Origin of the sequence: Paenibacillus sp. FSL R5-0908, assembly GCF_038006245.1 — a bacterium.
Lineage (GTDB): Bacteria > Bacillota > Bacilli > Paenibacillales > Paenibacillaceae > Paenibacillus_AQ > Paenibacillus_AQ odorifer.
Genome location: NZ_JBBOUV010000001.1, coordinates 4,843,220 through 4,900,890, shown reverse-complemented (window position 1 = coordinate 4,900,890; position 57,671 = coordinate 4,843,220). Strand labels below are relative to the sequence as shown.

The following is a 57,671-nucleotide window of genomic DNA, read 5'->3' as shown; positions in this document are numbered from 1 at the left end:
ATGGGAATATTGTAAAGGGGATTCTAGTTGTATCTGATCCGTATTCATTCCTTCCCAGCTCCCCATGTTAATTTCCATTAAAGAAGCTTGCTGTTGAATAGGTAAACTCCGCTTTCCCCGTAAAATCTGCGCAGTATGCAATGCTCTTGGACTAGTACTAGAATAAATCGCGCCTAAGTTTAAGTTTTCTACTTCCAAACGATCTCTTAACCATTCCGCCTGCTGTTCGCCCAAGGCTGTAAGCGCAGAATTTTGATGCCCTTGCATTCGTTTTTGTAAATTCCATTCTGTTTGCCCGTGACGGGTTAAGTATAATACTGTCTTTGTCATTAACGTGACCTCCCTTATGAATAGTTGTAAGTATAAGATAAATAAATATAAATAAACAATATATAATAGTTAACATCCATAATGTATAGTTATAGTGAAATGGCTGAGGATAAGCGGCAAATACAGATATTACTTTATGAAGTGAGGAAGAGATCACGATGAACTATCATGTATTAAAATTGTTTTATTACGTTGCCATCACAGGTAGTGTGACCAAAGCCTCTGAACGTTTGCACATCAGCCAACCCGCTATATCAGCGCAAATCCGTAAGTTTGAACGGGAGAATCATATTTTGTTATTTGAAATTAAAGGAAAGAGGATGGTGCTCACCCCTTTAGGAAAAAGGTTAATCGAACCTCTTGAGAAATTTTTTGCTATGGGTGATCAAGTCCAGCAAATCATTGAAGATTATCACAAATTTCCTGAGGGGAATCTGCGGATTGCAGGTAATTATTTGGCGACAAGTATCCTCATTCCCCGGTGGGCGTCATTATTCAAACAATCTTTTCCGGAAGTTAACATTCAGATCACTACTACTAATTCTCATGATGTCATGGAAAAATTAAATAATTTTGAAGCAGACGTGGCGATATACAGTGATATGGAGTTTCCTACGCATAATACAGGAGTGTTCGAACATCGGAAGTTATATAGGGACGAGTATGTATTCGTGGTCTCTTCCCAGCACCCTTTTGCCAATCAGCAGCTTAGCTTTGAAGAAGTGATGTCTGAAGCATTTATTATGAGGGAAGAGGGCAGTGCAGCTAGAGAGCGGCTTGTCCGGTTGTGTGAAGAAAGAAGTGTACAGCAGCCAACGATTGGGCTTCAATTTAATGGAGTGAATGAAGTTATTCAAGCTGTCATTGCCGGTTATGGAATTAGTTATGTCTCCGCTTTGTTGGCGAAACCTTATCTTGATCAGGGAACATTAGCTAAAGTAGCAGTTGAAAATGTAGTCTCTCAGCATTCGATATGGATGGGCTACAGAAAGAAGGAACTTCAAGAAAGTTATATGCAGTCGTTTATTACGTTCGTTATGAAACAATTAAGTTTAAAATAATATTAGGAAATTAAAGATAATCTTATGGTAAACTATGGATAAAAGTTAGGAGGGTCATAATGGATCAAATTATATTCAAACAAATTAAGTTTGTGCGTAGTGTTACTGTGCGTGCAGTCGAGGGACTATCTGAGGGAACTTTGAATTGCATTCCAGAAGGGTTTAATAACAATATCCGCTGGAACTTGGGACATATTTATTTGGTGCAAGAGAAGTTTGCTTTTCATTCCGCTAGGGAACTTATGCAATTGCCGGCAAGCTTTGAACGCTTATTTGCGAAAGGGACTAAACCAGCCGAGTGGAATGAGGAACCGCCAACGCTTGAAGTTTTACTTGAGATGCTTACGGAGCAACCCAAACGGATCCAGGAAGCTTTTCACAATCGTTTAAGTGAGCAAGTAACTCCTCTTACAACAGGAAGTGGATTAACCTTAAATTCAATCGGTGAATTCATCAATTTCACACTTTACCATGAAGGTATGCACTTCAATACAATAAAATTATTAAATCGCTTTGCAGATAAAAGTCTTTAGAGTTCTCAAGTAGCAAAAAGTTTAAATCCAAGGAGACAGATGATGGAAGACGGAAGAATCTTGGGGATTGCTTACAATATGATTCCAGTTAAAGATTTAGAGAAATCTGCAGCCTGGTTTGTAAAGCATTTTAGTTTTAATATTAGGGACCGAAGAGACGGAAACTTAAGCTTATTCAGAGATAATAGGCCGATATTATGTTTGACTCAGAGTGATGATGATTCGAGGGCTGTGTTTGAGGTCAGAGGTAGGAAAAAATGGGTGATCACTTTTTTTGCAAATGATGTGCTTGCTCTTCACAGTCAATTAAAATCAGCAGATGTAAAAGTCGGAAATGTTAGTGATGAAGGTGAGTATGGGAAGTTTTTTGTATTTGAAGATCTGGATGGGAATCTATTCGATGTATGGGAACACCACGATTGTGAACTGATTTATTAGTTTAAAAAAGTGGTCAGAACTTAAATAAATTCAAATAACAAAAGATATCGATAAATAATTGGTATCTTTTGTTAGCTTTATGATCGAAAAAAAGATTTGTAAATGAAAAGGTTATATGATAATCTAATTTATGTAATACATGTAACCGGTTACACATTGGGGGATGAAGTGAAGAATGATGACAATCAAAGATGTCGCAAAAATAGCTGGAGTTTCGGTAGCAACAGTCTCCCGGGTTATTAATGAATCTGGTTATGTGAATATCGATACCCGCAAAAAGGTTGAGGCAGCGATCAAAGAAATGAATTATACCCCTAATGAGGTTGCAAGATCATTATACAAGCGGAAATCTAAATTAATCGGGCTGCTCTTGCCTGATATTACCAACCCTTTCTTCCCGCAGTTAGCGCGGGGGATAGAGGATCGGATGCAGGAGCAAGGTTATCGGATCATCTTTGGCAATAGTGATGAGAACGAAGATAAGGAGATGGATTATATTCAAACCTTTATCCAAAACAATGTCATTGGCATGATATCGTCAACCAACTTCCCTGAGAGCGACGTTTATTCTAACTTGAAGATTCCGGTCGTATTTCTCGACCGTACTTCTAACGATAGCCCTTCCGTATACGCAGATGGCAAAAAGGGCGGACGTCTTGCAGCACAAGAGATTATCGCACGGGGAAGCAAAAAAATTACAGTGATACAAGGACCGGCGCATATCAAACCTGCACAAGATCGATTTCTTGGGGCGATTGAAGTCCTTAATGAAATGGGAATCAGCTATAATGTGATCGAAACTTCATCCTTCTCCCATACAGTAGCAGAACAATGGGCTGTGGAGTTATTTGATAAATATATAGATACAGACGGCGTAATTGCCAGTAATGATATTGTGGCGACGGCAGTCATTCATGAAGCACATCGTTTAGGTAAAAGAGTGCCGCAGGATCTGCAAATCATCGGATTTGATGATATCCCGCTCAGCAGCTTGTTGTCACCTGCTTTATCCACCATTCGCCAGCCGGCACATGATATGGGTAGAGAAGCAGCGGGTTTACTTATTAAGCTAATTGAGCAAGATAAGGTGGAAGAGAAGATTATTCAATTACCCGTTAGCTTTGTGGAGCGGGAAACTACAAGAAGTAAAGAATAGATGACAACATGAGAAAGGTTGATAAATATGGCTAAGATATGTGTAATTGGCAGCTGTTCAATGGATTTAGTAGTGACTTCGAATAAGCGGCCTCACGCGGGTGAGACTGTGCTTGGAGAACAATTCTCCACCGTTCCGGGCGGTAAGGGTGCGAACCAAGCCGTCGCTGCTGCCCGTCTAGGAGCAGAAGTTACGATGGTTGGTTGTGTAGGTGATGATTTCTATGGTACCGCTATCATGGATAATCTGAAAAAGAATCGCGTTTTTACCGCCAATGTGGAACCGGTTACACATGTCGAAAGTGGAACAGCTCACATCATTTTAGCGGAAGGTGATAACAGCATTATCGTTGTAAAAGGAGCCAATGATTTAGTTACTCCTGCATTGGTTGAACGCGCACTTGAGAATATTAAAGGCTCTGACATGGTATTAATCCAACAAGAAATTCCGGAAGAGACGGTGTCTTATGTAAGTGAGATTTGCTATAAATTCAATGTGCCAATGTTGCTTAACCCAGCACCTGCTCGGCCTATCAGTGAAACGATTATAAACAATGCCACCTATTTAACTCCCAATGAACATGAATGTGCAATATTATTTCCTGAGATGAGTACTGCTGAAGCTTTACGCAAATATCCCAATAAGTTATTTATAACCGAGGGCAGCAATGGTGTACGTTATTACGATGGTAAACAGGAAGTTTTAGTTCCCACCTATAAAGTGAATGCTATAGATACCACTGGAGCAGGAGATACTTTTAATGCGGCATTTGCTGTTGCTCTAGCTGAAGGCAAGTCTATTCGTACTAGTGTAAAGTTTGCCAACCGCGCCGCTTCTTTATCCGTCACAAAATTTGGTGCCCAAGGTGGCATGCCAACAAGAGTAGAGGTGGAGGTGAGTCTTTAATTATGAAAAAACAAGGAATATTAAACAGTCATATTTCCAAAGTGCTTACTGATTTAGGCCACACTGATACGATTGTCATTGCTGATATTGGATTACCCGTTCCACTTGGGGTTCCAAAGATTGATTTAGCGCTTAAATTGGGAGTTCCCAGCTTCGAAGACCTCGTCGAAATCATTTCAGAGGATATGGTCATTGAGAAAGTTATCGTGGCAGAGGAATTAGCTGCAAAAAATAAAGGCACTTCTGAATACTTGAATGACAAATTTAAGGAAATACCTATAGAGGCGATTTCACATGAACAATTTAAATTGTTAACCCGGCATGCGAAGGTCATCATTCGTACGGGGGAAGCTAAGCCGTATGCAAATTGTATTTTACAAGCCGGGGTCTATTTTTGATAAAAAGGGGGTTCAAAGCGTATGCACATTACGATGAAAGATATTTATAAATCTTTTGGGGCTAACCGTGTGTTGACGGGTGTGGATTTTGAGCTGAAGGATGGTGAAGTTCATGCCCTAATGGGAGAGAATGGTGCAGGAAAGTCTACTCTGATGAACATTTTGATTGGACTGCATCAGCGTGATCAAGGAACCATTAGTATAGATGGTCAGGAAACATACTTTAACAATCCCAAAGAGGCTGAACGTTTTGGGATCGCTTTTATCCATCAGGAGTTGAATGTGTGGCCGGATATGACAGTTCTAGATAATCTGTTTATTGGTAAGGAACGAACCTCCAAACTAGGGATCTTAAATATGAAAGAAATGAAAGCGTTAGCAAATGAACAGTTTCGTAAGCTCTCCGTAACGCTTCCCTTAAATCAAGAGGCGGGGGAATGTTCGGTAGGGGAGAAACAGATGATTGAGATTGCAAAAGCGCTTATGACTCATGCAAAAGTTATCGTCATGGACGAACCGACAGCGGCATTAACCGAACGGGAAATCCAGAAATTGTTCGAAGTCATAACTTCCCTTAAAAAGGAAGGCGTCTCCATCGTGTATATTTCGCACCGTATGGAAGAGATTTTCACGATATGTGACCGAATAACGGTCATGCGAGATGGGAAAACAGTAGACACGAAGCCCATTCCAGAGACTAACTTCGATGATGTAGTTCGGAAGATGGTAGGGCGTGAATTAACTGACCGGTTTCCTGAGCGTACCTCCAAACCCGGAGAGGTTGTTCTTGAAGTTAAAAATGCCACGAAAAAAGGGCAATTTAAAGATGTTAATTTCTCCGTTCGTTCTGGTGAGATCTTAGGCTTCTCAGGATTAATGGGATCTGGACGAACAGAAATGATGAGAACCTTATTCGGATTGGAATCGTTAGACCGTGGAGAAATTATGGTGCGGGGAGAAAAGGTCACGATTCGAAATCCCAATGATGCGATGAAGGCGGGGATAGGATTCGTTACGGAGGACCGTAAAGATGAAGGGTTAGTGCTTGATTTCTCTATTCGAGACAATATGGTGCTTACAAATTTATATAGCTTCGCTCCTAAGGGTGTAATCATTGATAAAAAAGAACAAGAATTTGTAGACATACTTATCAAACGGCTACACATCAAGACACAGTCTTCCTCCACTTTAGTCCGAAATTTATCCGGGGGGAATCAACAAAAGGTGGTCATCGCCAAATGGATTGGGATCGGCCTAAGTGTGCTTATCCTCGATGAACCTACCCGTGGAGTTGACGTAGGAGCTAAACGGGAGATCTATCAGCTCATGAATGAATTAACGGAACGTGGAGTCGCCATTATCATGGTATCGTCAGAGCTTCCTGAAGTCTTAGGAATGAGCGACCGGATCGTAGTGGTTCATGAAGGGGAAATTAGTGGAGAGCTATCACAACAAGAAGCTACGCAAGAAAAAATCATGACGTTAGCTACAGGGGGGCAATAGTAATGACAACTATCAAAGGTGAGAGAGAAAATAAAGGTTTTCAAATCGGGCAAATTACACAGAAACTAGGTCCATTACTAGGGCTGATTATTCTAATTATTATCGTTACGGTGTTGAACCCAAGCTTTATGGAGCCCCTTAATATCCTGAACTTGCTTAGACAAGTTGCCATAAATGCGCTTATCGCTTTTGGGATGACCTTTGTTATTCTAACGGGTGGTATCGATTTATCGGTGGGGTCTATTCTAGCCCTATCCAGTGCCTTCACAGCTAACCTGATGTTGTCTGGTTGGGATCCTGTCTTAGCCATTATAGTAGGTTGTTTAGCGGGTGGCGTGATGGGGATGGTCAACGGACTGATGATTACAAAAGGTAAAATGGCACCATTTATCGCTACGTTGGCGACCATGACGATTTTCCGGGGATTAACACTTGTATACACAGACGGTAATCCGATCACAGGTCTCGGAGACAGCATGACCTTCCAATTGTTTGGCCGTGGATATTTACTGGGAATACCTGTACCTGCTATAACAATGATCATCGTCTTCGCAGTCTTATGGGTTGTATTGCACAAAACTCCATTTGGCCGTAAAACCTATGCCATTGGTGGTAATGAAAAAGCATCTATTATTTCAGGGATTAAAGTAGACCGCATTAAAATTATGATCTATTCATTAACCGGTATGTTGTCCGCATTGGCAGGAGCGATCCTGACTTCCAGATTGAACTCAGCGCAACCCACAGCAGGCACATCTTATGAGTTGGATGCTATCGCAGCTGTAGTATTAGGCGGTACAAGCTTAACTGGTGGTCGCGGACGTATCGTGGGCACATTGATTGGTGCACTGATTATCGGGATTTTGAACAATGGATTGAACTTGCTCGGCGTATCCTCTTTTTACCAAATGGTGGTCAAAGGGATCGTTATTGCCATTGCCGTACTCATAGACCGTAAGAAAGCCGTATAAGGGGGATTCCAACATGAAAAAGTTAACTTTAATTCTTACTTCCTTACTATTAATTCTCATGACAGGTTGTTCCTTGGAGCCTCCAGAGTGGGCTAAGCCTAGCAGTGGTGGAAGCATGGAGAACATGAAGATTGGATTATCCATATCTACATTGAATAACCCCTTCTTTGTATCCGTTAAAGATGGTGTTTTGGCCGAGGCTAAGAAGCAAGGCTTGGAAGTCCTTGTCATTGATGCCCAAAATGATTCTGCTAAACAAAGTAATGACGTCGAAGATTTGATGCAAAAAGGTGTGAATGCGTTATTGATCAATCCAGTGGATTCATCAGCGATCTCGACGGTAGTGCAAACAGCTAATAGTTTAAATATTCCCGTCGTTACGTTGGACCGTTCCGCAGATCAAGGGGATATCAAAGCTCTTGTTGCTTCTGACAATATAAAGGGTGGCTCTATGGCGGCACAATATATTGTAGAGCAGCTTGGGAAAGGTGCGAAGGTCATCGAGCTAGAAGGATCCCCAGGAGCTTCAGCGACTCGGGAACGCGGTAAGGGATTCCATGAGATTGCGGACAGCCAACTAGAGGTCATTGCTAAGCAAACAGCTGATTTCGACCGTACGAAAGGCCTGACCGTTATGGAGAACCTTCTACAAGGAAATCCTGGCGTACAAGCAGTTTTCGCTCATAATGATGAAATGGCGCTAGGTGCTATTGAAGCCATTCAAAGTTCAGGCAAGAATATCCCTGTGATTGGTTTTGATGGAAATGAAGATGCACTTAAATCCATCGAAGCTGGTAAATTAACAGGAACTGTTGCGCAGCAGCCTGAATTAATTGGCCAACTAGCCATTCAAGCCGCTAAGGATGTATTAGAAGGCAAAACCGTAGAGAAGCTGATTGCGGCACCGCTTAAACTAGTTGTTAAAGAGTCAAAATAATAACCATTATAGAAAAAGACTGCGCTCACCGATTTGGTGAGCACAGTCTTTTTTGCTGTACATTGCAGCTTATTCTTCAATAACTCTATCCGGTAGCTGTGTAACATAACTGTCTGACAAATGGAGCAGCTGTAAGGCACGCTCGAATTCGTCTTCTGTGGATTGCAGAGGTTGGTTGCCGTTACCAGATAAAGTATAATGCTGGCCATCCTCGAAGCCACTGCCGGATAAGAAGAGCTCTTCGTTATTTACGAAAGATCCTGTAGGCAAGTAATACCGTTGTGGTAGTAAGTTATAAGTTGATTGATTCAAGAGATCTTGTCCGAAATGAATATGATCTGTAAGAGAGACACCCAATAAATTAGATACGGTAGGTAAAATATCCACTTGCCCGCCTAGTTGTTCTTTTACACTAGGAGTTGTAATCCCTGTCGCTGACATGATCAACGGAATATTAATCAATTCACGTTCCGAATATTCATGGCCGAGAATCTCTTCCAGTAGGAGATGATCATTCTCTTTTAGAGAGAAGATAGGCAGTCCACGATGATCCCCGTACAATACGATCAAGCTGTTATCCCATACACCGTTTTGTTTGAGCTCATCGATAAAAAGTCCCAGCGCATAATCAGCATAATTCTGAGCCCGAATATAATCGCCAACAAGCGTTCCTTCGAATCGCTCTGGAAGTGTCATTTTGTATTTATCCTCTGGGATGGAGAACGGATTATGAGATGACATCGAAATTACATGGGAGTAGAAAGGTTGCTCATTCTGATCCATTCTTGCCAGCTCTGCAGCTGTTTTTTCATACAAAACTTCATCAGAAGCGCCATAGAATACTGTGTCATCTTCCCCGAAGTAAGTTTTATCATAATAACGATTGAATCCCAAAGCACTATAAAGCTCCCCACGGTTCCAAAAGTCGACTTCGTTCGTATGGAATGTTGCCGTATCGTAACCTTGTGCTTGCAGCAGCTTGGGTAAGCTTGGAAGCTCTTTAGGAGCGTACATTTGGGTAGCTGGACCATCAGGGGGTACATAAAAAGAAGTGTTCACAATAAACTCTGCGTCTGAAGTGTTGCCTTGTCCAACCTGCTGGTAGAAACGCGGGAAGTAGAAGCTGCTGGCGGCAAGCTTGTTCATATTTGGTGTGATTTCTTGTCCATCAATCTTTAGATTGATTAAGAAGTTCTGGAAAGACTCCATTTGCAGAATGATTAGATTTTTTCCTTTGGCGGCTCCAAATAAAACCGGATTAGAGATAGCTTGAATTCCTTTGGTTTCATCAATAGTGGATTGCGTAATCTCAGAAACGTCAATTTGTTCTTCCTCTTGATCAGCTAGCAGAGAGTAGGCTTCATAATTAAGAATGCCCATTTGTTCCGCTTTAATCGTTTCGTTCATACTGGCACGGTTTGGAAAAATATTCATTGCACAAATGATGATGGAAATACAGAACAGGACTGCCACCGCTTTACGGTTACTTTTGCGCGACATGGCTTTTTTCCAATCCAGCGCTTTCTGTTTTCTAAACATCACCAAGCTGATGACAATGATATCCACAAAGATAAGCATATATTGAGGACGAAGGACCGAAAATATACTTTTCTTTACGGCTCCCACTTGTTTGACCTGATCTAATACTTGCGAAGTAGCAATGATGCCAAAATGATTATGATATACAATTAATGAGAAAAATAGAGTAGTAATCAATACATTGACAAGCATGTAAATTGCAATTTTTCGTTTCGTAGCGAACCATTCAATCAAGCAAAAGACTAGAAGTACAAAAGGGATTTCTTTAAGCCAAGTGGTCCAAGTAGGGCCATCTTCAAATAGAAAATACCAGGCAAAATAGCTTTTTACAAGCATAATGAGAGAGAAGAATAGCAGGGATCTTTTACTAAGTGTACGAGGTTCTTTAAACGGCATTGCTTATGCCCATCCTTTTCTTTTTAGATTAGTTCATTCTATTACATTGAAGCGTTTAAAATCAACTAGATTTGGGTATGTCTGAGTGAAATTTTCCTGAATATTACAGTTTAGGTGGACTAAATAGTTCACGATATATAAAAATTTTTTATGAAGATGAACTTTTTACAGTGCTCCTGACTCATATAGGGGAGAGAGGTGAAGGCATGGATGTTGTTCGATTGGTGAAAAAAGCCAAAAAGGGAAATAAAGAAGTTTTGCTGCAATTAATCATGTATGAAAAAGATGCTTTTTATAGGCTTGCGTACAGCTATATGGGAAATGCGCATGATGCTATGGATGCCATGGAGGAAATGATAGTTACGTTATACGAGAAGATTGATCAACTTAAGAAAGAGGAGTCTTTTTACAGCTGGAGTAAGACGATTTTGGTAAATGGCTGTAAAAGGCAACTTCATAAACGAAGCAAGCTGGTGTTATTAGAGGACTGGAGCATCACTGACGAGAAGGAAAAAGCTGATGTTGCATCAGGCGATCCATATCATAAAAGTGAACAGCAAATGGATATGCAGGCGTTACTGTTACATGTGAACGAGCAGCAAAGAGAAGCAATTCAATTGAAGTATTTTCATGATCTCGATTATCAAACGATAGCTGAGATCACACAGGTCTCGATCGGAACTGTTAAATCAAGGATCTACAATGGATTACAAACACTGAAATATCATTACAGAGGTGATGTTGATGAACAATAACGTTGAAGAACGATTAGTGGATGAGAAGAGGAATTTAGAGTCCATAACTGCACCTGAGGGTTTAGAAATAAGATTAAGAAATGCTTTAGACTCGGCACCCCCAAAAAGAATTAAAAGAAAAAGCTCGCCCCTCTGGAAGATTGCAGCCGTCATTTTATTAGTGATAGTAGTTTCTGGAAACAGCTATAATGCCTTCGCTTATTATGGAAAAAAGTTATTTGGTTTTGATGAGGTGTTAGAGGGAACTCTGCAACAACTCAATGAACAAGGAATGGGACAAAGCATAGACAAAAAGACGACGTTAGCAGATGGCACAGAACTTACGATTAACGGAATTATGGCTGATGCCAATCAATTTATTGTGTATTATACGTTAATCAATCCTAAGGGACTAGAGGAGACGGGAGATCATTTTAGTCCTTCTAAAATAGAAGGGTTTCTCACGAATTCTAACATAAGAAGTGGCGTATCTTTAATCAACGACGAACATACAGAAATAAAAGGCACGATGACATTTGATAGCGTAAGCCCATTTTCGAAAAAACTAACCCTTCATTACTGGGGACCTCTACAGAAAGGGCAGATGAGTGAAGGGAGCATAACGTTTTCTTATAATCCAAATCAAGCGATGGTGACTCAGATCAAGCAATCGATTAATAAAAAGGTCAAAGCCGACAAAGGATCAATTACCTTCAAGTCGATCACGGCCACACCCACCATGACGGTGATTAAAGGGAGTATGAATGTCGAGAATTTCGATCGAATAAGATTAGGGTTAGAAGGCATTCAATTAATTGCCAATGGAAAGCCTGTAGAAATATTAGGCAGTAGCAATAAAACCTCGCTGGGTGGGAGATCATTTGATATTCGTTATGACACCTTGCCAAAAGAACTACATTCATTGCAGCTGGTTGTTAAAGAGTTTGTTGGATATCAGAAGCTGGAAGAGAAGTATCCTCTAAATGCTGATAGTAATGAGCCGATTCTACTGGGGGATAAAGAATTATGGATTAAGGATGTGTCCAAGACCGCTCAAGGGATTGAAGTAACTATTGCTACTGAGGATGATGTAATGTTGGATGGTGTGTCTATTGAAAATGCATACGAAAACACGGCTTTAAAAACAACAATTAATCAAAAAGAGTCAGAACTAACGAACGGTAAACTAATGAAGGAACGCACCTTATTATTTGATACACAAACGAAACCTGAAAGTATTCTGATAGAAGGAATACATTATATGAAGGAATATAACAAGGTGATTGAGATTCCTGTGGATTAAAAAGGAGTGCCATATCCATAATTTATAAAATATAGTAAGCTATAATAGTCTGAGAAAGTGAGGGGGTTATGGAAAATATAGGATCTTTTAAGGTGAGTCGTCCGTCGTTAATGTCGCTTCTGTTTTCTATGATTTTTTCAAGTGGCATACTATTGTTAAATACCAGAAATAATATGGAGTATAAAGGATTACTTTATTTTGGTTATATATGGTCGATCTTCTGTCTGATTGTTGTAATCATATTGCTCTTTAGGATCATTACGATTAGAAAGTTCATTGAGGTTCGGATTCTTCCGGACTCTATAGTAGTAGAAAACAAAGAAGTTCAAGCGAAACAAATTGAGAATATTTATGTAAAGGGTTATTTCATACCCGTAATAGGCATTAAACCTGTAGATCACAAATTTCCTCCCTATAGATTATGTTTTAGTTTTCTTGACGAAGAATACAAGGGAATGAAAGAATTAACCGCATGGGCCGAAAGTAATCAGATTAAACTATCTAAAAAAAGATTTATGAGATGGCTTTAACCGGGCTCTGACCAGTCCACCATACCGCGCTATATGCGTACAGCGGAGAGGATGGGTGTCCCAAAAGCCGAAAATGGCTGCTGGGGCACCTCATTTTTTTGCTCCATCATCGAACCCCCAAACGTCGATCGTTTCCTCCATCTGCGAATCCTGAAACGTCGTTTGCTGCTATCACCGATTTCCCAAACCTCCCTGATCTATTCTCCATCACCGATTTCTCAAAGTTGGCTCACTTCCGCTATCATCACCTTTAAGCCACACTTTCTTGGATCACATTTGCACACCCGGAAGCATCTATCGGACTCAGATGACCCTTAGACGCGTCAAATCCCACTTTTGGAATTCTAACGGACCGCATAGCCGTTATTAGCCTGAAAAACACCCCGAAAGCATCCTTTTCGAGGGAATAACTGCACTGGGGTCCGAAACCTTGCTCCAAAGCCGAAATCTTCGCAAATAACGTCATCTGGGTCCGAAAGTAACCATCTTCCATCATCGAACTCCCAAGCCACACTTTCTTGGATCACATTTGCGCGCCCGGAAGCATCTAACGGACTCAGATGACACTTAAACGCGTCATATTCCACTTTTGGAATCCTAACGGTCCGCATAGTCGCTATTGGCCTGAAAAACACCCCGAAAGCAGCCTTTTCGGGGGAATAACTGCACAGGAGTCCGAAACCTTGCTCCAAAGCCGAAATCTTCGCAAATAACGTCATCTGGGTCCGAAAGTAACCATCTTCCATCATCGAACTCCCAAGCCACACTTTCTTGGATCACATTTGCGCGCCCGGAAGCATCTAACGGACTCAGATGACACTTAAACGCGTCATATTCCACTTTTGGAATCCTAACGGTCCGCATAGTCGCTATTGGCCTGAAAAACACCCCGAAAGCAGCCTTTTCGGGGGAATAACTGCACAGGAGTCCGAAACCTTGCTCCAAAGCCGAAATCTTCGCAAATAACGTCATCTGAGTCCGAAAGTAACCGTCATCCATCATCGAACTCCCAAAACATCGATCGCTTCCACTTTTGGAGTCCTGACTGCCGTATAGCGACTGATTACGCCAATACGCTAATAGGTAGAATGATGGAAAATACTTAGTTTTTTTGTTGCAAATACAACAATTATGGTATACTATTTTCCTGTCACATCTGCATAACACCATATAATTAGAGCTCAAAATAAGAGTTTATTTGTAAATTGATATTTTAAAAGGAGAAAACGATATGGCTATCAATATAAAAAAGTGCACGTTCGAAGATCTGGGTTCACTTCAAGGAATTAGTGTTGAAACATTTAATGAGACATTTAGTAATCAAAATTCACCTGAAAATATGAAAGCCTACCTGGATAGAGCTTTTAACTTAAAGCAATTAGAAAAAGAATTGTCGGATAGCTCATCAGAATTCTATTTTATTTATTTTAATGAAGAAATCGCTGGGTATTTAAAGGTTAACACCGAGGATGCTCAATCTGAAGTAATGGGTAATGATTCACTTGAAATTGAGAGGATTTATATTAGAAAAAAATTTCATAAACAGGGGCTTGGGAAATATCTAATAAATAAAGCTATAGAAATAGCGATACAATGTAATAAAGAGAAGATTTGGTTAGGGGTTTGGGAAAAAAACAAGAACGCTATTAGCTTTTATGAAAAAATGAAGTTTGTTTATACAGGTACTCATTCTTTTTATATGGGTGAAGAAGAACAAATAGATTTTATTATGACCAAACAACTATAACATTTGTCTAAAATGATGTTAACTAAGAGGAGCGATAGGAGGCTTAGAATGAAGCAACTTTATATAAAACAAAAGATATTCAGTCTAAGTGGTAAATTCATGGTAAAGAATCAGCAGGAGCAAGATGTCTATTACGTAGAGGGCAGTTTTATGCAAATTCCCAAGACATTCTCCATTATGAATACAACAAGAGATGAAGTTGCACTTATAACGAAAAAAGTGTTCAGTTTTTTACCAAAGTTTTTTGTAGAAGTAGATGGTCGAGAGGTGTTGACGATTAAGAAGGAGTTTTCTTTCTTTAAAGCACGTTATACGATTGATGCGGCTGACATTGAGGTACATGGTAACTGGTGGGACATGGATTTTCAGGTTTTACAGCGTGGTGTAGTCATCGGTAAAGTGAACAAAGAGTGGTTCACTTGGGGTGATAGCTATAAGGTTCAAATATTGAATGATGAGATGGAAACGCTCATGATTGCGTTTGTTGTCGCTATTGATTGTGTGAAGGCTGACCAGGCATCTACATCACATCAGTGAAGACTGAATATTAAAGTTAAGCTGAGTGTAATTGGTCAGTTTATTTATGATGCGCTGAACGTACCATAAGTAGAGGCAAGTTAGGTTTCTGATAGTGCCTATGTTAGATCTTATTGTTGATTTTCATTTTTTAGAAAAACGCCTATTGCGCCCAAGCGCTCTCTCCGCGAATGCATATGATGATTATGCCTACTCATTGAAAGGAGCGATCACATATGGGATTTTTTCCAACACCGGGAGCTGGCGGGGGATTTCCAGGATTCCCAGGCGGTCCTGGCGGACCTGGCGTGCCGGGAGGACCAGGAGGACCAGGGGGACCAGGGTTTCCGGGTGGAACCCCCGGACAATTTCCGGGGGGTGCACCGGGAGGCGTTCAAGCGCCGACGGCTCCTCCACCGCAATTCGTGCCGCAAATGTCATCCACCACATTTGCCATTGATCCCGGCGGGATCAGACGTTGCCTGTTCCGCAACACATACATTTGGCTGAACAACGGCGAGCAATTCTGGTTCTTTCCGGTATTCGTCGGACGTAATTCTATTGCAGGGTTCAGATGGAACGGTTTTTTCTGGTCGTACTTCGGCATTGATTTGAATCGGATTAGCTCGTTCACGTGCTTCTAAGGCAGACAGCGATAGAGAACAGCCAGCAGGCTGTTCTCTATGTTGTACAAATTATCGTGTCCCGGGAGTTGTGAATTACGCAAAAGATACATAGTAAAGAATCGTTTCCCCTGACGCTAACGTCAATGCTGGATAAAAAAAAGGACTACTCTACGAAGGATAGCCTTAAAGCTTGCTGTTACAGACAGCGCGTTGAGCCATATCATAAATCACGGTAATGCGGAGGGCTGGGCACGTTGGGTGATCCATTGTGTTATGAATTCAATTAGTTTTTTTGCCGCTGGAGAGGCATTTTTAATGGAGGCGGCTGCAATACCAATAGAACGATAATACTCGCCTTCCAATGGGCGATAACATACATTGTCGGGGAGATGTGACAAAATCATTTCGGGGAGAATGCTTAACCCTAAACCATTTTTTACCATGGCGATTATGGCATGATCATCTTCTAATTCCTATTTGATCGTGGGCGTGAGTTTATTTTGCGAGAAAATTCGCTTTACATCGGTGTCACAACCCGCAATGGGCATGATAAAAGGTTCATCAATCAATTGCTCAAGGCGGATGGTTGATTGGCGCTCGAGTGGGTGATTCTGCCACATAATGCAGACCATCCTATCTTTTTGAAGAGGGACCACATGAAAAGCATCTCGAGTAGGCAGATTAACAAATCCCAAGTCAGCAGTTCCATCAGCAATCCATTCTTCTATTTCAGAGTAGTTACCATCAAGTAGTTTTATTTCAATATGTGGAAACTGATTTTGAAATTGTTTAATGATTTGGGGCATCCATTGGATCGATACACTAGAGAAAGTGCCTATTTTCACAGTTCCGATTTCGACACCCTTTAATGCAGCTACTTCTTGATTGAGTTTTTCATTAAGTTGGAGGATTTCTCTGATATGTGGGATTATACGTTCGCCATCGTTGGTTAACCGGATACCCGATCTGTTTCTTATGAGAAGACACAGTCCGAATTCAGCTTCTAAGCTAGAAAGCGCATGACTGATGGCTGATTGTGTTAGATTCAATATCTCTCCTGTTTTGGTAATGCTGCCGATCTCAACTACCTTACTGAAAATCTGATATTTTAAAAGATTCATATATTTCTCTCCTCAATAATGTATGAAAAAAATTCATTAAACTAATAATTAATATTCATTATTTTTATCTTAATTATAATAGTATAATCTGTTTTATATAAAAACATCTACGATTAAAGGGGAGTTTGAGCGGAATGGTTCATGAATCAAACGGATCTTATTATGCAGTCATATTTTCGAGTCAACGTACGGAGGGGGATAACGGATATAACATTATGGCTGAAAAAATGGAGCAGCTTGCGTCCGGGCAACCTGGGTTTTTAGGAGTGGAAAGTGTCAGGGATTCTTCAGGAGCGGGTATTACGATTTCTTATTGGGAGAGCTTGGAGGCGATTAGTAACTGGAAACAACATCAATCTCACAAAGTTGCTCAGGAGAAAGGTAAGAAAGAATGGTACCTAAATTACAAAGTAAAAATTTGTAAAGTTGAAAGAGAGTATTTACCAAATAGATAATAACGAGCCCGCACAACGCTTTTGGAAAAAGGTAATAGAAGAATACACTGGCGGAAATTTCACTGAACGAATTGAAGCAGGGAGAAAGACGCAGGTGTTTGTTAATTGAGTTGAATCAATCTTAAGCCAGGATACAGTAGATCAATAAAAAGCGGCAGTCGTGGACTTTATTTACTAGTCCAGGGCTGCCATTGTTTTTTAGGGTCTACAGAATTGATGTTATAGGTCAGTTACTTGGGTATTTTTGAGTAGTACAAAATCACTTCTAATGTTAAAATTACCCAAAAAGTATTTTAGGAGGCTAAGACGGGAATTATGCTAAATATACAGCAGATTGTAGAACTTATTCCTCATCGGTATCCGTTTATTTTAGTGGACAGAATTATAGAGTTGGAGGAGAACAAAAGAGCAGTAGGTATTAAAAATGTATCCATTAATGAACCGTTTTTAAGCGGCCATTTTCCTGAGCATCCTGTTATGCCGGGTGTTTTAATTGTGGAGGCATTAGCCCAGGTAGGCGGAATCACAATGTGCAAAAACGAGAAGCTGAGGGGCAAGATAGGGTTATTAGTTGGCATTGATAATGCCCGTTTTAAGCGCCAAGTAACACCTGGGGATCAGCTTCTTCTCAAATTCGAAGTCAATCGGATGAAAGGTGAAATTGTAAATGGCAAAGGCACCGCAACAGTAAATAGTGAGCTGGTATGTGAAGCTGAGATTTCTTTTGCATTTGTGCAAAAAGGAGGTTCAAAATGAAAAGGATGCCGTTTGTACGACCAACCGAACATTACGATCTGCAAATTAAGGATATTGACGAGCAAATATGTGCATTGATCAAGCAACGAAAGGAAATCTCGAATAATAATCCAGGATTCCCACCGTTTGAATCTATCTCTAAATGGGCAGAAAATTATGAGCTCTATGAGGATTTTTTGAAAGCGGTATTTGGGACGCTGCTAAGTGAAGAGCATTTTAAGCCGATGGTTGAGCCAATTGATTTTAGAAAACATATTGCAGTTCTTAAATCAATTGAGAAAGATGAGTTTTTTTATACACTGACCTCTATACGCCAATACAGTAATGCTAGTGTGGTCACCCTTAATATAGATTGGGACATGACAACTGAGCTTGCAACAAATTCTCATAACCATAGCTTTTTCGAGCTGTTTATAGGAGAAGAATATGATAGTCGAATGATGAATGGCGGAAGTTCAACCGGACAAGCTTGCTATAATTACGTAATTTCTCCACCGCTTTCTGACGATCCTTCAGGTGTTATATTAGAGTTCAGGGAATATGGTAAACCCTTCAAGAACAATGAGACAGGAAATCGAATTGTTTTTAGGCTGTAGTACTTATTTATTCTCCGGAAAATATTGCTTATAGCTGCCTCCATTGCTATTATCAAAAGTGGAGATCCGAGCGAGGTTAGTTTGGCTCCGCTCCAAATCACAGTTAGCGGATTTTTAGTGAAATAAAAACCGGCCATCCTGAGGGGATGGCTGTTTTCTGTGTAAAACAAATTCAATGATTCATTTCCAGCCATAAAAACTACGAAGGTACAGTTTAAAAAATAGATATTCAGGAATACGAAAATTGATGACCCCAAACAGACTTCAGATGTCTGTATTTTTTTGCTAATTGTGGTTCTATAGTATGATTTTTTGGGATTATTTGAAAAATGGTTGAGAAATACATAGTGTATAGTCAATACTGTGACTTATAATGTTAGCTTAGGTAATGATCTAAAACTCTTAATATAACCTTGAATATATTCATTTACGCAGCAAAAGGCTGAAAGGAAGTCATCTCTTGTTTGAAACCCTACTTTTGAATTTTTTGTTTTTGCTTTTTCCAGTATTAACATTTCTAATATTCTTTGAGAATCGGGCCTATTCCTACAATAGATTGATTCTCGTTTTTATGTCAGCAGTGACCATGAGTCTCTGTATTGCAAAACCTATCAGACTTGAAATTGGCTATATTTTTGATTTAAGGTACATTCCGTTTATAATTGTGGCACTGTTTGGAGGATATAGGAACGTTCTTCCTCTATATATTATTTTGAATGCTTACAGATTCTATGTGGGTGGAGGTGGCGTATTTTATTCGTTTCTATTTGCGACAGCGATTCTGATTTTGGTGCCGTTATATAAAAATAGATTTTTAAAATTACCCTCGAAGGGCCGTGTGATTGCGGCAAGTCTGATTGCTTTGCTAATTATGGGGGTTTATCTGTTAATTTTAGGTTTTGTTCAGGATTCCTTAGACAGGCAATTTTGGATTCTTTCATTAAATGCGTTGACAACTCATGTTGGGGTGATGAGTGTCATTATGATTTTGATTGAGAAAATTATCTCCAATATTAAAAATCGGGAACGGATTGTCCAATCGGAAAGATTAAATGTCGTCAGCGAGCTAGCGGCAAGTGTATCCCATGAAATCAGAAACCCACTTACAGTGACTAGTGGTTTTTTGCAGCTATTAAATAAATCTAAATCGATGACGCCAGAGGAAAAGGGATTTGTAGAGTTATCTCTACAAGAGCTACAGCGAGCAGAAAAAATTGTAAGTGATTATCTCTCCTTTGCCAAGCCACAATCTGAAAACATGGTTTACTCCAATATGAAGGCAGAATCAGAATATACTAAAAATATCATAATGCCTTATGCCACTATGCACAAAGTAGATGTCCAATTTAGTTTTAATAATTCGTTAAATAAAAACTATGACCGGAACCAGATTCAGCAGTGTCTTATTAATTTATATAAAAACGGTATAGAAGCGATGAAGGAAACCGATGGCGGAACGCTATTTATCGATATATTTGAGAAAAAACAGAATATTATGATCAGTATCAAAGATAACGGAGTCGGCATGACTAAAGATGAAATATCGCGACTCGGTAAACCGTATTATTCGACTAAAGCAGAAGGAACGGGGTTGGGTATGCTTATGGTCTATAGTACCGTCGATAAAGTGAAAGGAACTATTGAAGTCGATAGTGAAAAAGGCAAAGGGACAACGTTCCTTATAACTATCCCAACATAACGGCAATTGCAGAGAGTATCTTTTGCTGTTTATACCCCACTAGGAGAGTGTAATACCTTTCATGAATGGATTTCGTGTAAAAAGGGCAACGAGCCTGTGCGAGTCCCATCTGGAGGTGCAGCAATGGAGATATTTGTAACTATAGGCGTCAAATTGGTCATCAGCTTTTTTGGTTTGTGGATCATTACCTTTATTACCGGCCGCAAGACGCTTAGTCAATTGACACCACTCGATTTTCTGTCTTCATTGATTTTAAGTGAAATTGTCGGCAATACGATATATGATGATGAGGTGAAGATCTGGCATCTGCTGTTTGCTCTTTTTGTTTGGACCGCATTATCTTATTTGTTCGAAAAGGTGACCACCCATTTTGTGAAATTCGGGAACATGGCGGAAGGCCGGACAGTGCTGCTAATTGACGATGGCAAAGTGAATCAGGATTTGTTGGAGAAATACGATATTGAGTATACCCAACTATTGTTCATGCTGAGGCAACAAAATATCTTTTCCCTAAGTGAAGTACGGTATGCTCTGCTTGAAACGAACGGCTCTCTATCGGTTATGCGCAAGTCTGAAGCTGAGCAGTCTTCTGCTTTTTCCATAACAGTTATTGATAAAGGCAGGGTACTGGAAGAGTCCATGCGGGGCAGATCGATGAACAAGGAGCAGATTCAGGAACGCGTCAGAGAGCAGGGCTATAATTACATTGAGGATATTGCCTATGCTGAATATAAAGAAGACGGAACGCTCTATATCCTTCCCAAAAACAGACCATAAATCAACAAGATGAGACGCTGGAGCCGGGAGGCTCAAGTGTCTTTTTTCAAATCAGGAGTGCCTAGTGAATAATAAATCTTAATGGAGGTAAGGATGATTAGTTTAGGATTATGGATCTTAACCGCTCTAATTGTGCTAGTTGTTGTAATGTTTCACGCAGGAGCATTATTAGATTTTATCCGGCCTGGTGTCCTACAAACTCAGCTTTTTGGTCTTCACATTACATTGTTTGGAGTAGTTGTGATATTAGCCTATGAGGGTGGTCAGGGGATAGGCGTTTTTATTGGATTAATTGGACTGTTTACGGGGATCTTGGGCTCTTTTAGAGATTCTTCTAAACCGGAGGATAAAAAGAATATCTGACAGCTTATATATTTACTAACTTTCGGAGGGGTATAACTTTATGGAGATTTCTTTATGTAAAGCAGACGCGAGCGACGCAGCGTTTATTCACGAAATGCAAGTTAAAGCCTTTATGCCATTGCTGGAGAAATATAAAGATTATGAAACCAGCCCAGCCAATGAAACTGTGGAACAAATCAGGGATCGAATTAATCAGTCTTTTGCAGATAATTATATGATTAAGTATTTGGATATTGCTGTGGGCGGTGTCCGCATCGTTAAAAAGGATAATAAAACTTATCGGGTCAGCATCATATTTATATTGCCAGAACATCATGGAAAGGGGATTGCCCAGCAGGTTTTCGCAATCATTGAAGAGAGATATAAAGATGCAAAGAAATGGGAGCTGGATAGTATTATACAAGAGCAAAGGAATTGCTATTTATATGAAAAGTTAGGGTATAGAAGCACGGGGGAAACCAAAAAAATAAATGACAACTTAACATTAGTTTTTTATGAAAAACATATGAGTTAAAGCCTTAGGGTTATACTTTAAAAAAAAGACAGCGGGCAGTTCATGCCCACTGTCTTTTTAACATACAAATCAATACACTCGAATACGCTTCACAAATAACGATATAATAAATCCAATACCTGCAATTACTGCGATAAATAAGTAAGCATGTGTAATTCCAGCGGTTAATATTTCAGGCTGTGCAGCGGTTGGATGTGTGTTTGCGAATCGTGTTTGTCCGCTAGACATTAGCGTAACAGCGAACGTTGTACCAAGAGCACCTGCAATTTGCTGAAGTGTACTCATAACAGCAGCCCCATCCGGATAGTATTTCACAGGTAATTGATTTAACCCATTGGTTTGAGCGGGCATAATGACCATTGCTAATCCGATAAACATTGCGCAGTGTATTAATATAAAGGTTAGGCTACTGGTTTCAGTAGAGTTTCTTGTAAATAGAAAACCAGCAATGGTTGCGATAAAAAATCCAAGCGGCAGCAATAATTTCGGACCGTATTTATCGAATACTCTACCCGTAACTGGAGCCATAGCCCCGTTAATAACACTGCCTGGAAGAAGTAGAGTACCAGCCATTGTGGCCGATAACAATAAACCTCCTTTTAAATATAAAGGTAATAAAATTGCAGAAGATAAAATGATCATCATTCCTAAAAAGAGCATTATAAGACCTATCGTAAACATGGGATATTTAAATACCCGTAAATTCAGCATTGGGGTTTCCAATTTAAATTGCCGTAATACAAACAAGATTAAGCTGATGAAACCAACAATAAGAGGCAGCAAAACAATGATTTCACTCAAAGAATGATCAGCAAAGTTACTAAAACCAAAGACGATTCCACCAAATCCAAGAGTAGAAAGCAAGATGGATAAAATATCAATTTTAGGTTTTGTGATGTTGGCTACATTTTTGATGAATGTTAATCCGAAACCTAATGTAAATAACAATAAAGGTAAGCTTATCCAAAAGATATACTCCCAGCCAAAATGATCTACAATTAAACCAGATAGAGTAGGTCCAAGGGCCGGTGCACACATAATAACGAGTCCCATCATTCCCATGACAGTTCCGCGTTTATGTGCAGGGAAAATAATAAGAATAATATTGGTCATTAATGGAAGCAATAAGCCTGTCCCTAAGGCTTGCACTAATCGTGCAATTAATAATGAGCTGAAATTAGGGGAGAGGGCAGCAATTAATGTACCGATAATAGAAAATAGCAAGGAAGCGGTGAATAATTGTCTAGTGGTAAACCATTGCATTAATAGGGCGGATATTGGAACGAGGATACCTAATACAAGTAAATATCCTGTGGTTAGCCACTGAACCGTTGAGGCGTTGATTGAAAATTCATCCATTAAATTTGTAAAAGCCATGTTTAAGGCGGTTTCACTAAATAGCCCGACGAATGCACCTAACATAAGCGAGAAGGCCATGAGGGCTGGACGTTTAACTTGAACAGTTGATGATGATTCCATAATAATGATGAACCTCTTTTCAGAATTTTGATTCGTATTATTTTTGCATGATAGATGATATATCAACTATAAGGGGGAGAGAAATGCTTTAAGCACCTCTTACATTATTCAGCACATGTGTTAGCAAAGTCTTTAACGTTGAGTAATCTGAAGCAGATAATCCTGACTCGATAATTTCGTTTAAATTGACCGTCACCTCATTTATAGTATTCTCTAATTTCCGTCCTTCTTCTGTTACATATACATTTACCGCCCGGCGATCTTGCGCACTTGTTACTTTGCGTATGTAACCTTTGCTCTCTAAGCTGGCGATCATTCTAGCAACACTGGCTTTGTCCTTACCAAGATTAGCAGCAATCTCGTTCTGAGATAGACCTTCTTTCTCAAGCATCAGAGCCATAAGTAGATGCTGTTCAGGTGCAAGTCGAAAAGGAGCAAGTAACTTTGTTAAATAATTTGCTATTTCTAAATGCAAATCTCGAATGACCAAACCTAAAGGTTCTCTTGAATCCATATGATCTCTCCTAATTGAAGAATAGATGATATATCAACGTTATTGATTTGTCTATATTAGCATAAAGTTATGGATGCTTGTCAAGTTAAAGAAAATGAATAAAATCATAGGCTTAGATACAAGCGGTAAAGTTGTTTAATGCCCAATCATTTGATGATACATAGTCATATGCTGTTGTGAAATTAAAAAAAAAATAATTAGGGAGGGATTTAAATGGGGTATAACTGTGTTGGGGGCGTTCAAGAACAAAAAAAGGCTCCAGTTTGTATTAATCCTTGGACATCAACGGGTACGATTCTTGTGCTTTACATTCTTCTCGTCATTATCCTTAAAACTTGTTGGATCTAGAATTATGTAAATCGACGCCCCGAAGTTTTTTTCTTCGGGGCGTTTCTTTGTTTTCTTTAGCAGGATAGACTTAACGGGAATAATCGGGTTGTGTCATAGAAATGGGCTGAGGATTGGCAAGTACCCATTGCACCGCCAGCTCGCATAATCTGGCTGGTTGCTCATTGCCAGCAATGTTGCGGAACCGCTTGGCGAGTGCAGCTGCCTCTTGAAGAAGGGCGGGCGTTAAAGGCGTGCCCGTGCTAAAATGCCGTATCAGTGCATCCAGCATTTTACGGTAATCGGCATCCCAGTTTCCTCCGCCATTATTAAGGATTTCATGAGACACCCGCCCTGTGATGCGGATAACCTCACCCTGCACCGTTGTCGCATGTCCTGAAGCAGGGACAAGAAAATCCCACAGCTCTTGGTGCTGTGCGGGCCATGCGTCTGCCGTTACCTTGATGGGAGAAATTCCGTCATGTCTCTCCAGTTTCGCTATAGGCACAACATCAAATTGCCGGTACAGCTCCAGGAGAGCATTTGCAGTTTCATCCAGTCGATCTTTATTGTAATTTGTTCTGACGAATTCAAAATCCTTGCCGATACGCCGCACGGATTCCTTCATCTCCGGCGTAATTGCTGCACCTGCATCCAGCATAATTCGCGAGATTTCTGCCATGTGAACTATATCGATATTCCGGCATTGTAATAATCCTTTGGCGAGAGGTGTGTTTTTTCGCTTATTTTCTGCATGGACATTTGCACCGCGTTCCACCAGATCCCGCACTACTTTTGTTTTGTAAGAAGCTGCTGCTGAGTGCAGCGGTGTCTCATTCTGGTAATCCAGAGCTTCCATATCTGCACCTAGCTCAAGGAGTAAGGGGACATTTCCGGACCAGGTTGCAGCCTGAGCATGAAGAGGGGTACGCTTATAGTTGTCGGCAGCGTTGATGTCAGCACCCTGCTCCACAAGCCAGGAAACCATTTCATCCGGTATTTGCCGGAAGCTGAGGGCGGTACCTTTGCTGTAACCCCCACGGGCATCCCATTCGCATAGCTCAAATACCTCTTTTAAAACAGATATATCATTCGTTTTAACCAGCTCGGCAAAATTGGCGGGTAATGTTTTTTTCTTTTTGCCCATCTCATTTTTCCGCTCCTTTATTAATAGATAAATAGCAGATAACTTCTTGCAAGTTTATCATATAGGAGAATTGAACACTAATTCATGCAGGACGAAAAGGTTGAAGATATAAACGTAACTTTATTGGAAAAGAGTGGGATATCGTTTATATGTCGATTTCGAATCATAGACTATTAGAAAATAAAAACATTAAGCTTGTGTCTTGGAAATATATTCGAGATTTACGAAGGACATCGAAATTACGCTAACACTAGGCAGTCAGACAAAGCGATCGACTCTGCTTTTGTTGTTTTTTAAGTTCGTTCATTTCTAATTTTTCTGAACTCCTTAGGAGTTATGTTTAAGTGTTTTTTAAAAGACTGAATAAAGTGATTTGCGTTATTGAAACCAACTCGCTGTGCGATTTCAGTTATCGTGTAGTCAGTTGCTATTAACAAATCACAGCTTTTATTAATGCGATATTTAATTAAGTAGAAATACGGAGTCATATGGATACTTTTCTTAAAACCTCGAGTGCACTCCGATACACTTAGATATGCTGTATCTGCTATTTCCTTCAATGTCAAATTATTAGAATAGTTTTTGTGAATAAAACTAAGCATTAATTGTAGTCTCTCTTGCTGGAGTCTGTTATATTTAGACGATTCCTCAGAGGATAGAGAAAAATTTGATATAAGGATTAACCATAACTGGACAGTTTTGATAGAAACTTCGTACTCCCATCCCCATTTTTTTTTCGATTCAAATTCTTTTTTCATATCCCAAAGAATTTGTAGGATTTGATTATGCCAGTCCTTATCTCCTTTGATTTCTAAACTTAACAAGAATGAATTGGTATACGGAAGTACATACTTTTTTTCCATTGCACTTTCAGAATAAAAAGCGAGTAACTTCTCTGGGAAGTTAAAACTAACATATTCACCCTCTTGGTTAAGGTACGTAACAATATGAAGTACGCTCTTATTAATAAAGATGGCCTGACCTGCTTCTAGATCATAATTGATTCCGTTGACTTGTATGGTTAGTTTCCCTTTGGTCACTAAAGTAATTTGTAGTTCTTGGTGCCAATGTAGATCGTTAACCCCTCTGCCATTAGGAATAGATTCGTAATTGGTATGAGTGTACATGATGTATGGAAATGCATCATCAGGAAATTGAATGGATTCGTGTAATTGCTTTTTCAAAGTGCTTATTCTCCTTATTTGACGATATTTCTATATAAATTAAAGATATAGTTGCACAATATAGACCCTGATGGTGATATTATTATATCCAGCCTAGACTTATCATACAATTCTGTGCACAGGGATTGTCACACATTTTGGAGGAACTATGGTTAGTTCAAATAAACCGCCTATACTATTTCATCCGTTTATTCTGTTATTTATCAGTATTTTGTCCGTTTCTATCTCTTCAATCATGATTAAACTTTCAGATACACCTACTTCAGTGGCCGGGATGTATAGATTGTTTATTTCTGTAATCATCATGCTCTGTTTTACATCTGGGAAAATGGCTCGTTCTGCTGAGATGAATAAAAAAGATTGGGCCATCGTTGTTTTATCCGGCCTATTTCTAGGGTTACACTTTTTATTCTGGATGGAATCATTGGTCTATACTTCAGTTGCAAGCTCCATGGTGATCTTATCGTTACAGCCGCTATTTGTTATGATGGGGTCTTACTTTTTATTCAAAGAACATGTTAACCTGCTAACCGTTTTTTGCCTGATTGTTGCTCTTTTAGGTTCGATTGTTATTGCATGGGGAGACATATGGGTTTCGAAAGATGCACTAATCGGCGATGCTTTATCGTTAATTGGCACATTCTGCGCTTCAGTCTATCTGTTGGCCGGGCAAAAAGTAAGCGGCAAAATCAATGCAAATATATACAGCATTTTCGTCTTTTTTATTGGTGGTACTGTTATGCTCGTGTACAATTTGATAAATAATGTCTCATTAATTAATTATGCTTCATCAGATTGGATTTATTTTTTGCTTCTTGCAATAATTCCAACTATTTTTGGTCAATACATCTTTAACCTTTTGTTAAAGTCGATTGGAGCAACTACTGTCTCGGTTGGGATTATTGGTGAGCCTGTTCTTGCTATAGTCCTTGCATATCTATTATTAGGGGAAACTATATCATTATTCCAGTTTTTAGGCGGCATAATAACCTTACTCGGTATGGGAATGTATTTTTGGTCGAAATCTTTAAAGTACAACATTCAAAATAAGTAAATGAGTAGTCGGAAATATGTATAGGGGGATGGCAAATGGTAACTATTGATGATTTTTTGAAACTTGATGTTCGTGTTGGAACAATTATTAAAGCGGAGTTTTTTGCAAAAGCAAAAATACCTGCGATTAAACTCCAAATTGATTTTGGACCAGATATCGGAAGCAAAACATCAAGTGCACAGATTACTAAACGATATAAGGCTGAAGAGATTGTAGGGCAACAAATCATTGGGGTAGTTAACTTTCCTGCTCGAAATATTGCGGGTTTCCAATCAGAAGTATTAGTTCTTGGAGGAATACCGGATAAAGGGGATGTAGTCCTCTTGAAGCCAGATATTAAATTACCTAATGGGACACCTATTGGGTAATATAGGGTAATTGTAGTATACAAAAATTGATAGTAATCGGAGAGAAGACAATGGAAGAATTAACAAGCTTAGCATCTGAAAGTATTGAGGCAAGTAAAACGGCGCTAGTCGTGATCGATTTGCAGCAAGGAATTGTCCACAGTCCAAAGCAAGGCCCGCATACAAGTACTCAGGTGGTTGAGAATTCCAGCAAATTAGCCCAATCCTTTACGGAGAAAGGAGGATTTGTTGTTCTGGTGAGGGTATCATGGCTAGATGGGCAAGATATGCTTAAACCTAAATCTGATTTGAAAATGAACTCCGTGATCTATCCAGAAGGTTGGGACAACATCGTACCAGAATTAGCGAATGTCAAAAATGCACATCTGATTACCAAACGGCAGTGGGGGGCATTTTTCGGTACAGATCTTGATTTGCAGTTACGACGCCGCGGAATAGACACGATCGTATTATGTGGTATTTCTACCTCGATTGGTGTGGATACTACTGCTAGAGAAGCTTATCAGCTTGGTTATCATCAAGTTTTTGTAGAAGACGCTATGACCGCCATGGCTAAAGAAGAGCATGATTATGTATGCAAAACTATCTTCCCTCGCATAGGTAAGATCCGGTCGAGCGATGAAGTAATAGCCATGTTGAAATAATATGAAAAAACCTCATGCTCTCTCTGTGATCTCAGAGATTGTCATGAGGTTTTTTAATTGAAGTTATGTCTTACATAAAGATGAGGAGAAGTATCCCAGCTAAGAAGCAGTAATAAGAGAAATACTTCAAATTACCTTTAGCCATAATCCCCATAAACCAGCGCATGGAGAAATAAGTAACGATAAGTGTAGTAATAAATGCAATCAAGTATGGAATTGCTAGCTGCGAGCGGTTAGGATCGTGGGCAATATCAGATGCGCCCATAACGAGTCCGCCCAAACTGACAGGAATATAAAGCATAAAAGAAAAGCGTAAAGCAGTTTCTTGCTTCATTCCCACAGCGATGGAAGAGATGACAGTTGCACCAGAGCGGCTTATCCCAGGAATAAGGGCGACTGCTTGGGCAAGTCCGACTATAACAGCATCCTTCGCTTTTAAGTCACCATCTTGTTTACGGCCGCGAAGGTTACGGATCAACCATAAAGCTACGCCTGTAACAAGCAATGCGATGGATACGGTATGAACCGACGAGAAGATATCCTCAATCTGATCCTTGAAGAGTAAGGCAACAATTACCGCAGGCAAGGTACCGATGATGATGTACAAAGAGAACAGGAAATCCGACTTATATTCCTCTTTGCGGGTCAGAATAAATTGAACGAATCCAGTGATCAATCTTCCGATATCTTTGCGGAAAATAAAACAAATCGCAATTAGTGAAGCCGTATTTGTTAAGATTTCAAATGATAGCCCATTTTGTTTTAAGCCTAGCAATTTCTGTGCGATGATCAAATGGCCGCTCGAAGAGACGGGGATTGGCTCAGTTGCCCCTTGAACAAACCCTAGAAACAAGTATTTAAGCCACAGTATAATATCTTCCATTTTACCTCCCAGTATTTTTGTAATCTTTTCAATCATATCGTATTCAATAAAGAAATGACAATAGAACCATCGTGCCATATTCAATTGGACGAGTTATACTAATTCATAAGACTATTAAATGAGGTGGAACTATTTGTAGTACATTACTAAAAATTCAGCAGCATGATATTCCAAGAGCAGCCAGTGTTCTGGCCGAAGCATTTGCCAAAAATGATCCGTTATATCAGTATATCTTGCCTGATGAATCAACCCGATTACGCGTGTTGAATATTTTTTTTCATCGTTACATTGAGATGTTGTATCCATATTCGGATTTACTAACGACTTCTACTAACTTTGAAGCAGTGGCTTTAGTGTTCGATTCGGAGCGTCAGACAGGGACAGTGATTTCGAAGGTCAGGTATATGAAACAGATTGTCTTTGCGATAATTAAGTCATTACCGATTTGCCGAATCATTGGGGTACGAGGATTTATACGTGGTTTATCTATTTTGCGTAGTATGAGTTCCTTGTGGTTATCAATGTTTGGGGATCAGAAGGTTAAACATTTGGATATGCTTGCAGTGCAGGATCAATATCGAGGTCAAGGATATGTATCAAAAATCATGACACCGCTACTCGCGGAATGTCGTATGAGCAATACGTTATGTACGTTAGAGACACAGACACCGAGCAATTTGCCCATTTATGAGCATTATCAGTTCCGTACGGTTAAGGTCATTTCTCTACCTAATAGCACACTTGAGCAGTATTGTATGGCGTTTACGCCAGGAGTTGCCGAGTAGTTAATAAAAAAGGGCAGTCCCATTCAGCCAATTCATGGCTTTTGGGACAGCCTTTTTTTGCTTAGTCTATAAGGGTTAATGAAGCTTCAACAGAAAAATCAGGGAATTTCTCCCTGTAATTCTGTGATCTTTTGTCATCCGGCTAATAATTAGGGAAAACATCCCTATTATTTAGCTATTTTGGTGTAAAATAAAGAGATTGCCCCGATTTTTAGGGAGCAATTCCCTAATTCTGATTATTTAGAGCGAATATCTACTGTTTTCAGGGAGTTTTTCCCTAATTATATTATAGCCGATACCTAACACTGTAAATAGTCTATGTGTTAAAGTGAAAATCCGTAGTATAGCCTCTTTTTTGATAGGAAAGTGTAAGCAATAGAATCTATTATTTTGTTTAACAAAAATAGCATAACCTTAGAAGGATTGTTATAATAGAAACATATATTCCCGTGCTTCAGAACCCTATACAGGATGTATAGGGGTTTTATTTCTCTTAGTGAGGGTGATGAATTGAGAGTAATTATAATTAATTTGTTGGAGAATAAGTACGGAACTGTCCGTACAGTAAGAAGAAAAATAAATCTTAACAGCATTGAACAAGAAGTCATTAGTTCTGCATATAAAACACAGGAAGAATATCTATGGGCCGGAGGATTTCGTGTTTTGGCGGATAGTATAAACGAGCTTGTTGCTGAAGGTTTCTTAGAACCGGTGAAGTCCAGTCCAATGAGTTCTAAACAGCCTTATATGTATACATATTTTTGGTTAAATAAGAGTGTTTCAACTCAAGTGGGGTGGGATCCTTCAGCCGTGTTAAGGGTACAGAATCTACTAGATCTTCATTATTACTTGATTCGTCCTGAAACTCAGACACAAGAGGTTTGGGATCAGATTGTGCAGGTATCCAATTTTTTGCGTACGGCGAAGGATCGCGAAATCATTACAATAGAAGAAAGGTCACTGGAACTGTTTGGTAAGGAGAAGTGGCTCTCCGAAACTGAAGGTAAACAATTTCTTACTAGACTCAAACTTACACTGGAAAGTTTAAAAAGTGTAAACGCAAGGGAGCCATTTATTTACTTTAGATCATTAGTTCCTGTTCGGAATATTCTTATTGTGGAGAATAAGTCATTTTTCCATTCAGCCAAACGATTAATGCTTAGTGAAAAGAAGATCTGTGGTCTGTTTCCAGACATGCTAATTTACGGTGAAGGTTGGAAGATTGATAGTAGCCTACTCTTTCTTGAAGAATTGGATATTGACCCCCTTCAAACCAGCTTGTTATATGTCGGGGATATGGATAAAGCAGGTTTGGACATATACGGTAAACTAAAGGTTAGTTATCCGGATTTAAACCTTAAACTGGCACTCCCTATTTATGAGCAGATGATGAAACTGACTGAGGAACCGTATATGTATAATGTTCCCCAGAGTTGTAACCCAGATCATTTACACAATGTACTTCAAGAATTCTCTAATTATCCCGAACTAAAGTTATATATGGAACGATTGCTGGAAGAGGACCGGAGAGTTCCGCAGGAAATTTTAAATTATGAAGTGATGGCGAGGTTAGCAGAAAGATGAATTGGTCGGATTTTGGCGAACGAAACAAACGATTGAATCCCCTGTGGAATTTGGGGGCTGGCATGAACCTTGGCGAAATCCAACCTTACAAAGAAATGGTGTCTTTAAGCGTTCTGCTGCAAGTCTATTATCTGGAGCTAGAATCGAATGAGAGAAGATCCAAAGAGGATATTATTGAGCTTACTTGGACTGCGCTGGAACGTTTTAATATCGCCAATCTTGGGACTACCGAATCCGTAGAGCGTCTCGTGGACGGTTTATTATGGAGCGGGAATGGTGGGGATTTCGAATCCTTTTTCTATGATGATGTGACCCGGCAAATGTCTGTGCAGAAATATAAGTATTTCACGGTGGACGAGGATGCGACTCGCAGCAGTTGGGAAGAGAACGGCAGAACCATCTATCGTCTCTCTGAATATGCTATGGAGCTCATTTTTATGAGCCATGAGATTATTGATGAATTTCAGATCAGCATCAAACTGCTCGAGATTCAAATGCATATTAAGCATGGGCGCGTAACACGGGCTCTTCAGGATGTTAATGAACTGATCTCCCGTGTCCGTAAGATGACCCAGCAACAGCAAGAATACCGCAATGCGTTACGCCGCAATCCGAAGCATATTTTTAGTGAATTCGGAGTGGCTCGGCATCAGCGACTCGAAGAGATTCATCATCAGTTCGAGGAGGAACGCAAACATTTTGACAGTATTCACCGTTCTCTGGCCCGGCTGGCCAATGATGAGAAAGACGTGATCGACTTCAATGAGATCCGTATTCTCTCTGAACGAGTCGAGCTTTCTAGGCGTGTACACGATGAGCTGGCTGAGGTAGTGTTGAATATTTTTGAGATGGAGACCAATTTAAGGTTGAACTTCCCTGAATTATTCTGGGGAGCAGCCGGGTTTAACTTTCGTACTCACGTATGGGAGGAATGGGTGAAAGAAGAGGGCCTGCCAAGCGGTGACAGTCTTGAACTGCTGCTCAGCGGATTATTCGCTCCGAATCAGGACTTCGTTTATCCGCTTCCTTGGGCTTGGGAGGAACAAGAGGTAGGGTTTATCCCCGACTTAGTAATGGATGATTTCGAAGATGAGGTGGACACAGAGCCTGTTCAATATATTCCTAAAGGTATTCCATGGGCAAAAGTAGTAGAGCTGTGGAAGCCAGTTTTTGCTGCCTTGGCTAAGCAGGGAAGCTTTACCTTTACTGCTGACGCTTTTTCCGCCGAAGAACTAACAGGGTGGGCAAACACACCGGATGCTGTTGATCTGTGGGTGCAGTTTTTTCATACAGATATTTTAGTGCAGGAACAGGCATCAGAAGGTGGTAGCGGCGTTTCTGATGAATGCCAACAGCTAATCCAATATGTACTTGCAGAAGATCTTCTGTTGGAGAGTTTACGCGGCAAAACGCTGCGGACGAGCATTGCTCCAGAACCAGCCTCAAGGGTACGGTGTTCTGGTCTGGATATGAGTCCATATATGATTACGATCGTGGAGAGGTGAGAAGTTACTAACATGAGTTATACATTAGAACAGGTACAGCAAGCTTCGCGGCTATTTTTTGAATTGCTCCGTAAAAAAGTAATTCCTCTCGATGACCCTGCAGCGGCAGAATGCCTACAGGATGCAGGAACTTATGATGCACTTCAGTACGTTGCTAAAGAAGGGGGCTGTCGGGTGATGAATTCCGGGCACCGTCTCCATCTGCTAGTTAATCCGCTGGGATCAGTGTTTGCGACCAACTTCACCCAGTTAAAGAACAAATATTCACGTGTTGAGCGTAAAACACACTTACATATTATCAATATTATTATTCTGGTTTTTCTGGCCGAAATGGATCAGGATGAGACTCATTTTAAGTCGGGGCAGGACAGTATGTCCTATATTCAAATTGCTGATCAGGTGTCCTCGCTCTTTCAGACCTGGATTCAGATGGATGAGGATGGACGATTCAGCCAGCAGTGGCAGCTTGATATCCAAGCGATGTCTAAGGTATGGACCAGTCTCTACATGCAGACTAAAAGTCAGGAAGAAAGCGATCTTCTGACCAGAGGCGCAGGCTCACGAATTGGACTGATCCATGAAGGCATGAAACTTCTGGAAGAGGAGAAGCTCGTATTCATCTCTGAGACAGAGAAGCGTATCTTTCCTCGGGAAGAGCTTTATGAGAGAATGCGTTATTTATATCATGATGTCGATCGATACCAGGAATTAAAGAGCCTCATTGGAAGAACTTTAGCTGAGAAAGACGGTGCTACCTATGCCGCGGATTGAACGCATACGAATTACAGGACTTAAATACGAGAAGATGCTCAAGAAATACGACGACATGATTTTGGATCTCTGCAACGAAGAGGGACCCGCTAATACGCTTATTACACTCATGAATGGCGGTGGAAAGGGCGTACTGCTGCAATCCATTTTCCAGCTATTGATGCCCAAAACACCATGGGGCAAAGACAGTGAGAACCAGGTTGAAGCTTTTTTTCATAATCATAAAAAACAACTTAAACCGTACACTTTTCACGTAGCTATCGAATGGCATCTCGACAACAATGAGCGCAATGAGTATATGACCACGGGAATCGCTATGACGGCACATAATTCGCTTGATCAGCAGGATATCAAAGTGGATTACTTGCTGTACGCACTTACAGATTACGGTGAAGCGGCTGAACTTACGCTATCAACGTTGCCGTTATTTGACGAAGTGACTGCTGAACCTACGAGTTTTGAAACGATCCAGCAATTTGTGCGCGATCGGCGGGGAGAGATTGTACCTTTTGGCAGCCATAGCTCGGATTTGAAAAGATATTATGACTTTCTGGCTACCCGGGATATCCATATCGCCGAGTGGCGTAATATGCGGCGGATCAATGGTGAAGAGGGCGGTATCAAAGGTTATTTTAAAAAGAATGATGCTTTCACCAATCATAACTTATTCGAAAAGCTGATTATTCCTGAAATCGGATCTAGTCTGAATGAAGGATTAAAGGAAGACGACAATACGCTGCAGCGGATGTTTATCGATACAGCAACAGTGGCTCAGCGCTTGCCGATGCTTGAACAGCGGGAGCAGGTCTATACAGAGTTTCTTAGTATGGCTGCACCACTTTATGAGCTGGTAAAACTAGGCGTGGAAGCAGAAAACGTAGTTCAAGAAACGGAATTACGTGGACGCCAAATCTATACGGTTATCTATGAAGAGCAGAGAAATGCAGAAGTTGAGCGAAGTAAGATTGCTGATGAACTGGCTGGCCGTTATCAGGATGCGAAGCAATTGCGCTTTGAGACAGACAATCTTAAATACTTACGCAGCAAGGAAGAAACGGAACTGAAGCAAGAAGAGTTTAAGAAGCTCAGTGATGATCAGAGCCGTGCGCGTGGTCGGCTGGAGGATTCCAAAGCGCAAGAGAAGAAGCTTGAAGTAGCTTATTTTCTGGCTAAACGTTTGCTCCATACCCGGCAAATTGAGCAGTGGCAAAAAGAAATTCAAGCTATTGAAGGTTCTCTGGAGATGAAAGAACGGCAAGAGGTCATTCAGGCAGCCAAGGAACAGCTGCGGAAACAGTGGGATGTGGTGTTTAATCTCTGGCAGCAAACGATCAGAGAGTTTGGGACAGCACAGCAAGATCTAACGGCGGAAGAAAGAAGATTGCGCAAGGAAAGGGAAAGTTTCTTGGTAGAGCTAGCCGGGCTGGATAATCAGATCAATGAATTGACCTTATCTATTCGGCAATACACGGAAGAACTCGGAGCATTCGCAGCTCAATATGGGCAGGATGCCGCCCATTCTCCGGCAGCAGCGCTGCAGCGTACGATCTCGGCTGCCAAAACGATTCTTCAAGTCATTGGAGACTTGGAAGAACAGCACAAGCAGGAAGAGATTCGGAAGCTGGCACTGCATAAGAGTCATGCTGAGCTGAGCGAGAAACGGCGTTCTTATGAGCGTGAAGCGGACGAGCTTGGGGTTCTGCTTGAGTCACAGACTCAGAAAGAATCCCAATTATGGTCACAGCTCGTTGTACTGCTGGAAATGTACGAAGAGCATAATCGTTTAGGGGCTACTGGCCTTTTTGAAGAACAAGATGTTATCCCGGCACGTTTTATCCGAAAAATAGATGAAGTAGAGCAACAGACTAAACGTTCCAGAAGGGATTACTATAATCAGCTCATGGATGTGGAACTTCAGAACCAATCCTACTGGCTACCCAATTCAGATATTCTGACGGTCAAAGATACACTCGATTCGTTAAAGATTCAATCAACGCTAGGTAGTTCCTACTTAAATGACCGTCCGTATCTTGAACGTGAGGAAGAACTGGAGCAATATCCGTTACTTCCATATAGTTTGATTTTGACCCGGCGCGAAGCTGATAAAATTCAGCCGGAACTGATGAAGGACACCTTGCTGAAATCAGCGGTGCCGATCTTTATCCGTGAAGAGATGGCAGCTTCGCATCAAGCATCCTTCATGCTTTTTGCAAATCAAGGGCCGCAAATGGTCTTGCAGCCGGATCGTTTCCAGGATTGGAAGAGCAGTATTCAGGGGAAGCTCAAAGAACAGGAGCAGATCCTTCAGGACTCTGAAGCTTATTTATCTAAGTTAAAATCGGTGCGTCAAGAATATGAACGTTTATTCCAAAACGAGAATACCATGACGCTTACAGCCAAGCAGGATGCCCTTATTAAACTGCAGGCTGAACTTCAGCAGAGCATTATCAATCTGAGCAATGAGATGAATGAGAACGAAGGGACGCTTACCCGGATCGGACGGGAGCTCGCTGAGAACAAAGTTCTAAGTGTGGAGCATGAGCAGAGAGCGGGGGTTCTGCAAGCTTGGATTGAACGGACGAAGAAACAGGAACAAGATTATAAGGAAAAACAAAAAAAAATCGAACGAAAGAATCTGGTGAGCAAAGAGTTAGCAGGTAAAGATCAGCAGCTTGAACACCTAAAGGTGCAAATGGAAAGCTTGAGCGGACAACGCAATAAATGGACGAGAGAAACCGAATATGCGATGTTCCCTAGATTGCAACGATGGTTTCCTGAGATCGTTTTCCCAACAGATCACCAGCTTTCTGATGAAGGAGAAGTCATACCTGTAGATCCTGTAGAGCAGAATCTTCTCTTGCAGCAGCTCAGTACCGTGGAAAGTCTACAGCAATCATTAACCGAAAATGAACTGGAAGTTCGGACAAGAGCTGCACAGATTAAAGCAGCAAGCGAGAATCTGGCTGAGCTTGAATCCAGCCTAAATCAAGTGGATGTGAATTGGCGGAAGGCGACTGAACCTGCGGAGTCGGCCGAGTCCATTATGGCTGCAAGAAATCGCCAAAAGACGGATACTACTTCTTTGGAGGAAGACTATCAGATTGTTCACGACGGTTACATCCGCTGCCAGACTGAATTGGAGAACTTGCAGAAAGAGTTGCGCAAAGTAGAGAAGGGGATCAAAGAGAAACATGAACGTGCTGTGGAGCTTTGGAATGAGGCGCTAGAGGATAAGGAGACAGAAATTCAAGAGCGCTGCCAGGCGAACGAGCTCATGCTTAACCAGTGTAAAAGATCCTTGGACCGAATGGATGTCCTCCTCCAGACTTTATCCAATCAAATCAAAATAATGAACGCGCATATTGAGGATCGCGTCAACCTACGGAGTGTGCCAGAAGAAATAACGCTGAGGGTTAGAGAAAGCTGCGAGCCTCTAGTAGCCGACTGGCTTCTCCGCATTAAGGATAGCCGGATTAGACAGGATGAGATCTCCAAAAAGGTGAAGGAAGAGAAAAACTCCTTAACCGAAAAACTTGCGAAAAATGAACGGAATTCCGAACTGGAGACCAAGATTCTAGATCGATTGAATACGGTCCATTGGGATAATTTCGCTATTGCACTGCAAGTCCTAGATTCCATGTTACGCAGTTCGCGCGATCAGATCGAGAGCATTCAAAGCGATAAGGAAGGCATGGATCTCTCCCGCAAGATGTGGGTAGGCCGGGCATCTCTACGAGTGGTACAAATCATTGATATTATGAAGCGAATGGAACGCCGGATGATTATTCATAACGAGAATAATTATGCTTTCCCGCTGGTACGTCTGAATTACAAGAATATCAATGTGCCAAGAACAAGCGATGAGGTAGAGCCGATGGTGAGTGACTACTTCAATCAATGCATCAATGAATTGCTCAAAAAGTATCCAAAGATAGAACAAGTGCCGGCGCTGGTAATCAAAGAGGTTATTAATGACGGACGAATTGTCTATGCGGCGCTGCAGAACCGCTTTCCGATACTTCAAGTGTATAAACCGGTAACGGAGAATTATTTCCTCTACGCCGCACCGGAAGATTATCATTATTCGGACTGGGAGATTATTAATCGCGGTGCACTGGATGAAGCAGTCGGCAGTGGTGGGCAACGTCAATCTGTACAGCTGCTGGTCGCAATGATGATCATGACGCATAAACGGGTGAATCGTGAGAATAAAGGCTGGACGGTCTTTTTATATGACAACCCTTTCGGAGAAATGGTCTCCAATAACGTGCTTGACCCCGTCTTCGAAATTTCCAAGGCGCTCAAATTCCAATGGCTGATTGTTACGCCACCGGAGCTGGTGAAGAATGATGTCAGCGTGCGTTTTGGTGTATATTGGCAGCTTTATTTTGGAGGCGTCAAAGGGGACATGCTGGAATCGACTCTGATCAAGGGAGGAAGAAAGCTTATTCCTGACTCGTTGTTCTGAGTATGGAATGTAACTTAAAGAAGCTCCAGTATGCATCACGCTGCTGGGGCTTCTTTTTATTAAATGTTAAAGATAGTGTGGTTATTTAGGTTTGCGTTCGGAAATATATGAACCGGTGAGCGTTAAAAAAGTTCCCGTCAGGATTGCCCAGGTGATCTTTTCATTCAGAACAAGGGCAGAAGCTGCCACTGTAATTACAGGCACAATATAGATGTATACACTTGTTTTTACAGCCCCCAGAATCCCTACAGCTTTATTCCAAGTCAAAAAACACAGTGCCGAGGCACCCAGACCTAAGAAAAGCAGGTGAGCTACATTTGAAATCTCTTTGAATCTACTCAGACCCAGCTGGAAATCAAACAGAAACAGAGTAGGCAGCATAAACAGCAGACCATAGAAAAATACTCTGCGGGTAGCCCCTATAGTATGAACCTTTAGTAGGCTTATTTTTCGCATCAACACTGAATATATTGCCCAAACCACAGGTGCCAGCAATGCCAGCAAGTCACCGATGGGGTTCAGTTGCAGAAGATAACTCCCGTTCAGCCCAATTAATATAATTCCTGCCAAGGCTATCAAAAATCCTATAAAAAACTGCCTATGAAATTTCTCTTCTTCTAAAAAGAAGTGAGCGATAACCGCCGTGAAAAATGGAGCGATGGAGACAATCACACCTACATTGGATGCAAGGGTATAGACTAGGGCAATATTTTCTATAAGAAAATATAACGTGACTCCACAAAGACCTGCGGCGATAAAGAGCAATTCCTCTTTAAAGGATGTAGTTCGGATTGGACGTGAATAGATCAGTAACAGTACAAAGTACCCAATAAGAAAACGGAAGAACAGAATTTCCACAGGCATAAAGTCTTTTAACAATATTTTTGTGGAGATAAAGGTGGTTCCCCAGATCAAAATCGTAAGTAATGCCAGCAGATGCCCTGTGTTAACTTTGCGTTGATTTATCATATCGTAAGTTCCGTTGACGACTTTACTCCCGTTTGCTGAACAAATATACGCATATATTGCTTTGGGGTTAAGCCTATGAGTCTTTTGAAGAAATTTGTGAAATGGCTCTGATCACTGAAACCGGTTAGAGAGGCCACTTCTATTGGCAATATTCCTTGTTCTAAAAGCTTTTTGGCGTGGTTAATGCGAATGGTTTCCAAGTAACGGTAAGGTGATATTCCTTTCTGTCTGGTAAATAAACGCAGCAAGTGATATTTACTTAAGCCGCTCAATTCACTTAGCTGGTTCAGCGTAATGTTCTGCGCATAATGTAACTCTATGTATTCGCAAATGATTTTAATTTCAGAAGTAGGCTCTTGAGCGGGACAGAGGGTTTCTGTCTCCGTGTATTCTCTCAGAAGCTGCTCAAGGAGAAATAGAAACAACTCTTCTTTTTGAAAATCGGATTGATCCTCTAATATCATTTGGTGCAGATCGTGTAAAGGGCTCGACAGTTCACTTTGGTAGAGAACATTGTGTGTGAACCGCGGTAAGTAGCCTATGCCGGTAATTTCTAGCACATACTCACGCATGACTTCCGGCTGAATATTGATGCAGCGATAGTCCAGCGTTCTCCCGTCTATCTGTTCACAGGCATGAGGATCCGCCGGATTAAAGATGACCACATCTCCGCTGTTAAGAATATGCTCTTCTTGGTTACACAGCAGATGTCTCTTTCCTTGTTCAATAAAACCTATGACATAATAGTCATGAAAATGGTTGGGAAACTTCTGCATAATACCTTCGAATCGATACGCCTCAAATTTTAAGTCACGATCGAAAACTACTGTTCGAACTTCACGAGTCATTGCTGCACCTTCTTTTCAAATTATGTACAACCATTATAATGTGAAAATTAGGGGCATTCTTGCATGATGTTGCGATACCTCCTCTTCTACATGATAGATTCCTCAGGTGTAATGATCGTTGGAATATTTACAGTAAAAGTTGTTCCTTGCTCCAGAATACTTTCTACAGAGATCGCTCCGCCATGATTATGTATAATATTTTGTGTGATCATATAACCTAAGCCTGTTCCTGTTTCTTTGGTCGTATAAAATGGTTTGCCGAGGGCATTGATCTGTTCCTCTGTCATCCCACAGCCTTCATCCTGCACACTGATTCGGGCTTCTCTGTCATAGGTTTGCACATGAATATAGATGTTTCCCCCATGATTCATTGCTTCCATCGCATTTTTAAGTAAGTTAATAAATACCTGCTTCAGCTGATAAGCCTCACCATTGATCCAAATGGAATGATCAGTACAGACAGGGAGGATCTTGAGATTTTTTAAGGCAGCTTGTCCATTCATTAGTGTGGTGACTTGTTCCAGCAAAGACAATAAATCCACTGGTTTACTAATATGAGTGGTTTGGGGTTTAGATAAGACAAGCAGTTCGTTGACGATGAACTCGATGCGTTTCAATTCTGACTCAATAATGGAAATATATTTATCATTCATCCGCTCGGAAGAGCGCAGTAGCTTCATAAAGCCATTAATGGCTGTAAGAGGGTTCCGTATTTCATGAGCGATTCCAGCTGCTAACTGTCCTGCTGTGGATAATTTCTCGGACTGTATCAGTCGTTCATCTTCCAATACTTGCTCGGATATATCTTTGAATATGCCAATGTACGCTTCGGTTCCCTCAAAGATAATCGGCAATGTAATCCCATCCACATATTTCTGCTGGTTATTTAAACAATTAATCAGGTAGCAGACAGAACCTGTTGTTCTATCAGTGTTGAATTTCTTTCTTCGTTCTGAGAGAATTTCATAATTAGAGTAGTCGACAATATCCATAGTCGATAGACCAAGCACTTGATCTAGGCTTTCTGCATGGATTAATTGTAAACCTGCCGAATTTGCATATAGAACGATTCCCTCCCTAGTGATAAGCACGGGCTGAGGCAGTTCCTCCAGCAGCTGTAGAAAAGAGCTCTCTTTTTCAAGTAGATGGGAATTCACAACCTGAAGCTGAGTCTCCATTTCCCTGATTAAGGTTTTATTCTCGAATTGAGTAAAATAATATATGGGTTGACCATTGTCATCCAGAAGGATAGATATGGAGGCCTCTAAAGATAACCGGCGTCCGGTGGGATGGGAATAATCTATTTCGAGTTTCTGCGGATCAGTGCTCGTAGGTGGAAGAGAGCTTCCTAATGAATTGAATTTATGAATCTGATCTAGAAGGGTACGGACGGTTGGAGAGGGTGTCGTTAATTCGGTTTCATCATACCCCAAGAGGTCGCATAATGCTGAATTCAGTTTTAGGAACGTTCCATCAAGCGAAATAAGGGCCATACCCATCACGGCTTGGGTAAAAACAAAGTCAAAACCTTGAAAATCATTTGTCCGCACAGCAGGTTACCTCTCTTCTTTATGGGGGAGTGAGTGTTATTTCAAAATGCAATATGTCTAACAGTCATAGTATAAAACATATAACTCAATAAAACATATAAAATTTCTGGGTTATTAGATATTCATACAACAGTTAAATAAAATCAGGTAGAATGAGAAGATACGTTGCATTTTAAGACAGGTGGAGGCGTTGTATTATGTTATCAGTTGTTGGTGAAATTCAAGGAATTAATCGTTACCCGGTCAAGTCATTTGCAGGTGAAAAATTAGAAAGCTGTATGATTGAACCGTATGGAATGCTTGGTGACCGTTTTTGCTCCTTTTACGATGAGTCCAAAGAGGGCTGGCGAAGATATATCACCGCTAGAAATATACCGAATATGCTTACCTATCAAGCGCAATTTATAGATGGACAAATCCATGTAACGGCATCAGATGGGCGAACCTTTGGATGGGATGATACTCTATTGGAAGAAATCCAAAGCCAAACCAAAACTCCAATCACTATGTCTGGTCTAAAAGCTGCACATCCACAGCCAGAACATCCGCAACTCCTATCCGTGGATGGCGCTAGTATTCTACTCATTACGGATGCCAGCTTAAAAAAACTGGAGGCAACCTGGGGGCATTCCTTGGATCAACGGCGTTTTCGCGGGAATTTTGTTATCGCGCTGAATGATGATTCTCTTTTTGAAGGAGATTGGATTGGACGCCGGCTCAACATTGGGGATGTACAGCTACAGGTAGATAGTTTTTGCGAGAGATGTGTTGTGATTACGATGGACCCGGATAGTCTCCAGAAGGACCCAGTGCTTTTGAAAAAATTACATAAAGAATTTGATTTGCATTTCGGAGTCTATGCCTCAGTAATCAAAACAGGGGAAATTCGAATCGGAGATAAAGTAGAAATAGTAGATTAGATATATAATCCCAATAGTATAAACTTCCTTTACATTACTCCATGGATAAATTATCCTTTAAAGGATGACGATTTCATATCGGGAGGTTATGTATGAAGAAAAATTTGGCATCCTTATTAGTTGCATTGCTTCTATTGGTGTATGTCCCTACTAGTGTTTTAGCAGCGGATAGCAGCAAAGGGCAAACGTATGTGAACACTCAGAAGGTGGCAGCAGAGAAGGCGGCGTTCTTAACGGAGAAGCTGGGGACGACTAGTCTCCAATATGCTCTTATTGATGGCGATAATATCGTTGTGAGCGGTCAATCTGGATTTAGCCATGTGGAGAGTAAGACAGCACCAAGCGTCACAACGATGTATGGTATTGGCTCGACGAGTAAAATGTATACAACAGCTTCTATTATGAAGCTTGTTGAGCAAGGAAAAGTAGATTTGGACGGTTCAGTCGTATCTTATTTGAATAATTTTACGATGGAAGATTCTCGTTATAAGCAAATCACTGTACGGATGCTGTTGAATCATTCATCAGGTCTTGCTGGCTCGAACTTATCCAATTCTTTCTTATTTAATGATTCCGATCCTATTGCAAAAGATAGTTTGCTAGAGACCTTGTCAACACAACGTCTGAAGGCCGATCCAGGCGCCTACTCAGTATATTGTAATGATGGATTTACGTTGGCTGAGTTGATTGTTGAAAAGGTCAGTGGCACGGACTTTACCACATTCATTCATCAAAATTTCACAGAACCACTAGGGCTTGCACATACGAAAACGCCTGTAGATTCTGTAGCTTCTTCTCAGCTGGCTAGTGTCTATAATGCTACCTACTCAGCAGCTTTACCCAAAGAAACCATTAACGTGATTGGAACAGGTGGTATCTATTCCACTGCTGAGGATTTGGTGCGTTTTGCAACTATTTTTACAGGCCAATCGACTGGCATTTTGTCAGAAAAGTCTGTAAAAGCGATGGAACAAGAGGAATATAAGCGTGGAATATGGCCTAAAGGAACAGATAATTCGTTAGCTTATGGATTAGGCTGGGACAGTGTGAACTTATATCCATTTAACCAGTACGAAATCAAGGCTTTGACAAAGGGTGGAGATACAGGTCTGTATCATACCTCATTAGTTGTATTGCCGGGACAGCAGATGGCAGCAGCAGTAATATCTTCTGGCGGATCAAGTACAACGGACCAGATGCTTGCCAACGAAATTTTACTCAGCGCTTTACAGGAAAAGGGAGTTATTAAGGAACTGAAAGCTACACCAACATTTAAAACTTCGAACAAAGAAGATATGCCGCAAGAATTGTTAAACTATGCGGGTGTCTATGGTGATTCTACGCAACTAATGAAGATAGAGGTTAGTAAAGCTGGGGAATTGAGTATATCTTCGATTATAGCTCCTACAATGCCTGCGCAGAAATTTTCCTATAATTCGAACGGTGAATTCTTAGATGCAGAGGGTACAAGTAAAGTTAGCTTTGTGAAGGAGAGCAATGGCCGTATCTATCTTTGGAGTCAAGGGTATGGGGTAATTCCAGGACTTGGTGAAACTGCCGTTACCCAATATGCAGCTGAGAAGCTTGAACCCAATGCCCTATCTCAAGAGGTCACTACTGCATGGCAGCAGCGTCAAGGGAAATTGTATTTTGATGTCAGCGAGAAGTACAGCTCCCAATATTACATGAGTATGCCGGTAGCTGGAATCGCTATGTTCCCTGATGCACCTGGTTATATGGGCTCGAATAAAATAACAGGACCTAATAAAGCAGAAATGACCGTGCAAATTCCAACCATCGCTGGACGCGATCTTGCGGTTCTTATTTTTGAAAAGAAAAATGGTGTGGAGTATTTAAAGATTGGCAATCAATTGTTTATACATCAAGATGCAGTTAAACCTATTTATGCTGGCCCGCAATCTATGGTAACTATCCAATCAGATGGATACGCTAAATGGTATGGAGTTCCTGAAACGGCAACAGGTAAGATAATGACAGTGGAGCTGCCAACCAAGAGTTCCTTTGCCGTTTATGATGAGAATGGTGTATGTGTGAATTACTTTACCATTAGTGGTCTTAAGCAAGTCAAACTTCCTAGCAACGGCAAAATTGTATTTGTTGGTGATGTCGGTGCGAAGTTTGAAGTGACCCTCAAGGCGCAATAAACGTATATAAAAAAATCCTGTTATCAAGATTTTCGTCTTGGTAACAGGATTTTTTATTTGAAATTTTGTGAGAATTCTCTTATTTTATCTACCAAAATCCCTTTGAGCTGATCAGTACCTTCCTTTGGAGCCTTATAGGCCTTATAACCTCCAAAAGATTCAATACAAATTGCAGCTTCTTTCAGATCATCAGGGAAATTTTTCTCTATTAATTCTTCGGTTTTCTTGGGTTTCTCGTTACAAATGTAGTAGCCCATCTTCTTAGTCAGTAACTCATCTTTATTTTTTTTGATAAAGTCACGAATGGCTTTATATATTTTTTCATCTCTTACTCCTGCCCCTAAAATAATGCTATCAAATGCCTCGATATTTGGCTTCTCTAATTCTATATTGCAAATTTTGCTCTGAGGTAGCTCTTCTGATAATACTTTTGCACATTGTTCTGTTGCTCCAGATTTTGTAGCGTATAGAATAAGTACTGCCATTGTGTTCCCTCTTTTCAGTTAAGATTAATCGCGTTTCCGCATTGTAAAAAATCTCGGAAATCAATTATCTTGATAATCAAGATATAGTATATTTTAGCGAATATGCTGATCATTTGTCAAGCCAACGGCAAGCTCCTGAGTGTTAATTAGATATCCTTATTATGGTATCATGGGAATAATATTAATCTAATGCTAACAATATCTTTAAGAAAATAAACAAAAAAAGAGGAGTGAACATAAATTGGGGATCATCGTAATGCTAATCATCTATTTGTTGCTTGGAATATTTGTGATTAAAGTAGGCATCGATAACTCTAGAAGTACGCAACTATCAAAAGAAATATTAAATGAGTTAAAAGAAATCAAAGAACTAATGATCAGAAATAAATACGAATGAATTCTATATAAGGGTGGAGGTGAATGAAAGTGAAAATTGGACTTATACTTATAATCCTTGCTTTTTCTAACCTGTTTCTAAGGATATGGATTGTTAGCCCGGACAAAGAAAAACTTCCGGAAGAAGGTTATGAGCTTAATATAAAAGTGAAGCTTATACTTGCACTTGTGGGATTAATTACGGGGGTTGTGATCATAATTGCCGATGGCCCAGAGGGTGTGGTTATGAAGTGGTTTTGGATTGTAGTTATAATAGTTGCAATAGGGTTTCAGACGTTTATCGACTGGAAGTTTCTAAAACATACGAAACAGCACATAGTTTCACTTATTCTGTTAGTCCTAGGTGTGGTATTAGTTTATTTTATATTCTGACCTAGTCTCATTCGTACCGGTTTCGGACCCATATGATGTTAATTGCTGAATAATCGCCTTTTGGGCAGCATTTCGGACTCCAGTACAGCTATTCGTTAGAAAGTGACTTATATTTGGTGTTTTTTATACCAATAGTGGCCATGGAGTCCGCTGGGATTTTTAAAGTGGAAATATACTGCTGTTAGTGTCAATGGAGTCTGTTAGTGACTTTGTAACTGCTGATGGCATCGAATCATACGAAGAAAAGAGGTGTTTCGGCAGCCGGCATATGGCTTGTTGGGCACCTCCTTTTTGGGTTCACATTATACTTCTGCTTTCGTAGCCACGAGAGGACAGAATCCAGGGTTCGTTATACATAATTCTTGAGCGAATTCCGGTTGGAGCTTGGAGAGCTCGGCGAAATAGCTGCTGATTACGTGATTACCACTTGCAGATCCATTCTGGAAAGACAGTGAGTTAAAAGTATGGACATGATTGTAATAATACTTTTTTTCCCGTTTGGGGAGCTTATAGACATGTGGAGGTGCGTAGGTTACAACATCAAAAAGATTGGCATACCGGTAACTCTTCCGCACATATTGTTTGAAAATATTAACGAAGTCCGGATCGCCTACCCGTGGGGAACCATAAGTATAGAGGTTAGGTGTGGTGTAAGAGGTATTTGCCGCAATATCTAAGGTACATAAGGTGGCGAGCGCTCCACCGAGGCTGTGGCCCGTAATGTATAAGGTCTTGTCGGGAGATAGCTTGGAGAGCGTAGAGAAGATGCCATCCCGAGCTGAAGAATAAATGTTGGTGAAGCCACGATGGGTGAGAGAGTCTTCTTTAAGATATTTGAACCGTTCCTGTGAGGCGAGGACGTTGGATATCCAATTGGTCGTCGTACTGGTTCCCCGAAAGGCAATAATAATCTCTTGTGGAGACTCCAAAATAAAGCCGAAACGTTCCCATACATTATTGAAGGATTGTGCTTCAATGGGATGACATAGCTGATAATCTAATGGAATGACGAAAACTCCATCTATATTTGAAAATTGTGTATAGGTCTGCCCGCAGACTGCAGCTAGAAAGATCGCCCTTTGCTCTTGCTCATTCCTCTTACTCACGCGCATCCCGCCTTTCTTTCCTACACTATATTAGGGGGATGAAGGAGTGATTCCTAAGAAAAAGGATTCCCTGAAACTTCTCTCTGAGTTACTATATATAAATAACTCCAACAGCGAGAGAGAAGGGGGAAATGCATACATGAGCAACTTATTGGAAATTTTACACAAGGAAGTCGTGCCGGCAGAAGGCTGTACGGAGCCGATTGCAGTTGCGTATGCCGTCTCCTTGGCGGCAGAGCTTCTCGAGGAAGAAATTACGGGGATTCAGCTGCATCTCAGCGGTAATATTATCAAAAATGCAATGGGAGTGGGCATTCCCGGGACAGGCCAGACAGGCCTGCCCATCGCAGCAGCCCTTGGAGCGGTGGTCGGCCGTTCTCACAAGGAACTGGAGATTCTGTCAGGCCTGACGCAGGCTGAGTTGAAGATGGCAAATGACCTGCTGGATAGAAAGCTGCTAAAAGTGGAGATAAAGGACACTCCTGAGAAATTATATATTGAAGCCCAGTTGTTTACGCAGAACCATACGGCTACTGCCATTATTGCCCGAGAGCACACCCATATAGAATATTTGGCTCTGGACGGGGAGAAAATAACACCCCGGAATTCAAAAGCCGACTGTGGCAAGCCTGGTCTTTCCGACACGGAAGAGTATGCGGGCTCAGTTGACCAGATATTCGAGTTTATCTGTACCGCTCCTTTTTCAGAGCTTAGCTTTCTCTTGGAAGGGGCGCGGATGAACAAAGCGATCTCTGATGAGGGATTGCGAGGCGATTATGGCTTGCAAGTAGGCAAGAAAATGAATCAGCAATCTGCGGTGAATCTGTTCGGCAATGATGTAGCGAATAGAATTATCGCGGCTACCGCAGCGGCTTCAGATGCTCGAATGGATGGCAGTGCAATGCCTGTGATGACAACTGCGGGCAGTGGCAATCAAGGCATCGCCTGTACGCTTCCCGTTATAGCTCTGGCGGAATTGCTGGGCAAGGATGAAGAAATGCTAGCTCGGGCGCTTGCACTGAGCAATCTGGTCACTGTGCATATCAAACATTATATCGGGCGTTTGTCCCCATTATGTGGTTCAGGGATTGCAGGGGGAGTAGGAGCAAATAGCGGGATCATTTATCTCATGGGCGGCAGTCTTGAGCAGATCAAGCATGGGATACAGAATACGATAGCTTCTTTGTCAGGCATGATCTGTGACGGTGCGAATTCTACCTGTGCGCTGAAGATTTCCACCTCCACCAATACGGCGATCCAGGCAGCCACACTGGCTATGAACAACATTGCTCCTACAACCAAGGATGGTGTGATTTTCGAAGAGGTGGAAGATACCATCCGCAACATGGAGCGTTTGGTTCAGGAAGGGCTGGCGGATACTGACAAGACCATTCTCAATATTATGCTCTCCAAAGGCGGAGCGAATTAGCTTCCAAATAAGTTGAAAACAAAATAGAACATCATAATTAAGACCGCCCGGTTCCCTGCATAAAATGGCAGGAAGCCGGGCGGTCTTTGTAACACTTCGGCAAAAACATAGGTCTGCGAGAAGATTTGCATTAAATTTTAACATAACTTATTCTGAGTTAATAAAGGCATAGAGACTGAGGGTATAAAAAGGAGATAATATGACAGAGAAAATAGATATAGGCTGGAATTTTGCGAATAGTTATACTCATCTGCCGGAATCAATGTTTACAAAAATTAAGCCAACGCCTGTACGTAAACCGGAACTGATTATGTTTAATGAACCATTGGCTGCTACTCTAGGGCTGAATAGCACAGCACTACAGAGTAAGGAGGGTCTTGGGATTCTTGCCGGCAACGAAGTTCCTGAAGGTACCGTGTCGCTTGCGCAAGCTTATGCTGGACATCAATTCGGACATTTTACCATGTTGGGAGACGGTCGAGCAGTGCTGCTGGGCGAACAGATCACCCCTCAAGGTGATCGTGTAGATATTCAGTTGAAGGGTGCGGGAAGAACCCCATACTCTCGTGGTGGCGATGGCCGGGCAGCGCTTGGACCGATGTTGCGCGAATATATCATCAGTGAAGCGATGCATGGACTCGGGATTCCTACGACTCGCAGCTTGGCGGTGGTAGCTACAGGGGAGCTGCTAATTCGGGAAACGGAACAGCCGGGGGCGGTTCTGACCCGGATCGCTGCCAGTCATTTGCGTGTTGGAACCTTCCAATATGTTGCTGCATGGGGGACTGTGGAGGATCTGCGTATTCTGGCTGATTACACGTTGCATAGACATTATCCAGAAGCTCCTGTGGAAGTTAATCCATATCTTGTTCTGCTTCGGGAAGTAATGGAACGTCAAGCAGCGCTAATTGCTAAATGGCAGCTTGTAGGTTTTATTCACGGAGTGATGAATACTGATAATATGGCCCTTAGCGGAGAAACGATTGATTATGGTCCATGTGCCTTCATGGATGTGTATAATCCTGAGACGGTATTTAGTTCCATAGATCAGCAGGGTCGTTATGCTTACCACAATCAGCCCGGGATTGGCGCATGGAATCTGGCCAGATTTGCCGAGACTCTCTTGCCATTGCTGGCTGACGATCAGGCACAGGCGATTAAGCTGGCTGAGGAGGCAATTTCAGATTTTTCGGAGCGGTCCTATCAATATTGGCTAACGGGAATGAGAGCGAAGCTGGGAATGTTTAACGAAGAGTTAGAGGATGTTGCTCTGATTGATACCCTCCTTGAACTGATGCAAAAATATCGGGCTGACTACACTAATACATTTCGGTCCTTAACTTTAGGCGTAATGGAAGATGCTGCTCTGTTTGGCACCCCTGAATTTAAGCAATGGAATGAGCTGTGGCAGGCGCGACTTAGCAGGCAGCAGGAATCACAATCCTCTTCACAGGAGCTGATGCGCAGCAGTAATCCTGCGATTATTCCGCGGAATCATCGTGTGGAAGAAGCGCTTGAGGCAGCGGTAGAGCGGAAAGATTACGATGTGATGGAGCGGTTCCTTCAAGCTTTGTCTAACCCATACGCCTACTCCCCTGAACAAGTGGAATACTCGGCACTTCCTGAGGAATCGGCTTGTCCATATCGTACATTCTGCGGTACTTAAATTGCTTATAATCTATCTGGAAAATGGGGGAAGGAAGAATGTTTCATGCTTATGATGTTCTAGCCAACCAGTTGCTGGCCAATGCAAATGATTCGAGTTGGTATGTGCCCTTTGAAGTGGCGGTTAAAGACTTAAGTGAAGAAGAAGCTTTTTGGAAGGTAACGGAAGAAAGCAATAGTATTGCTGAGATTGTGCAGCATCTGCTTTACTGGAATGAAACTTGGCAAACAAGGTATAAAGAAGCCAGTGTTCATGCGGTTCCTTCAGTGGATAATAATAATACCTTTGTCGTTGCAGAAGGGAAAACGTTCGAAGCGCTGCAAAAACAACTTTTAGAGGTTCTTTTACACTGGCAGGAATTGATTAAGAAAGAACAATTGGAAGCTGACGTTCAAGGATTCCCAGACAGTAAATGGTGGGAAGTACTCGGAAATGTAACGACCCATAATGCTTATCATGTGGGCCAGATTGTTTTTATTCGAAAGATACAGAAGAGCTGGAACCGCGATGTGAAGTGACATTGTGAAGTGAATCTTAAGGAATAGACATTTTAAAGGCGTTAGCGGATGCACATTCATCTGGCTTTCGTCTTTTTTTATGGGTTAATACTTACATATACTTAATTATTAACTTATAAACGCTTGTAAATACTTATAAAATGACTTATGATGACTTTAGGAGGTGAATTTCATTATGTATCAAGAGGAACGATTATTAAAAATACTCGAATATTTGAAACAACACCAATCGATGAGTGTTCAAGATATCTGTACGCAATTTGAAGTCTCAAGAGATACTGCCCGACGGGATATTGTTAGGTTAGTACAAGAGGGCGTCGTTGTTCGGACGCATGGCGGTCTAGCGTTACCTGAATTGCAAAAAGAATTATTATCTTATCAGGATCGTTTGATCGATGAATCCGAGAGTAAGCAGAGAATAGGGAAGATCGCGGCCGGGCTTATCCAAGATCGTGAGACTGTGATTTTAGACGTATCGACCACTGTACAGTTTGTTGCAGAACAAATAAGTGCGCAGGATATTACGGTTGTCACGCACTCGATAGATAATGTAGGGATTTTATCCCATCGTGAGGATTTGCAAATTTATGTACTTGGTGGTTACTTAAATGTGAAAAACCGCTTGTTATATGGTTCTTCCATTATCGATAAACTTAGTGAAATTCGTGCGGATAAAGCCTTTATTGGAGCATCGGCGATCTGTGCTGATGGACTCTATTATCCTTATGAAGAAGATGCGCGGGTAAAAAGAGAAATGGCTCGAAGATCTGATCAGGTGATTTTAGTTGCGGATCACACCAAATTTAATGCTAAATCCTTTTATCGGCTAGACTTTGATTTCGTTGATATTTTAGTTACAAATCGAGAGCTTCCAATCGAGATCAGAGAAGTTCTAGATCAGAAGAACATCACAGTTATTGAGTGCCAAGATGAAGCTGAAGAGGTTTGAAATCAAGAGTGATAACGAATGGAGGAGAATGTTTATGACTTATATTTTGCAAAATGTACAAGTAGTGCTTCAGAATAGTATAGTTTCAGCGGCTAATGTATGGATTTCTGAAGGAAAAGTGATGAAGATAGACTCAGGAGATATTTCTATCCCAGAGGGTGAGTATGAACGGATTGATGGCGGAGGGCATTTGTTAGTACCCGGTATGATAGATGTGCATATTCATGGCGCTAACGGGTTTGATATGATGGACGGTACTGAAGAGAGTATTCAAGAAGTGTCGAAGGCTTGCGCAGCATCTGGTTGCACCTCATTTCTGGCTACCTCTGTGAGTTCTACGATGGAGGATCTTTTAGAGATGATTCGTAGTGTCAAACGTGTAATTGGGCATGAAGTGGGAGCAAAGATCGCAGGCATTCACTTAGAGGGACCTTATCTAAACCCCAAAAGAAAAGGAATGCAAAATGAAAAGTATCTGCGGCATCCTAACTTAGAGGAAATGAAGCTCATTTTCCAAGAAGCTGGATCACTCATAAAAATGGTTACGATTGCTCCTGAGCTGCCGGGAGGCATGGAGCTTCTTTCCTTTTTGAAAGAACGGGGAGTGGTGATAGCGATTGCTCATTCGGATGCCACATATGAAGAAGCCAAACAAGCTTTTGCCGCTGGGGCAAGTCATGTTACGCATTGTTTTAATGGCATGCGGCCGATCCATCATCGAGATCCGGGGATTGTGGTTGCTGCTTTTGAAGAGAAACATGTAAGCCTGCAAGCTATTGTGGATAATGTTCATCTGCATCCTGCAATTATCCGACTGATGCATACCATGAAAGGACCAGAAGGAATGGTCTTGATCACAGATGCGTTACAAGCAATGGGGTTAGGGGATGGGAATTATATATTTGGAGGACATCAGGTTACGGTATCTGGTGGCATAGCGCGATTGGAAGATGGCACGCTGGCCTCCAGTACAGTTACCATGAATGAAGCCTTACGTTATACTGTAGAAACTGGAATTTCGCTGACAGATGCCGTACAAATGGCTTCAACTACACCTGCCAATATTCTTGAACTTCAACAAAAGGGGACGATCACCTCTGGCTTGGATGCTGACCTGGTTCTCTTGGATGATGAATTCAAAGTGCTCTGGACAATGGTAGGCGGGCAAATCTTACAGCTGTGACCGGTATTCATGGGCGGTTATTCCGAACACGCTTTTAAAATGCCTGTTCAGATGAGTTAGATCCACAAATCCGCAATCTACAACAGCTGCATAGATATCCTTAGTTCTCTCAATGGACTGCTTGGCACGCTCTACCTTGCAATTTAAGAAAAATTGATAGGGCGATATTCCTGTATATGTCTTAAACTCGCGAATAAACTGATATTTGGACAGACCAAACTCTGTGCAGAGATCGTCCAGCTTCAGCACATGGTCTAAACTGCAGTACATCATTTCCTTTGCTTTTTTGAGAAATTTATTATTCGTTCTGCGATCGGTAACTATTTCAGTATTCGATACTAAATGAACCAGAGTGAATAACAGTTCACTGCACAAAGACTCCTCTTTGCCATTCTGGATGGCATGGTTTAGGGCTAATATGCACTGCGCCAATTTGTCATCGTATAAGATAGGAGTGGCGAAGCGGAGTTCTTTTTTTCCTAGTATCTCTCGCATTTGGGTTGGCTTAATATAAAGCATGACATAATCAATGCCACCTTTATCATACGCATTGCCATCATGCGTTTGTTCCGGATTAAACAACATTACGCCATTTTTATGAGAGGACTGCAAACTACCGTCGAGATTATATTGCTGAATGCCACGAAGGGTCACACCGATTGCATATTCTTCATGGCAATGTTTTTTATAGGTGAAATCAGTAAGGCTGGCGGATAAGGACAGGATCTCTGCTGACTTTTTATAGTTAAATCTCTCCACGTTCTTAACCTCCGCGACTTTATAGGATTCCCGATATCATAATGGCTGAGTATACTAAAAACAGTGCCATCACGGTATTTAGAACTTTTTGATGATTTTTCATAAATGTTCTGAAGATTGTCCCAAATACAACCCATGTCGTAAATGCAAAAAATCCGATCACAGTTATAATTATAACAAACATAAACAAGGCAAGCGAAGAGGTATAGAATGGCATTACGTAGTTGGGAATAACCGTTAGTGTAAATACTAGCACTTTAGGATTCACAAGCTGCATAAGCACGCCTGAGCGGAAATTGGCATTTGGGTCAGGCTGGTCTTCCATTGAACCCATTTTAAAGATTTTATAAGCAAGGTAGAGCATATATAAACTCCCAATGACTTGCATAAAGATCAGGATATTTGGAATGATTTCTACTAGAACACGGTTCAGCAGAGTAGAAAGGATAAGTAATAAACCAAAAGCCAGCGTGGATCCGTATACATACCCCATTGATTTTTTAGCCCCGGAATGCTGCACGGAAGAAAGAATAACAATATTGGTAGGACCGGGTGTAAATGTAGCGACAACGCAATAGATCAGAAAGGACAATATATTCATGGTGACCTCCAGTAAAGTAGTTCTCTGAATATAAACCTTTCAGTCTGAATGCTGATAGTATATTATTGCAGGATTTTTAAGAATTCCGGCCGGGAATAGAAGAGGTGTCCGAATCAATGAATAAGAGTAATCCAATGACCATAAGCACGCTTTCTCCAGCTGATTTTGAATCCACATGCTCTGTTTTTGAAACTTCAATCCCAGATGCTTTTCAAAAAGAAGGGCTTGATCATTTACAAGAGGATATCCAAAGTGAAATTGATCATAAAAAGCAAATGGTGATGACTTCACTGGATACTACGACTGGGGAGCCTTACTTCCTTCTTGCAAAAATAGAAGAGCAGGTTGTCGGTACAATTTCCTTTGGACCTTGTGGCGAAGATATTCAAACCTGCACAGATCATCAGTTAGATGAAATAGGGGAATTGGGCAGTCTATACATTATGCCAAGTTATCAGGGCCAAGGTGTGGGTTCAGCCTTAATTAAGGAAATGATGATATTTCTAAAAAAGCAAGGGGTAGAGCAGTTTTGTCTGGACAGCGGTTATAAACGTGCACAGGTCAAGTGGCAACGTAAATTTGGGCAGCCTTATAAAGTAGTAGAAGACTATTGGGGACCTGATTCTGTCCATATGGTTTGGTTGTGTAATGTGAGTGATCATTTAAGCTAGAGATATATTTTTCATGAGAATAACAGTCCCTTTGCTGCGCGCAGAGGGATTTTTTGTTTTGTTGGATAAAACGGGTGTATTGTCGTTTGACAGATGATCTTTTGCCGGGTAATATAAATCTTAGATTTAGTAAATTAGTAATTTAGTAAATCAGTAAATTAGTAAATCATAAAATGGAGAGTGACTAATCATGAAAATTCCAACAACTCTAAAACATAAACCTGTAGTCGTGTCAGAAAATTACGAGCAGGTTGATGGCCGCTATGCCGGGGACACAGATGCAAAAGGTCTGTCCCTAGGATTAGCTCAATGGAATGATAGAGGAAAGGTCGACATCTCAGCAAAGGTATGGAGACATACAGGGGACAAATGGTCGAGACAGTCCGAAGAGCTGCCAATGCACCGTGTGCTTGACCTGGCAATTTTGATTTGCAGAAGTAGTTTGTATTTTCAAGAGGCCTATCGGTTTCCCAAAATGTATGATCCCGAGAGCCCTATGATTGATCGTATTGGACTGCAGGGAGATGCAATGAGTGTATCTGTCTGTGCAGATAATCCCATGATTGATAATGATATTAAGCTGTTCGCTCAGGCGCTTAGTGATGATGGTGAAATGATCGGAGAACGGCTTTCGGTATTGTCCCGTTTATTAAAAGAAATGGGGTACTGAAATTTAGCAGAATGGCCTGTGAAAGGAGAATCATAAATCATAATGGACAAAAGTAAACGTAAAGAACTTCAGGAGCAATATAAACAGCTCAAGACGTACATGGGTGCTATTCAAATTACAAACAAAATAAGCGGAAAAATATTCGTTGACAGCTATCCCAACCTGAAGAATAAATGGATGACTATACAGATGCAATTAGATATGGGCAGATTTGCGAATGCGGAGCTGCAAAAGGACTGGAAGGAACTTGGAGCAGAAGCTTTCAGCTATGAGGTGTTAGAGCAGAAGGAGTCAGAAGACGTAACCGACGTGCGCTGGGAGCTAAAACTGTTGAAAAAGAAGTGGTTCGAGAAATTGCAGCCCTTTGATGACAAAGGATATAATAAGCCACTTACCCATTAAGCCAAGTATAAAGAAACCTTTAGCTTTCATAGCAAGGGTTTCTTTTTTTAAGGATCGTATTTCACAACGGATTTCATGTGTCGTAATATTATATATGTTTTGTCGCATTTTCCTACTAAAAAAGCTGTTTATTATGTGTTATTTTTATAGCAGATGTCAGAATAACATATATACGGGAGGCACAAGTAAATGACCATTAGAATTGGTAAGCTCAGCTATTGGCATGTGCATGCATGGGATTACACCAAGCAAGCTCAGGAGCATGAAGATACCGTATTAGCTGCAGTTTGGGACGAAAACGTAGAGCGTGGGAACAAAGCTGCGGAAAGCTTGAATATTCCTTTTTTTGAATCACTGGATGATCTGCTTGCGCAAGAGGATATAGATGCCGTTATCGTGGATGCACCAACGAATATGCATAGAGATGTAATCGTGGCTGCGGCCAAGGCGGGCAAACATATTTTTACAGAAAAAGTTATTGCCCCAACGTTAAAAGAAGTTAACGCAATTATCGCAGAAGTTAACGAGAACAAAGTGAAGCTAACGGTCTCCTTGCCTCGTTTAAATGACGGCTATACATTAACTATTCAAGAGATTCTAAGTCAGGAACTGCTCGGCAAGATTACTTACGTTAGAGTTCGCTTATCCCATAACGGAGCAACGGAAAGCTGGCTTCCTGATCATTTCTTTAGCTTGGAGCAATGTGGAGGCGGAGCTTTGATTGATCTTGGCTGTCATCCCATGTATTTGACGAAGCTTTTCTTAGGTCAAGATGTGACTGGGGTAAGTGCTAATTTTGGGTATGTAACCGGTAAAGAAGTGGAAGATAATGCTGTAGTGACATTATTTACGGATTCTGGAGCAATTGGTGTGGTGGAGGCTGGTTTCGTGAATAGTCATTCGCCGTTTACTATTGAGGTGCATGGAACTGAAGGAACACTGCTTTACGGAACACCAGAGAATAAGCTTCTTCTTAGAACGAACAAATCCACGGATAAAGAAGAAGGCTGGAAAGAAGTAGTCCTGCAAAGCAATCGTGAAAGCGCCTTCCATCAATGGGTTGATCATATTCAAAACAATACACTCGCCACTCAAAATGTTGAAATGGCAGTTGAGCTTACCAGATTAATGGAGGCGGCGAACCGCTCGGCTAAAGAAGGCTGTGTAATTCCGATTGGGAGGACTTAACGTTGAGCAGCTTTCCCTATGAGATGATGTTTGAGAAGCAGGACATGCTTGAAAGATTGGATATCACGATTCTATGGGGACATTACGAGATTACAGTGTTTAGATTTCATTTGACTTCTTTTCCACCGGGCAGAGTAGTCGAGTTCCATAATCATTCTGAATTTGAGTTTCATTTCATTCCGCGCGGGAAGGGAGAAGTCATTCTT

At 41.1% G+C, this 57,671-nt stretch carries 58 protein-coding genes and 1 pseudogene (2 of these 59 running past the window's edge); 44 read left to right on the top strand and 15 right to left on the bottom strand.

Features of this window, described 5'->3' with window-relative positions; all coding sequences use genetic code 11:
- Nucleotides 1-330, bottom strand: partial view of a histidine phosphatase family protein gene (locus tag MKZ09_RS22335; protein ID WP_076201449.1) — the 5' portion only. Its footprint begins 294 nt before the window's first position; the window shows 330 of its 624 coding nt (coding positions 1-330); its start codon is at nt 328-330; its stop codon lies off the left edge, out of view.
- 158 nt (nt 331-488) lie between these two features.
- Between MKZ09_RS22335 and MKZ09_RS22330 the strand changes: the two genes are divergently transcribed.
- From MKZ09_RS22330 to rbsB, 9 genes are all read left to right on the top strand, one after another.
- Entirely contained in the window at nt 489-1,391 is a 903-nt protein-coding gene (locus tag MKZ09_RS22330) for a LysR family transcriptional regulator (protein WP_076201451.1), read from the top strand.
- Nucleotides 1,392-1,450: 59 nt separating this feature from the next.
- Entirely contained in the window at nt 1,451-1,924 is a 474-nt protein-coding gene (locus MKZ09_RS22325) for a DinB family protein (protein WP_076201453.1), read from the top strand.
- A 39-nt stretch (nt 1,925-1,963) separates the two neighbouring features.
- Nucleotides 1,964-2,362 carry a VOC family protein gene (locus MKZ09_RS22320; protein WP_256719141.1) on the top strand — a complete coding sequence of 133 codons (399 nt, stop codon included), beginning with the start codon at nt 1,964-1,966 and terminating at the stop codon, nt 2,360-2,362.
- Between the two features lie 175 nt (nt 2,363-2,537).
- Nucleotides 2,538-3,518, top strand: coding sequence for a LacI family DNA-binding transcriptional regulator (locus MKZ09_RS22315; RefSeq protein ID WP_076127368.1), 981 nt, complete (start codon nt 2,538-2,540; stop codon nt 3,516-3,518).
- 27 nt (nt 3,519-3,545) lie between these two features.
- A complete protein-coding gene (gene rbsK, locus MKZ09_RS22310; protein ID WP_076201458.1) occupies nt 3,546-4,424 on the top strand; it encodes a ribokinase in 879 nt (292 codons plus the stop codon).
- A gap of 2 nt (nt 4,425-4,426) precedes the next feature.
- Nucleotides 4,427-4,822: a D-ribose pyranase gene (gene rbsD / locus MKZ09_RS22305; RefSeq protein WP_076201461.1), complete on the top strand. Its 396-nt coding sequence runs from the start codon at nt 4,427-4,429 to the stop codon at nt 4,820-4,822.
- Nucleotides 4,823-4,843: 21 nt separating this feature from the next.
- Nucleotides 4,844-6,325 carry a sugar ABC transporter ATP-binding protein gene (locus MKZ09_RS22300; protein WP_076201463.1) on the top strand — a complete coding sequence of 494 codons (1,482 nt, stop codon included), beginning with the start codon at nt 4,844-4,846 and terminating at the stop codon, nt 6,323-6,325.
- Between the two features lie 2 nt (nt 6,326-6,327).
- The gene (locus tag MKZ09_RS22295) at nt 6,328-7,296 is read left to right on the top strand and encodes an ABC transporter permease subunit (protein WP_076134346.1); all 969 of its coding nucleotides are present in this window, start codon (nt 6,328-6,330) and stop codon (nt 7,294-7,296) included.
- Between the two features lie 13 nt (nt 7,297-7,309).
- The gene (gene rbsB, locus MKZ09_RS22290) at nt 7,310-8,233 is read left to right on the top strand and encodes a ribose ABC transporter substrate-binding protein RbsB (RefSeq protein WP_076134347.1); all 924 of its coding nucleotides are present in this window, start codon (nt 7,310-7,312) and stop codon (nt 8,231-8,233) included.
- Between the two features lie 69 nt (nt 8,234-8,302).
- Here the strand turns inward: rbsB and MKZ09_RS22285 are convergent, their stop codons facing one another.
- The gene (locus MKZ09_RS22285) at nt 8,303-10,168 is read right to left on the bottom strand and encodes an LTA synthase family protein (protein ID WP_076201465.1); all 1,866 of its coding nucleotides are present in this window, start codon (nt 10,166-10,168) and stop codon (nt 8,303-8,305) included.
- Nucleotides 10,169-10,374: 206 nt separating this feature from the next.
- Between MKZ09_RS22285 and MKZ09_RS22280 the strand changes: the two genes are divergently transcribed.
- The 6 genes from MKZ09_RS22280 to MKZ09_RS22255 all read left to right on the top strand — a co-directional run bounded on the left by MKZ09_RS22280 (nt 10,375) and on the right by MKZ09_RS22255 (nt 15,642).
- Complete coding sequence (locus MKZ09_RS22280) at nt 10,375-10,923, top strand: sigma-70 family RNA polymerase sigma factor (protein ID WP_076201468.1); 549 nt, start codon at nt 10,375-10,377, stop codon at nt 10,921-10,923.
- Nucleotides 10,913-12,205 carry a DUF4179 domain-containing protein gene (locus MKZ09_RS22275; RefSeq protein WP_076201470.1) on the top strand — a complete coding sequence of 431 codons (1,293 nt, stop codon included), beginning with the start codon at nt 10,913-10,915 and terminating at the stop codon, nt 12,203-12,205. Before MKZ09_RS22280 ends, MKZ09_RS22275 begins: the two co-directional genes overlap by 11 nt.
- A 68-nt stretch (nt 12,206-12,273) precedes the next feature.
- A complete protein-coding gene (locus MKZ09_RS22270) occupies nt 12,274-12,735 on the top strand; it encodes a hypothetical protein (protein WP_076201473.1) in 462 nt (153 codons plus the stop codon).
- 1,231 nt (nt 12,736-13,966) lie between these two features.
- On the top strand, nt 13,967-14,482 hold the full coding sequence (locus MKZ09_RS22265) for a GNAT family N-acetyltransferase (RefSeq protein ID WP_076201477.1): 516 nt from the start codon (nt 13,967-13,969) through the stop codon (nt 14,480-14,482).
- 48 nt (nt 14,483-14,530) lie between these two features.
- Nucleotides 14,531-15,019 (top strand): LURP-one-related/scramblase family protein, encoded by a 489-nt coding sequence (locus MKZ09_RS22260; RefSeq protein WP_076201480.1) that lies wholly within the window; start codon nt 14,531-14,533, stop codon nt 15,017-15,019.
- Between the two features lie 215 nt (nt 15,020-15,234).
- A complete protein-coding gene (locus MKZ09_RS22255; RefSeq protein WP_076201483.1) occupies nt 15,235-15,642 on the top strand; it encodes a transporter in 408 nt (135 codons plus the stop codon).
- Between the two features lie 209 nt (nt 15,643-15,851).
- Here MKZ09_RS22255 and MKZ09_RS22250 read toward each other — a convergent pair.
- Nucleotides 15,852-16,745 (bottom strand): annotated as a pseudogene (locus MKZ09_RS22250) (LysR family transcriptional regulator).
- A gap of 134 nt (nt 16,746-16,879) precedes the next feature.
- Here MKZ09_RS22250 and MKZ09_RS22245 point away from each other — a divergent pair.
- From MKZ09_RS22245 to MKZ09_RS22215, 7 genes are all read left to right on the top strand, one after another.
- Nucleotides 16,880-17,200: an antibiotic biosynthesis monooxygenase family protein gene (locus MKZ09_RS22245; protein ID WP_076134357.1), complete on the top strand. Its 321-nt coding sequence runs from the start codon at nt 16,880-16,882 to the stop codon at nt 17,198-17,200.
- Between the two features lie 315 nt (nt 17,201-17,515).
- A complete protein-coding gene (fabZ, locus tag MKZ09_RS22240; protein WP_341041297.1) occupies nt 17,516-17,956 on the top strand; it encodes a 3-hydroxyacyl-ACP dehydratase FabZ in 441 nt (146 codons plus the stop codon).
- Nucleotides 17,953-18,552 carry a chorismate mutase gene (locus MKZ09_RS22235; protein ID WP_076201488.1) on the top strand — a complete coding sequence of 200 codons (600 nt, stop codon included), beginning with the start codon at nt 17,953-17,955 and terminating at the stop codon, nt 18,550-18,552. Before fabZ ends, MKZ09_RS22235 begins: the two co-directional genes overlap by 4 nt.
- A 460-nt stretch (nt 18,553-19,012) precedes the next feature.
- The gene (locus tag MKZ09_RS22230; RefSeq protein WP_076134360.1) at nt 19,013-20,251 is read left to right on the top strand and encodes an ATP-binding protein; all 1,239 of its coding nucleotides are present in this window, start codon (nt 19,013-19,015) and stop codon (nt 20,249-20,251) included.
- Between the two features lie 123 nt (nt 20,252-20,374).
- Nucleotides 20,375-21,028: a DUF421 domain-containing protein gene (locus MKZ09_RS22225; protein ID WP_036688901.1), complete on the top strand. Its 654-nt coding sequence runs from the start codon at nt 20,375-20,377 to the stop codon at nt 21,026-21,028.
- Nucleotides 21,029-21,121: 93 nt separating this feature from the next.
- Complete coding sequence (locus MKZ09_RS22220; protein WP_076201491.1) at nt 21,122-21,391, top strand: hypothetical protein; 270 nt, start codon at nt 21,122-21,124, stop codon at nt 21,389-21,391.
- Nucleotides 21,392-21,431: 40 nt separating this feature from the next.
- Nucleotides 21,432-21,905 (top strand): GNAT family N-acetyltransferase, encoded by a 474-nt coding sequence (locus tag MKZ09_RS22215; RefSeq protein ID WP_076201493.1) that lies wholly within the window; start codon nt 21,432-21,434, stop codon nt 21,903-21,905.
- A gap of 69 nt (nt 21,906-21,974) precedes the next feature.
- Here the strand turns inward: MKZ09_RS22215 and MKZ09_RS22210 are convergent, their stop codons facing one another.
- Together MKZ09_RS22210 and MKZ09_RS22205 are read right to left on the bottom strand one after the other, a co-directional pair.
- Nucleotides 21,975-23,393 (bottom strand): MDR family MFS transporter, encoded by a 1,419-nt coding sequence (locus MKZ09_RS22210; RefSeq protein ID WP_370511155.1) that lies wholly within the window; start codon nt 23,391-23,393, stop codon nt 21,975-21,977.
- Nucleotides 23,394-23,472: 79 nt separating this feature from the next.
- Nucleotides 23,473-23,898, bottom strand: a complete 426-nt coding sequence (locus tag MKZ09_RS22205) for a MarR family winged helix-turn-helix transcriptional regulator (protein ID WP_076201499.1) — start codon at nt 23,896-23,898, stop codon at nt 23,473-23,475.
- A gap of 267 nt (nt 23,899-24,165) precedes the next feature.
- On the opposite strand from MKZ09_RS22205, the gene MKZ09_RS22200 reads away from it, so the two are divergent.
- Entirely contained in the window at nt 24,166-24,246 is an 81-nt protein-coding gene (locus MKZ09_RS22200; protein WP_232061537.1) for a YjcZ family sporulation protein, read from the top strand.
- A gap of 70 nt (nt 24,247-24,316) precedes the next feature.
- On the opposite strand, the gene MKZ09_RS22195 is transcribed toward MKZ09_RS22200, so the two are convergent.
- A complete protein-coding gene (locus MKZ09_RS22195; RefSeq protein ID WP_076201502.1) occupies nt 24,317-25,372 on the bottom strand; it encodes an ankyrin repeat domain-containing protein in 1,056 nt (351 codons plus the stop codon).
- Nucleotides 25,373-25,665: 293 nt separating this feature from the next.
- Nucleotides 25,666-26,556 carry an AraC family transcriptional regulator gene (locus tag MKZ09_RS22190; protein WP_076201504.1) on the bottom strand — a complete coding sequence of 297 codons (891 nt, stop codon included), beginning with the start codon at nt 26,554-26,556 and terminating at the stop codon, nt 25,666-25,668.
- A gap of 148 nt (nt 26,557-26,704) precedes the next feature.
- On the opposite strand from MKZ09_RS22190, the gene MKZ09_RS22185 reads away from it, so the two are divergent.
- Genes MKZ09_RS22185 through MKZ09_RS22175 form a run of 3 tightly spaced genes read left to right on the top strand, consistent with a single transcriptional unit; the run spans nt 26,705 to nt 28,622 of the window.
- Complete coding sequence (locus MKZ09_RS22185; RefSeq protein ID WP_076201505.1) at nt 26,705-27,610, top strand: DMT family transporter; 906 nt, start codon at nt 26,705-26,707, stop codon at nt 27,608-27,610.
- 35 nt (nt 27,611-27,645) lie between these two features.
- Nucleotides 27,646-27,978: a chaperone CsaA gene (gene csaA, locus MKZ09_RS22180; RefSeq protein WP_076134367.1), complete on the top strand. Its 333-nt coding sequence runs from the start codon at nt 27,646-27,648 to the stop codon at nt 27,976-27,978.
- Between the two features lie 50 nt (nt 27,979-28,028).
- A complete protein-coding gene (locus MKZ09_RS22175) occupies nt 28,029-28,622 on the top strand; it encodes a hydrolase (protein ID WP_076201506.1) in 594 nt (197 codons plus the stop codon).
- A gap of 70 nt (nt 28,623-28,692) precedes the next feature.
- On the opposite strand, the gene MKZ09_RS22170 is transcribed toward MKZ09_RS22175, so the two are convergent.
- The gene (locus MKZ09_RS22170; protein ID WP_036688882.1) at nt 28,693-29,505 is read right to left on the bottom strand and encodes an undecaprenyl-diphosphate phosphatase; all 813 of its coding nucleotides are present in this window, start codon (nt 29,503-29,505) and stop codon (nt 28,693-28,695) included.
- A 404-nt stretch (nt 29,506-29,909) separates the two neighbouring features.
- On the opposite strand from MKZ09_RS22170, the gene MKZ09_RS22165 reads away from it, so the two are divergent.
- From MKZ09_RS22165 to MKZ09_RS22145, 5 genes are all read left to right on the top strand, one after another.
- Complete coding sequence (locus tag MKZ09_RS22165; RefSeq protein WP_341041291.1) at nt 29,910-30,290, top strand: GNAT family N-acetyltransferase; 381 nt, start codon at nt 29,910-29,912, stop codon at nt 30,288-30,290.
- 510 nt (nt 30,291-30,800) lie between these two features.
- Complete coding sequence (locus MKZ09_RS22160) at nt 30,801-31,874, top strand: Wadjet anti-phage system protein JetD domain-containing protein (RefSeq protein ID WP_076201511.1); 1,074 nt, start codon at nt 30,801-30,803, stop codon at nt 31,872-31,874.
- Nucleotides 31,871-33,379 (top strand): hypothetical protein, encoded by a 1,509-nt coding sequence (locus MKZ09_RS22155; protein ID WP_076201514.1) that lies wholly within the window; start codon nt 31,871-31,873, stop codon nt 33,377-33,379. Before MKZ09_RS22160 ends, MKZ09_RS22155 begins: the two co-directional genes overlap by 4 nt.
- Nucleotides 33,380-33,391: 12 nt before the next feature.
- Entirely contained in the window at nt 33,392-34,150 is a 759-nt protein-coding gene (locus MKZ09_RS22150; RefSeq protein WP_036688875.1) for a DUF6063 family protein, read from the top strand.
- Complete coding sequence (locus tag MKZ09_RS22145; protein WP_076201517.1) at nt 34,137-38,618, top strand: hypothetical protein; 4,482 nt, start codon at nt 34,137-34,139, stop codon at nt 38,616-38,618. Before MKZ09_RS22150 ends, MKZ09_RS22145 begins: the two co-directional genes overlap by 14 nt.
- A gap of 81 nt (nt 38,619-38,699) precedes the next feature.
- Here the strand turns inward: MKZ09_RS22145 and MKZ09_RS22140 are convergent, their stop codons facing one another.
- The 3 genes from MKZ09_RS22140 to MKZ09_RS22130 all read right to left on the bottom strand — a co-directional run bounded on the left by MKZ09_RS22140 (nt 38,700) and on the right by MKZ09_RS22130 (nt 41,985).
- Nucleotides 38,700-39,584, bottom strand: a complete 885-nt coding sequence (locus tag MKZ09_RS22140; protein ID WP_256715086.1) for a DMT family transporter — start codon at nt 39,582-39,584, stop codon at nt 38,700-38,702.
- Nucleotides 39,584-40,435, bottom strand: a complete 852-nt coding sequence (locus tag MKZ09_RS22135) for an AraC family ligand binding domain-containing protein (protein WP_076201520.1) — start codon at nt 40,433-40,435, stop codon at nt 39,584-39,586. The genes MKZ09_RS22140 and MKZ09_RS22135 overlap by 1 nt, the downstream gene beginning before the upstream one ends.
- An 86-nt stretch (nt 40,436-40,521) precedes the next feature.
- Nucleotides 40,522-41,985, bottom strand: coding sequence for an ATP-binding protein (locus tag MKZ09_RS22130; protein ID WP_256719143.1), 1,464 nt, complete (start codon nt 41,983-41,985; stop codon nt 40,522-40,524).
- A gap of 197 nt (nt 41,986-42,182) precedes the next feature.
- Here MKZ09_RS22130 and MKZ09_RS22125 point away from each other — a divergent pair, with 197 nt between their 5' ends.
- Both MKZ09_RS22125 and MKZ09_RS22120 read left to right on the top strand, forming a co-directional pair.
- Nucleotides 42,183-42,905 carry an MOSC domain-containing protein gene (locus tag MKZ09_RS22125; RefSeq protein ID WP_076134374.1) on the top strand — a complete coding sequence of 241 codons (723 nt, stop codon included), beginning with the start codon at nt 42,183-42,185 and terminating at the stop codon, nt 42,903-42,905.
- A 92-nt stretch (nt 42,906-42,997) separates the two neighbouring features.
- Nucleotides 42,998-45,070 (top strand): serine hydrolase domain-containing protein, encoded by a 2,073-nt coding sequence (locus MKZ09_RS22120; protein WP_076201523.1) that lies wholly within the window; start codon nt 42,998-43,000, stop codon nt 45,068-45,070.
- Nucleotides 45,071-45,123: 53 nt separating this feature from the next.
- On the opposite strand, the gene MKZ09_RS22115 is transcribed toward MKZ09_RS22120, so the two are convergent.
- The gene (locus tag MKZ09_RS22115; RefSeq protein ID WP_076190655.1) at nt 45,124-45,555 is read right to left on the bottom strand and encodes a flavodoxin domain-containing protein; all 432 of its coding nucleotides are present in this window, start codon (nt 45,553-45,555) and stop codon (nt 45,124-45,126) included.
- A gap of 420 nt (nt 45,556-45,975) precedes the next feature.
- On the opposite strand from MKZ09_RS22115, the gene MKZ09_RS22110 reads away from it, so the two are divergent.
- Nucleotides 45,976-46,323, top strand: coding sequence for a DUF4181 domain-containing protein (locus tag MKZ09_RS22110; RefSeq protein WP_076201525.1), 348 nt, complete (start codon nt 45,976-45,978; stop codon nt 46,321-46,323).
- Between the two features lie 302 nt (nt 46,324-46,625).
- On the opposite strand, the gene MKZ09_RS22105 is transcribed toward MKZ09_RS22110, so the two are convergent.
- Complete coding sequence (locus MKZ09_RS22105) at nt 46,626-47,435, bottom strand: lipase family protein (protein WP_076134377.1); 810 nt, start codon at nt 47,433-47,435, stop codon at nt 46,626-46,628.
- 133 nt (nt 47,436-47,568) lie between these two features.
- Here MKZ09_RS22105 and MKZ09_RS22100 point away from each other — a divergent pair, with 133 nt between their 5' ends.
- The 5 genes from MKZ09_RS22100 (at nt 47,569) to nagA (ending at nt 53,174) form a co-directional block, all read left to right on the top strand.
- Complete coding sequence (locus tag MKZ09_RS22100) at nt 47,569-48,858, top strand: L-cysteine desulfidase family protein (protein WP_076134465.1); 1,290 nt, start codon at nt 47,569-47,571, stop codon at nt 48,856-48,858.
- Between the two features lie 199 nt (nt 48,859-49,057).
- Nucleotides 49,058-50,524 carry a protein adenylyltransferase SelO gene (locus MKZ09_RS22095; RefSeq protein ID WP_076201528.1) on the top strand — a complete coding sequence of 489 codons (1,467 nt, stop codon included), beginning with the start codon at nt 49,058-49,060 and terminating at the stop codon, nt 50,522-50,524.
- Between the two features lie 38 nt (nt 50,525-50,562).
- Complete coding sequence (locus MKZ09_RS22090; protein WP_076201530.1) at nt 50,563-51,042, top strand: DinB family protein; 480 nt, start codon at nt 50,563-50,565, stop codon at nt 51,040-51,042.
- 175 nt (nt 51,043-51,217) lie between these two features.
- Entirely contained in the window at nt 51,218-51,991 is a 774-nt protein-coding gene (locus tag MKZ09_RS22085) for a DeoR/GlpR family DNA-binding transcription regulator (RefSeq protein WP_076201533.1), read from the top strand.
- Nucleotides 51,992-52,025: 34 nt separating this feature from the next.
- Nucleotides 52,026-53,174 (top strand): N-acetylglucosamine-6-phosphate deacetylase, encoded by a 1,149-nt coding sequence (nagA, locus tag MKZ09_RS22080; RefSeq protein ID WP_076134381.1) that lies wholly within the window; start codon nt 52,026-52,028, stop codon nt 53,172-53,174.
- Here nagA and MKZ09_RS22075 read toward each other — a convergent pair.
- Entirely contained in the window at nt 53,163-53,933 is a 771-nt protein-coding gene (locus MKZ09_RS22075; protein WP_076134382.1) for an AraC family transcriptional regulator, read from the bottom strand. The two genes, nagA and MKZ09_RS22075, sit on opposite strands and share 12 nt — an antisense overlap.
- Before the next feature lie 19 nt (nt 53,934-53,952).
- Nucleotides 53,953-54,534: a LysE family translocator gene (locus tag MKZ09_RS22070; RefSeq protein ID WP_076134383.1), complete on the bottom strand. Its 582-nt coding sequence runs from the start codon at nt 54,532-54,534 to the stop codon at nt 53,953-53,955.
- 116 nt (nt 54,535-54,650) lie between these two features.
- On the opposite strand from MKZ09_RS22070, the gene MKZ09_RS22065 reads away from it, so the two are divergent.
- The 5 genes from MKZ09_RS22065 to MKZ09_RS22045 all read left to right on the top strand — a co-directional run.
- Entirely contained in the window at nt 54,651-55,205 is a 555-nt protein-coding gene (locus MKZ09_RS22065; protein WP_081394157.1) for a GNAT family N-acetyltransferase, read from the top strand.
- 190 nt (nt 55,206-55,395) lie between these two features.
- A complete protein-coding gene (locus MKZ09_RS22060) occupies nt 55,396-55,875 on the top strand; it encodes a DUF6530 family protein (protein WP_038572158.1) in 480 nt (159 codons plus the stop codon).
- Nucleotides 55,876-55,917: 42 nt separating this feature from the next.
- Entirely contained in the window at nt 55,918-56,277 is a 360-nt protein-coding gene (locus MKZ09_RS22055; RefSeq protein WP_076134385.1) for a GIY-YIG nuclease family protein, read from the top strand.
- 189 nt (nt 56,278-56,466) lie between these two features.
- The gene (locus MKZ09_RS22050) at nt 56,467-57,465 is read left to right on the top strand and encodes a Gfo/Idh/MocA family protein (protein WP_076134386.1); all 999 of its coding nucleotides are present in this window, start codon (nt 56,467-56,469) and stop codon (nt 57,463-57,465) included.
- Nucleotides 57,466-57,467: 2 nt separating this feature from the next.
- Nucleotides 57,468-57,671 carry the beginning of an AraC family transcriptional regulator gene (locus MKZ09_RS22045; RefSeq protein WP_248548564.1) on the top strand. Its footprint extends 714 nt past the window's final position, so the window shows 204 of its 918 coding nt (coding positions 1-204); the start codon lies at nt 57,468-57,470; its stop codon lies off the right edge, out of view.

What these genes read in the sequence shown, in the direction of transcription:
- MKZ09_RS22330 (WP_076201451.1), top strand. Translation starts at nt 489, where the DNA reads ATGAACTATCATGTATTAAAATTGTTTTATTACGTTGCCATCACAGGT.
- MKZ09_RS22325 (WP_076201453.1), top strand. Translation starts at nt 1,451, where the DNA reads ATGGATCAAATTATATTCAAACAAATTAAGTTTGTGCGTAGTGTTACT.
- MKZ09_RS22320 (WP_256719141.1), top strand. Translation starts at nt 1,964, where the DNA reads ATGATGGAAGACGGAAGAATCTTGGGGATTGCTTACAATATGATTCCA.
- MKZ09_RS22315 (WP_076127368.1), top strand. Translation starts at nt 2,538, where the DNA reads ATGATGACAATCAAAGATGTCGCAAAAATAGCTGGAGTTTCGGTAGCA.
- rbsK (WP_076201458.1), top strand. Translation starts at nt 3,546, where the DNA reads ATGGCTAAGATATGTGTAATTGGCAGCTGTTCAATGGATTTAGTAGTG.
- rbsD (WP_076201461.1), top strand. Translation starts at nt 4,427, where the DNA reads ATGAAAAAACAAGGAATATTAAACAGTCATATTTCCAAAGTGCTTACT.
- MKZ09_RS22300 (WP_076201463.1), top strand. Translation starts at nt 4,844, where the DNA reads ATGCACATTACGATGAAAGATATTTATAAATCTTTTGGGGCTAACCGT.
- MKZ09_RS22295 (WP_076134346.1), top strand. Translation starts at nt 6,328, where the DNA reads ATGACAACTATCAAAGGTGAGAGAGAAAATAAAGGTTTTCAAATCGGG.
- rbsB (WP_076134347.1), top strand. Translation starts at nt 7,310, where the DNA reads ATGAAAAAGTTAACTTTAATTCTTACTTCCTTACTATTAATTCTCATG.
- MKZ09_RS22285 (WP_076201465.1), bottom strand. Translation starts at nt 10,168, where the DNA reads ATGCCGTTTAAAGAACCTCGTACACTTAGTAAAAGATCCCTGCTATTC.
- MKZ09_RS22280 (WP_076201468.1), top strand. Translation starts at nt 10,375, where the DNA reads ATGGATGTTGTTCGATTGGTGAAAAAAGCCAAAAAGGGAAATAAAGAA.
- MKZ09_RS22275 (WP_076201470.1), top strand. Translation starts at nt 10,913, where the DNA reads ATGAACAATAACGTTGAAGAACGATTAGTGGATGAGAAGAGGAATTTA.
- MKZ09_RS22270 (WP_076201473.1), top strand. Translation starts at nt 12,274, where the DNA reads ATGGAAAATATAGGATCTTTTAAGGTGAGTCGTCCGTCGTTAATGTCG.
- MKZ09_RS22265 (WP_076201477.1), top strand. Translation starts at nt 13,967, where the DNA reads ATGGCTATCAATATAAAAAAGTGCACGTTCGAAGATCTGGGTTCACTT.
- MKZ09_RS22260 (WP_076201480.1), top strand. Translation starts at nt 14,531, where the DNA reads ATGAAGCAACTTTATATAAAACAAAAGATATTCAGTCTAAGTGGTAAA.
- MKZ09_RS22255 (WP_076201483.1), top strand. Translation starts at nt 15,235, where the DNA reads ATGGGATTTTTTCCAACACCGGGAGCTGGCGGGGGATTTCCAGGATTC.
- MKZ09_RS22245 (WP_076134357.1), top strand. Translation starts at nt 16,880, where the DNA reads ATGGTTCATGAATCAAACGGATCTTATTATGCAGTCATATTTTCGAGT.
- fabZ (WP_341041297.1), top strand. Translation starts at nt 17,516, where the DNA reads ATGCTAAATATACAGCAGATTGTAGAACTTATTCCTCATCGGTATCCG.
- MKZ09_RS22235 (WP_076201488.1), top strand. Translation starts at nt 17,953, where the DNA reads ATGAAAAGGATGCCGTTTGTACGACCAACCGAACATTACGATCTGCAA.
- MKZ09_RS22225 (WP_036688901.1), top strand. Translation starts at nt 20,375, where the DNA reads ATGGAGATATTTGTAACTATAGGCGTCAAATTGGTCATCAGCTTTTTT.
- MKZ09_RS22220 (WP_076201491.1), top strand. Translation starts at nt 21,122, where the DNA reads ATGATTAGTTTAGGATTATGGATCTTAACCGCTCTAATTGTGCTAGTT.
- MKZ09_RS22215 (WP_076201493.1), top strand. Translation starts at nt 21,432, where the DNA reads ATGGAGATTTCTTTATGTAAAGCAGACGCGAGCGACGCAGCGTTTATT.
- MKZ09_RS22205 (WP_076201499.1), bottom strand. Translation starts at nt 23,898, where the DNA reads ATGGATTCAAGAGAACCTTTAGGTTTGGTCATTCGAGATTTGCATTTA.
- MKZ09_RS22195 (WP_076201502.1), bottom strand. Translation starts at nt 25,372, where the DNA reads ATGGGCAAAAAGAAAAAAACATTACCCGCCAATTTTGCCGAGCTGGTT.
- MKZ09_RS22185 (WP_076201505.1), top strand. Translation starts at nt 26,705, where the DNA reads ATGGTTAGTTCAAATAAACCGCCTATACTATTTCATCCGTTTATTCTG.
- csaA (WP_076134367.1), top strand. Translation starts at nt 27,646, where the DNA reads ATGGTAACTATTGATGATTTTTTGAAACTTGATGTTCGTGTTGGAACA.
- MKZ09_RS22175 (WP_076201506.1), top strand. Translation starts at nt 28,029, where the DNA reads ATGGAAGAATTAACAAGCTTAGCATCTGAAAGTATTGAGGCAAGTAAA.
- MKZ09_RS22170 (WP_036688882.1), bottom strand. Translation starts at nt 29,505, where the DNA reads ATGGAAGATATTATACTGTGGCTTAAATACTTGTTTCTAGGGTTTGTT.
- MKZ09_RS22165 (WP_341041291.1), top strand. Translation starts at nt 29,910, where the DNA reads ATGAAACAGATTGTCTTTGCGATAATTAAGTCATTACCGATTTGCCGA.
- MKZ09_RS22155 (WP_076201514.1), top strand. Translation starts at nt 31,871, where the DNA reads ATGAATTGGTCGGATTTTGGCGAACGAAACAAACGATTGAATCCCCTG.
- MKZ09_RS22150 (WP_036688875.1), top strand. Translation starts at nt 33,392, where the DNA reads ATGAGTTATACATTAGAACAGGTACAGCAAGCTTCGCGGCTATTTTTT.
- MKZ09_RS22145 (WP_076201517.1), top strand. Translation starts at nt 34,137, where the DNA reads ATGCCGCGGATTGAACGCATACGAATTACAGGACTTAAATACGAGAAG.
- MKZ09_RS22135 (WP_076201520.1), bottom strand. Translation starts at nt 40,435, where the DNA reads ATGACTCGTGAAGTTCGAACAGTAGTTTTCGATCGTGACTTAAAATTT.
- MKZ09_RS22125 (WP_076134374.1), top strand. Translation starts at nt 42,183, where the DNA reads ATGTTATCAGTTGTTGGTGAAATTCAAGGAATTAATCGTTACCCGGTC.
- MKZ09_RS22120 (WP_076201523.1), top strand. Translation starts at nt 42,998, where the DNA reads ATGAAGAAAAATTTGGCATCCTTATTAGTTGCATTGCTTCTATTGGTG.
- MKZ09_RS22115 (WP_076190655.1), bottom strand. Translation starts at nt 45,555, where the DNA reads ATGGCAGTACTTATTCTATACGCTACAAAATCTGGAGCAACAGAACAA.
- MKZ09_RS22110 (WP_076201525.1), top strand. Translation starts at nt 45,976, where the DNA reads ATGAAAGTGAAAATTGGACTTATACTTATAATCCTTGCTTTTTCTAAC.
- MKZ09_RS22105 (WP_076134377.1), bottom strand. Translation starts at nt 47,435, where the DNA reads ATGCGCGTGAGTAAGAGGAATGAGCAAGAGCAAAGGGCGATCTTTCTA.
- MKZ09_RS22100 (WP_076134465.1), top strand. Translation starts at nt 47,569, where the DNA reads ATGAGCAACTTATTGGAAATTTTACACAAGGAAGTCGTGCCGGCAGAA.
- MKZ09_RS22095 (WP_076201528.1), top strand. Translation starts at nt 49,058, where the DNA reads ATGACAGAGAAAATAGATATAGGCTGGAATTTTGCGAATAGTTATACT.
- MKZ09_RS22090 (WP_076201530.1), top strand. Translation starts at nt 50,563, where the DNA reads ATGTTTCATGCTTATGATGTTCTAGCCAACCAGTTGCTGGCCAATGCA.
- MKZ09_RS22085 (WP_076201533.1), top strand. Translation starts at nt 51,218, where the DNA reads ATGTATCAAGAGGAACGATTATTAAAAATACTCGAATATTTGAAACAA.
- nagA (WP_076134381.1), top strand. Translation starts at nt 52,026, where the DNA reads ATGACTTATATTTTGCAAAATGTACAAGTAGTGCTTCAGAATAGTATA.
- MKZ09_RS22070 (WP_076134383.1), bottom strand. Translation starts at nt 54,534, where the DNA reads ATGAATATATTGTCCTTTCTGATCTATTGCGTTGTCGCTACATTTACA.
- MKZ09_RS22065 (WP_081394157.1), top strand. Translation starts at nt 54,651, where the DNA reads ATGAATAAGAGTAATCCAATGACCATAAGCACGCTTTCTCCAGCTGAT.
- MKZ09_RS22060 (WP_038572158.1), top strand. Translation starts at nt 55,396, where the DNA reads ATGAAAATTCCAACAACTCTAAAACATAAACCTGTAGTCGTGTCAGAA.
- MKZ09_RS22055 (WP_076134385.1), top strand. Translation starts at nt 55,918, where the DNA reads ATGGACAAAAGTAAACGTAAAGAACTTCAGGAGCAATATAAACAGCTC.
- MKZ09_RS22050 (WP_076134386.1), top strand. Translation starts at nt 56,467, where the DNA reads ATGACCATTAGAATTGGTAAGCTCAGCTATTGGCATGTGCATGCATGG.